This is a genomic window from Clostridium sp. AF12-41 (assembly GCF_003461685.1).
In the GTDB taxonomy this organism is placed as follows: Bacteria; Bacillota; Clostridia; order Lachnospirales; family Lachnospiraceae; genus Otoolea; species Otoolea fessa.
On sequence record NZ_QTXO01000002.1, the window covers coordinates 287,944 to 345,614 of the forward strand.

The 57,671-nt window shown below is 50.3% G+C and carries 47 protein-coding genes and 2 tRNA genes; 11 read left to right on the forward strand and 38 right to left on the reverse strand.

All coding sequences use genetic code 11. The features are described from left to right. Nucleotides 1–31: 31 nt before the first annotated feature. The 3 genes from DWV73_RS04870 to DWV73_RS04880 all read left to right on the forward strand — a co-directional run bounded on the left by DWV73_RS04870 (nt 32) and on the right by DWV73_RS04880 (nt 3,586). Nucleotides 32–964 carry a LysR family transcriptional regulator gene (locus DWV73_RS04870; RefSeq protein WP_107001280.1) on the forward strand — a complete coding sequence of 311 codons (933 nt, stop codon included), beginning with the start codon at nt 32–34 and terminating at the stop codon, nt 962–964. 233 nt (nt 965–1,197) lie between these two features. Then, complete coding sequence (glsA, locus tag DWV73_RS04875; protein ID WP_107001281.1) at nt 1,198–2,130, forward strand: glutaminase A; 933 nt, start codon at nt 1,198–1,200, stop codon at nt 2,128–2,130. 40 nt (nt 2,131–2,170) lie between these two features. After that, the gene (locus DWV73_RS04880; RefSeq protein WP_117796004.1) at nt 2,171–3,586 is read left to right on the forward strand and encodes an alanine/glycine:cation symporter family protein; all 1,416 of its coding nucleotides are present in this window, start codon (nt 2,171–2,173) and stop codon (nt 3,584–3,586) included. Nucleotides 3,587–3,894: 308 nt separating this feature from the next. Here DWV73_RS04880 and metA read toward each other — a convergent pair whose 3' ends face one another. The 5 genes from metA to DWV73_RS04910 form a co-directional block, all read right to left on the reverse strand. After that, entirely contained in the window at nt 3,895–4,818 is a 924-nt protein-coding gene (gene metA / locus DWV73_RS04890; RefSeq protein ID WP_107001283.1) for a homoserine O-succinyltransferase, read from the reverse strand. Nucleotides 4,819–4,990: 172 nt separating this feature from the next. Then, nucleotides 4,991–6,952, reverse strand: a complete 1,962-nt coding sequence (gene ligA / locus DWV73_RS04895) for an NAD-dependent DNA ligase LigA (protein ID WP_117796005.1) — start codon at nt 6,950–6,952, stop codon at nt 4,991–4,993. 112 nt (nt 6,953–7,064) lie between these two features. Beyond that, on the reverse strand, nt 7,065–7,853 hold the full coding sequence (locus DWV73_RS04900) for a pseudouridine synthase (protein WP_117796006.1): 789 nt from the start codon (nt 7,851–7,853) through the stop codon (nt 7,065–7,067). Nucleotides 7,854–8,045: 192 nt separating this feature from the next. Next, on the reverse strand, nt 8,046–9,071 hold the full coding sequence (gene queA / locus DWV73_RS04905) for a tRNA preQ1(34) S-adenosylmethionine ribosyltransferase-isomerase QueA (protein ID WP_117796007.1): 1,026 nt from the start codon (nt 9,069–9,071) through the stop codon (nt 8,046–8,048). Between the two features lie 170 nt (nt 9,072–9,241). After that, complete coding sequence (locus tag DWV73_RS04910) at nt 9,242–10,027, reverse strand: hypothetical protein (RefSeq protein WP_107001496.1); 786 nt, start codon at nt 10,025–10,027, stop codon at nt 9,242–9,244. A gap of 120 nt (nt 10,028–10,147) precedes the next feature. Between DWV73_RS04910 and DWV73_RS04915 the strand changes: the two genes are divergently transcribed. After that, nucleotides 10,148–10,219: transfer RNA gene (locus DWV73_RS04915), tRNA-Arg, on the forward strand. Nucleotides 10,220–10,294: 75 nt separating this feature from the next. Further along, nucleotides 10,295–11,194: an MBL fold metallo-hydrolase gene (locus DWV73_RS04920; protein ID WP_181986213.1), complete on the forward strand. Its 900-nt coding sequence runs from the start codon at nt 10,295–10,297 to the stop codon at nt 11,192–11,194. 76 nt (nt 11,195–11,270) lie between these two features. Here DWV73_RS04920 and DWV73_RS04925 read toward each other — a convergent pair whose 3' ends face one another. The 17 genes from DWV73_RS04925 to DWV73_RS05010 all read right to left on the reverse strand — a co-directional run bounded on the left by DWV73_RS04925 (nt 11,271) and on the right by DWV73_RS05010 (nt 30,916). After that, nucleotides 11,271–11,873: a DedA family protein gene (locus DWV73_RS04925; RefSeq protein ID WP_117796009.1), complete on the reverse strand. Its 603-nt coding sequence runs from the start codon at nt 11,871–11,873 to the stop codon at nt 11,271–11,273. Between the two features lie 107 nt (nt 11,874–11,980). Next, nucleotides 11,981–12,661 (reverse strand): phosphate signaling complex protein PhoU, encoded by a 681-nt coding sequence (gene phoU, locus DWV73_RS04930; RefSeq protein ID WP_242995745.1) that lies wholly within the window; start codon nt 12,659–12,661, stop codon nt 11,981–11,983. 86 nt (nt 12,662–12,747) lie between these two features. Next, the gene (pstB, locus tag DWV73_RS04935) at nt 12,748–13,503 is read right to left on the reverse strand and encodes a phosphate ABC transporter ATP-binding protein PstB (protein ID WP_117796011.1); all 756 of its coding nucleotides are present in this window, start codon (nt 13,501–13,503) and stop codon (nt 12,748–12,750) included. 21 nt (nt 13,504–13,524) lie between these two features. Further along, complete coding sequence (gene pstA / locus DWV73_RS04940) at nt 13,525–14,400, reverse strand: phosphate ABC transporter permease PstA (protein ID WP_117796012.1); 876 nt, start codon at nt 14,398–14,400, stop codon at nt 13,525–13,527. After that, complete coding sequence (gene pstC, locus DWV73_RS04945) at nt 14,390–15,328, reverse strand: phosphate ABC transporter permease subunit PstC (RefSeq protein WP_022359893.1); 939 nt, start codon at nt 15,326–15,328, stop codon at nt 14,390–14,392. Before pstC ends, pstA begins: the two co-directional genes overlap by 11 nt. Nucleotides 15,329–15,525: 197 nt before the next feature. Next, complete coding sequence (locus DWV73_RS04950) at nt 15,526–16,443, reverse strand: phosphate ABC transporter substrate-binding protein (protein WP_117796013.1); 918 nt, start codon at nt 16,441–16,443, stop codon at nt 15,526–15,528. Between the two features lie 323 nt (nt 16,444–16,766). Then, nucleotides 16,767–17,990, reverse strand: coding sequence for a tyrosine--tRNA ligase (tyrS, locus tag DWV73_RS04960; protein WP_117796015.1), 1,224 nt, complete (start codon nt 17,988–17,990; stop codon nt 16,767–16,769). A 548-nt stretch (nt 17,991–18,538) separates the two neighbouring features. Beyond that, the gene (gene mfd, locus DWV73_RS04965; protein ID WP_117796016.1) at nt 18,539–22,072 is read right to left on the reverse strand and encodes a transcription-repair coupling factor; all 3,534 of its coding nucleotides are present in this window, start codon (nt 22,070–22,072) and stop codon (nt 18,539–18,541) included. Beyond that, on the reverse strand, nt 22,069–22,698 hold the full coding sequence (gene pth / locus DWV73_RS04970; RefSeq protein ID WP_117796017.1) for an aminoacyl-tRNA hydrolase: 630 nt from the start codon (nt 22,696–22,698) through the stop codon (nt 22,069–22,071). The genes mfd and pth overlap by 4 nt, the downstream gene beginning before the upstream one ends. A 239-nt stretch (nt 22,699–22,937) precedes the next feature. After that, on the reverse strand, nt 22,938–24,206 hold the full coding sequence (locus tag DWV73_RS04975) for a S41 family peptidase (RefSeq protein WP_022359888.1): 1,269 nt from the start codon (nt 24,204–24,206) through the stop codon (nt 22,938–22,940). A gap of 250 nt (nt 24,207–24,456) precedes the next feature. Next, nucleotides 24,457–25,734, reverse strand: a complete 1,278-nt coding sequence (locus DWV73_RS04980) for a M23 family metallopeptidase (RefSeq protein WP_117796135.1) — start codon at nt 25,732–25,734, stop codon at nt 24,457–24,459. 57 nt (nt 25,735–25,791) lie between these two features. Further along, nucleotides 25,792–26,700, reverse strand: coding sequence for a permease-like cell division protein FtsX (gene ftsX, locus DWV73_RS04985; protein ID WP_117796018.1), 909 nt, complete (start codon nt 26,698–26,700; stop codon nt 25,792–25,794). Then, nucleotides 26,690–27,373 carry a cell division ATP-binding protein FtsE gene (gene ftsE, locus DWV73_RS04990; RefSeq protein ID WP_117796019.1) on the reverse strand — a complete coding sequence of 228 codons (684 nt, stop codon included), beginning with the start codon at nt 27,371–27,373 and terminating at the stop codon, nt 26,690–26,692. Before ftsE ends, ftsX begins: the two co-directional genes overlap by 11 nt. A gap of 79 nt (nt 27,374–27,452) precedes the next feature. Beyond that, entirely contained in the window at nt 27,453–28,541 is a 1,089-nt protein-coding gene (locus tag DWV73_RS04995; RefSeq protein ID WP_107001479.1) for a helix-turn-helix domain-containing protein, read from the reverse strand. Nucleotides 28,542–28,834: 293 nt separating this feature from the next. Continuing rightward, entirely contained in the window at nt 28,835–29,209 is a 375-nt protein-coding gene (locus tag DWV73_RS05000; RefSeq protein ID WP_117796020.1) for a RidA family protein, read from the reverse strand. Between the two features lie 21 nt (nt 29,210–29,230). After that, the gene (locus tag DWV73_RS05005; protein WP_117796021.1) at nt 29,231–30,064 is read right to left on the reverse strand and encodes a S1-like domain-containing RNA-binding protein; all 834 of its coding nucleotides are present in this window, start codon (nt 30,062–30,064) and stop codon (nt 29,231–29,233) included. Nucleotides 30,065–30,199: 135 nt separating this feature from the next. Beyond that, nucleotides 30,200–30,916 (reverse strand): acyl-ACP thioesterase domain-containing protein, encoded by a 717-nt coding sequence (locus DWV73_RS05010; RefSeq protein ID WP_117796136.1) that lies wholly within the window; start codon nt 30,914–30,916, stop codon nt 30,200–30,202. A 283-nt stretch (nt 30,917–31,199) separates the two neighbouring features. Between DWV73_RS05010 and DWV73_RS05015 the strand changes: the two genes are divergently transcribed. Then, nucleotides 31,200–31,272 (forward strand) — tRNA-Gln (locus DWV73_RS05015). Nucleotides 31,273–31,455: 183 nt separating this feature from the next. On the opposite strand, the gene DWV73_RS05020 is transcribed toward DWV73_RS05015, so the two are convergent. Both DWV73_RS05020 and DWV73_RS05025 read right to left on the reverse strand, forming a co-directional pair. Further along, nucleotides 31,456–31,956, reverse strand: coding sequence for a DUF1700 domain-containing protein (locus tag DWV73_RS05020; protein WP_117796022.1), 501 nt, complete (start codon nt 31,954–31,956; stop codon nt 31,456–31,458). A gap of 90 nt (nt 31,957–32,046) precedes the next feature. Then, on the reverse strand, nt 32,047–33,984 hold the full coding sequence (locus tag DWV73_RS05025) for a fructose-1,6-bisphosphatase (RefSeq protein ID WP_117796023.1): 1,938 nt from the start codon (nt 33,982–33,984) through the stop codon (nt 32,047–32,049). Nucleotides 33,985–34,350: 366 nt separating this feature from the next. Here DWV73_RS05025 and DWV73_RS05030 point away from each other — a divergent pair, with 366 nt between their 5' ends. Further along, nucleotides 34,351–35,163 carry an MBL fold metallo-hydrolase gene (locus DWV73_RS05030; protein ID WP_117796024.1) on the forward strand — a complete coding sequence of 271 codons (813 nt, stop codon included), beginning with the start codon at nt 34,351–34,353 and terminating at the stop codon, nt 35,161–35,163. Between the two features lie 15 nt (nt 35,164–35,178). Here DWV73_RS05030 and DWV73_RS05035 read toward each other — a convergent pair whose 3' ends face one another. Continuing rightward, on the reverse strand, nt 35,179–35,628 hold the full coding sequence (locus DWV73_RS05035; protein WP_181357243.1) for a PaaI family thioesterase: 450 nt from the start codon (nt 35,626–35,628) through the stop codon (nt 35,179–35,181). 320 nt (nt 35,629–35,948) lie between these two features. On the opposite strand from DWV73_RS05035, the gene DWV73_RS12970 reads away from it, so the two are divergent. Beyond that, nucleotides 35,949–37,214 (forward strand): M23 family metallopeptidase, encoded by a 1,266-nt coding sequence (locus DWV73_RS12970; RefSeq protein ID WP_333549839.1) that lies wholly within the window; start codon nt 35,949–35,951, stop codon nt 37,212–37,214. 199 nt (nt 37,215–37,413) lie between these two features. Here the strand turns inward: DWV73_RS12970 and DWV73_RS05050 are convergent, their stop codons facing one another. From DWV73_RS05050 to scfA, 10 genes are all read right to left on the reverse strand, one after another. Beyond that, nucleotides 37,414–38,577, reverse strand: a complete 1,164-nt coding sequence (locus DWV73_RS05050) for a phosphoglycerate dehydrogenase (RefSeq protein WP_117796025.1) — start codon at nt 38,575–38,577, stop codon at nt 37,414–37,416. A gap of 140 nt (nt 38,578–38,717) precedes the next feature. After that, on the reverse strand, nt 38,718–39,803 hold the full coding sequence (gene serC / locus DWV73_RS05055; protein WP_107001472.1) for a 3-phosphoserine/phosphohydroxythreonine transaminase: 1,086 nt from the start codon (nt 39,801–39,803) through the stop codon (nt 38,718–38,720). Between the two features lie 54 nt (nt 39,804–39,857). Beyond that, nucleotides 39,858–41,540, reverse strand: a complete 1,683-nt coding sequence (gene ilvB, locus DWV73_RS05060) for a biosynthetic-type acetolactate synthase large subunit (RefSeq protein ID WP_107001471.1) — start codon at nt 41,538–41,540, stop codon at nt 39,858–39,860. Between the two features lie 241 nt (nt 41,541–41,781). After that, complete coding sequence (ilvD, locus tag DWV73_RS05065) at nt 41,782–43,458, reverse strand: dihydroxy-acid dehydratase (protein ID WP_107001470.1); 1,677 nt, start codon at nt 43,456–43,458, stop codon at nt 41,782–41,784. Between the two features lie 107 nt (nt 43,459–43,565). Beyond that, entirely contained in the window at nt 43,566–44,651 is a 1,086-nt protein-coding gene (leuB, locus tag DWV73_RS05070) for a 3-isopropylmalate dehydrogenase (protein WP_117796026.1), read from the reverse strand. Nucleotides 44,652–44,992: 341 nt separating this feature from the next. Continuing rightward, nucleotides 44,993–45,268 carry a preprotein translocase subunit YajC gene (gene yajC / locus DWV73_RS05075; protein ID WP_022359870.1) on the reverse strand — a complete coding sequence of 92 codons (276 nt, stop codon included), beginning with the start codon at nt 45,266–45,268 and terminating at the stop codon, nt 44,993–44,995. A 17-nt stretch (nt 45,269–45,285) separates the two neighbouring features. Further along, a complete protein-coding gene (gene tgt / locus DWV73_RS05080; protein WP_022359869.1) occupies nt 45,286–46,422 on the reverse strand; it encodes a tRNA guanosine(34) transglycosylase Tgt in 1,137 nt (378 codons plus the stop codon). A 17-nt stretch (nt 46,423–46,439) separates the two neighbouring features. Then, nucleotides 46,440–48,602 carry a protein translocase subunit SecD gene (secD, locus tag DWV73_RS05085; RefSeq protein WP_117796027.1) on the reverse strand — a complete coding sequence of 721 codons (2,163 nt, stop codon included), beginning with the start codon at nt 48,600–48,602 and terminating at the stop codon, nt 46,440–46,442. Nucleotides 48,603–48,621: 19 nt separating this feature from the next. Next, entirely contained in the window at nt 48,622–50,025 is a 1,404-nt protein-coding gene (scfB, locus tag DWV73_RS05090) for a thioether cross-link-forming SCIFF peptide maturase (protein WP_107001519.1), read from the reverse strand. Between the two features lie 185 nt (nt 50,026–50,210). Continuing rightward, on the reverse strand, nt 50,211–50,357 hold the full coding sequence (gene scfA / locus DWV73_RS05095) for a six-cysteine ranthipeptide SCIFF (RefSeq protein ID WP_022359867.1): 147 nt from the start codon (nt 50,355–50,357) through the stop codon (nt 50,211–50,213). A 336-nt stretch (nt 50,358–50,693) separates the two neighbouring features. On the opposite strand from scfA, the gene DWV73_RS05100 reads away from it, so the two are divergent. Next, entirely contained in the window at nt 50,694–51,053 is a 360-nt protein-coding gene (locus DWV73_RS05100; protein WP_117796028.1) for a TIGR04086 family membrane protein, read from the forward strand. Here the strand turns inward: DWV73_RS05100 and DWV73_RS05105 are convergent. After that, nucleotides 50,988–52,316: a hemolysin family protein gene (locus DWV73_RS05105; RefSeq protein WP_117796029.1), complete on the reverse strand. Its 1,329-nt coding sequence runs from the start codon at nt 52,314–52,316 to the stop codon at nt 50,988–50,990. The genes DWV73_RS05100 and DWV73_RS05105 overlap by 66 nt on opposite strands. A 604-nt stretch (nt 52,317–52,920) precedes the next feature. Between DWV73_RS05105 and DWV73_RS05115 the strand changes: the two genes are divergently transcribed. Then, entirely contained in the window at nt 52,921–53,763 is an 843-nt protein-coding gene (locus DWV73_RS05115; protein WP_107001464.1) for a BadF/BadG/BcrA/BcrD ATPase family protein, read from the forward strand. On the opposite strand, the gene DWV73_RS05120 is transcribed toward DWV73_RS05115, so the two are convergent. Further along, nucleotides 53,693–54,232, reverse strand: a complete 540-nt coding sequence (locus DWV73_RS05120; protein ID WP_107001463.1) for a signal peptidase II — start codon at nt 54,230–54,232, stop codon at nt 53,693–53,695. The two genes, DWV73_RS05115 and DWV73_RS05120, sit on opposite strands and share 71 nt — an antisense overlap. A 137-nt stretch (nt 54,233–54,369) precedes the next feature. Here DWV73_RS05120 and DWV73_RS05125 point away from each other — a divergent pair, with 137 nt between their 5' ends. Then, a complete protein-coding gene (locus DWV73_RS05125) occupies nt 54,370–56,061 on the forward strand; it encodes a S8 family peptidase (RefSeq protein WP_117796031.1) in 1,692 nt (563 codons plus the stop codon). A 110-nt stretch (nt 56,062–56,171) separates the two neighbouring features. Here the strand turns inward: DWV73_RS05125 and clpX are convergent, their stop codons facing one another. After that, on the reverse strand, nt 56,172–57,659 hold the full coding sequence (clpX, locus tag DWV73_RS05130) for an ATP-dependent Clp protease ATP-binding subunit ClpX (RefSeq protein ID WP_117796032.1): 1,488 nt from the start codon (nt 57,657–57,659) through the stop codon (nt 56,172–56,174). Nucleotides 57,660–57,671: the final 12 nt, after the last annotated feature.

Here is a 57,671-nt window from a genome sequence, read left to right on the forward strand (position 1 = left end):
ATTCAGGGGGATTTACAAAGGGGGAACTTTTTTGAAATACGATATCAATTTTCGGCATTTAGAATATTTTATCAAGGTAGCGCGCCTCGGATCCATCAATAAAGCCGCCCAGGCGCTCTATATTTCCCAGCCGTATCTTGGGAAAATCATGCACGATCTGGAAGAAAATCTCGGCGCCAGGCTCTTTAACCGCAGCCGCTCAGGCGTAACATTAACGCCTGAAGGAATGGAATTTCTGACACATTCCGAAAAAATCATTGACGAAATGGAACAGCTCTGGTTTCAGAAAAAGAAGGAACAAATCAAAATTTCTGATCCGCTGGCTGTCTCCATGACACGTTTTTCTCATATCATGGAAAGTTTCAGTGAAATAGTCCTGCGTCACCGCGATCAGCCATCCTTCTCCCATCGACTGTATGAAGGCAATTCAGACGAAGTCATCGAGGATGTGGTATCCGGGCGTGTCGATGTAGGCGTGTTTCATTTTGACAGCCGCAAACGGCGTGAAATGGAGGCCTTGCTCGAATCAAAAGGGCTGGAATACCATTTTCTTGCCAACATCGAACCACACATTATCATTTCCCGCAAACATCCGCTTCTGCTGCAACAGAAACCGGTCAACCTGCACACACTGGCAGAGTACGGCTTTCTTTGGTATCTTGGACAATGCGATGATTATATTTACCAGCTTCTCTCCGAAGGGGATCAGGATGCAGAAAAAATGCGCTCGAAAATCACCTATCTTTCCAGCCGCGCCACCCTGATGTACATGATCTCGATCAGTGACTGCTACAGCATCGGCATCCACGATTTCGCCAAACAAGAAGCCTCCTACCACTCCACTTCTATTCCGATTCCAAACTGTGGTTTTATGCTGGAATTTGGATATGCAATGCGGAAAGACACGCCAATGACGGCGATCGTACAAGAATTTATTTATGACTTAAAGAAAAAACTTCTCTAAAAAAACACCATCAAAGCTGCCGGACATTCACAGCCGTCCCGGCAGTTTTTTTTTGATCCTTTTCAGCACCTCTTCCCCGTTCATCATAAATATTTATTCATATCTGACATATATATCCCGTTATACCTTTTTGTCATATCCCTTAAAGCTGACACGCATTATACAAACTGTCTTCCCCATGCTACCATACTATCAGAAAGCAACACCGAATAAAAAACAGGAGGCGTTTAAGTATGAGAGATGTACTTGAACAGGCCGTTGCACTGGGAAAAACACATACCCATGAGGGTGCAGTTGCCACCTACATACCAGAACTTGGAAAGGTAGATGGCAGTCAGCTCGGAGTCAGTGTTTTTTGCCGGAACGGCAAACGGATTTCCGTCGGGGATACGAAAGTCCGATTCAGTATTCAGAGTATCTCCAAAATCATCACCCTTGCAGTCGCGCTGGAAATCTGCGGCTTCGACCAGGTATTTAAAAAAGTAGGCATGGAGCCGACCGGCGATCCATTTAACTCGCTGATGAAACTGGAAAATACGGACAGTTCCCCCTACAACCCGATGATCAATGCAGGCGCTATCGTAGTGGCAAGCTGCCTTGCTTCCGAAATCAGTTTCGATACCATGCTTGATACCATCCGGGCTCTCTGCATGGATCCGGACATCAACCTCGACAAAAAGGTTTATCACTCGGAAATGTCTCATATTTCCCGCAACCGGGCAATCGCCTATCTGCTGGAGAGCAAGGGGTACATCGAAAAGAATAAAGATGTGGAAAACAGCCTGCATTTTTATGTCAAAATGTGCTCTCTCAGCGTGACGGCAGAAAGCCTCGCCGGACTGGGACTGATTCTCGCCAACGATGGCATTCATCCAGACACGGGGAAACGGCTTTTAAGCAGCCAGGCGGTTAAAATCGTCAAAACACTCATGTTTACCTGCGGTATGTACGATGGTTCCGGCGAATTTGCCGTCCGGGTCGGCATCCCATCCAAAAGCGGCGTCGGCGGCGGTATCTTATCAGTGGTAGACGGCGAGATGGGAATCGGCATCTTCGGACCGGCGTTAGATAAAAAGGGGAACAGCGTCGCTGGAGAATGCGTGCTTGAATATATGTCACATGAACTGCATCTCCATATGTTTGATCCGCAGCGGCACACTTTATAGCAAAAACAATATGTAAATTGTATGAGAGGGGTATTTTAAAATGGCAGATTTATACGCAAAGATAATCGGCACAGCAAGCAACTATCTTTACAGCTACGTGTTAATCATCCTGCTGGTAGGCGGCGGCATCTATTTTACCATCCGCACCAAAGGGGTACAGCTTCGTTACTTACTTGAATCTATCCGGGTTATCCTGGAGCCATCCGACAAGGAAGATGAGTCTATTTCCGCCTTTCAGGCATTGATGGTTTCCACTGCTTCGCGCGTCGGCACCGGAAATATCGCCGGCATTTCTACCGCCATCTGTTTCGGCGGTCCGGGCGCTATCTTCTGGATGTGGATGACCGCGATCCTCGGAAGTGCAACCGCATTTGTAGAAAGTACGCTGGCACAGATCTACAAACGCCGTGCCGAGGACGGAAGTTGCTACGGCGGTCCTTCCTACTATATTGAAGCCGTTCTGAAAAAAAGATGGCTGGGTGTTCTCTATGCTATTTTCATGATTTTGACTTACATGGTTGGATTTAACCTCGTTGCATCCTTCAATGTGGCAGATTCTTTTAAAGTATACAGTTTCTACAATCCAAGCCTGACTCCGATTCTCATCGGTATCATCCAGGCTGTTATCTTCGGCATCTGCATCAGCGGCGGCGGCAAACAGATCGCTAAAATCACAGGAATTCTTGTTCCGGTAATGGGCGGACTTTACATTGCAGCTGCCCTGCTGATGATTATTCTCCACGGAAACATGATTCCGGGTATGTTCGCAAGCATTTTTGAAGGGGCTTTTGATATTCAGGCTATCTTCGGCGGCTTCATGGGATCCGTTGTGATGCTCGGCATCAAGAGAGGCTTGTTCTCCAATGAGGCAGGTGTCGGTGCTTCCGCTACCGCAGCCGGTTCCGCGGGTGTCAGCCACCCGGTCAAACAGGGTCTTGTTCAGGTATTATCCGTATTTATCGATACTATTGTCATCTGCTCTGCAACCGCATTTTTACTGCTCTGCTCCGGCGTTGCACCGAGTGCAGACATGGCTGGCATGGCATATGTGCAGGCAGCTATGAATAACGTATTCGGCACCGCAGGTGTTGTATTTATCACAGTTGCCCTGATTTTATTTGCCTTTACCACGCTACTCGGAAACTACTATTTTGCTGAAACCGGCATGGCTTATCTCTGCGGCAAAACTCCAGTCAAGGGCATCCGGATTACCCAGAGAGTGATCGCTATCGTGATTGTCCTCATCGGTTCTGTGGCAAGTCTCGGCATCGTGTGGGATACCGCCGATGTTCTGATGGGACTGATGGCAGTCATCAACGTACCAATTATCTTCCTGATTGCCAAGCCGGCGCTCCGCTGCCTGGAAGACTACCGGGCACAGAAACAGGCTGGGAAGAATCCGGTCTTTAAAGCAGCTGATATTGAGTTGAAAGAAGAAACCGATTTCTGGAATTAATAAAAACAAAAATCCGCATAAACAGGGCTGTCAGAATCTTTCCCACACATGGTTTCAACCACACTGTGCAAAATTCCGACAGCCCTGCCTGTATTTTTTCATATCTGTATTATATCTATCTTTTTACCGTTTTATTAATCTGCAGCCTTATTTGCGGTTCTTCCAAATCAAAAACATTCCAGCTGCCAGCAGCACCACTCCGACGGCGGCTCCCACCATCCAGTTCGAAGAAGATATTTTCCCCGATCAATTTTATCGAAATCTCTATTTCTATATCTTATACTCTCATAAATAGCAGATTTCTGTTCCTACTCCTGCTCGTCCTCCTTCAGCACGTACGGCGTCATCTGGTATACATAGTAATTCAGCCAGTTCGTGTACAGCGTGTTGGACATATTTCTCCATTTCAGCACCGGCATGGAAAATGGATCGTTGTCCGGGTAATAGTTGCACGGTACCTGCGGATTTAAGCCTTTTTTCAGATCGCGGTGGTACTCGTTGTTTAACGTCATGCGATCATACTCTGGATGCCCCTGAACGAAAATCTGGCTTCCATCCTGGTTCATCACCAGAAATACGCCAGCCTCATCCGATTTCGCCAGAATCTGCAATTCCGGATGTTTCAGAATATCCTCTTCCCGGTCTTCCGTGTAACGGGAATGCGGGCAGTAAAAATAATCATCGAGACTACGGACCAGCGGGATCTTCCGGTTCAAAAGACGATGTCTGTAAATGCCGGAAAGCTTCGTCTTTCTCTGATGTTTCTGGATTCCATAATGATAATAGAGTCCCGCCTGCATCCCCCAGCAGATATGAAGTGTCGAAGTCACATGCGTCTTGCTCCACTCCATGATCTTCGTCAGCTCGTCCCAGTAGTTGATCTCCTCAAACTCCATATTCTCCACCGGCGCACCGGTAATAATCATACCATCAAAGCGCTTGCGGCGGATCTCGTCAAACGTCACATAAAACTTATTCAAATGCGTCTGCGATGTATTTTTCGAAACGTGCGTTTCCAGCATCAGGAATGAACAGTCCACCTGCAGCGGCGTATTCGAAAGTGCCCGCAGAAGCTGCGTCTCCGTATCCTCCTTGATCGGCATCAGATTCAGAATCAAAATCTCAAGCGGACGAATATCCTGGCTCATCGCCCGATCCTCATCCATCACAAATATATTCTCCGATTCCAAAATTGCCTTAGCAGGAAGATCCTTTTGTATTTTAATTGGCATGGTTATATATCCCCTTTTTATATAAAATTCGTTTGAATTTTAGGATTCTATTATATACCGATATGATTCATTTCTACTTACAATAAAAACTATATCAGCATTCCTAATCATAACACAAGCTGCAAAAAAAAGCCAGCTAAACACTGTCTGGCGTCCGGCTTTTTCACCTCTCTTATAGCTTCAAAAACTCCTCCTCCGAAAGAATCGGCACCCCCAATTCCCGCGCCTTCTTATTCTTCGAGGACGACGACGCCACATCATTATTGATCAGATAATTCGTCTTGGACGTCACGCTTCCGGTCACTTTGCCGCCGCGGCGCTCAATCAGCTCCTGCAGTTCTTTCCGGTTTTTGAATTGTTCCAGCGAACCGGTAATGACGAAATTCATCCCGGCGAATGCCTCATCTGCACCCTCACTGCTTTCTTCGTCTCCTGCCTCAAAGGTCAGCTCCGCCAGCAGATGATCGACGATCGCATTATTCTTTCCATCCGAAAAGAATGCCGTCCACGCCTGCGCCAGAACTTCCCCGATTCCATCAATCTCGACCAGCTCTTCCACGGTGGCGTGGCGCATCGCCTCAAAATCATTTTTAAAATGACGGCAAATCATCTTGGCATTTGCCAGACCGATGCCTGCAACGCCCAGACCGTACACCATTCTCGGCAGGGTCGTGTGGGACGCTTTCTCAGCCGCCGCAATCAGATTGTCATACGATTTCTGCCCGAATCCGTCCATCTCGACGATCTCTTCCTGATGGCGGTCCAGATGGAAAATGTCCGCATACTCATGAATCATGCCGACACCGATAAATTTCTCCAGCGTCGCCTCTGAAAGCCCCGCAATATTTAACGCATCGCGGCTTGTAAAAAGAGTAAAACTCTTGATTTTCTTCGCCTGGCAGTCCGGGTTCGTGCAGTAGAGTGACTTTACATCGTTGATCTGGCGTACCTCCGTCTGACCGCCGCACACCGGACATGCCTCCGGAATGTCCCGGACACCGCTGCGCGTCAGATTATCCGCGATCTGCGGAATGATCATATTTGCCTTATAAACCGTAATCCGGTCGCCTGCCCCCAGTTCCAGCGCCTCCATGATGCTGATGTTGTGGACACTGGCGCGGCTGACCGTCGTTCCCTCCAGCTCAACCGGTTCAAATACTGCCACCGGGTTAATCAGCCCCGTTCTCGACGCGCTCCATTCAATATAGAGAAGCTTCGTCTCCTGAATCTCATCCGCCCACTTGAATGCGATCGAATCGCGCGGAAATTTTGCCGTCCGCCCCAGCGACTGGCCGTAGGCAATATCATCATACAAAAGCACCAGTCCATCCGACGGCGTATCATTTTCCGCAATCGCCTCAGAATACATTTTGACCGTCTCCGGCAGCGTCTCTTTTGTCACCTCATGGTACTCTACGACCTCAAACCCCTGTGTTTTCAGCCACTCAAACTGCTCTTTCCGCGAATTTTTGAAATCAATGCCATCCGCCTTTACAAGGCTGAACGCATAAAAATGGACCTGTCTCTGCGCTGTGATTTCGCTGTTTAACTGACGCACCGAACCGCTGCATAAGTTTCGCGGATTCTTATATTTCGCATCGACATCCTCGATCTGCTCATTGATCTTCTCAAAATCCGAATACCGGATGATCGCCTCACCGCGCAGGATAAGCTCACCCTGGTAGGAAATATTTAACGGCACATTGACGAACGCCTTTGCATTTGCCGTGATAACCTCGCCGATCTCACCATTTCCACGCGTAACCGCCTTGACAAGTGTTCCATTCTGATAGGTCAGGACGATCGTCAGACCGTCCATCTTCCAGGATAAAAGCCCGGTCTGCCCGCCGAGCCAGTCTGCCAGCTCTTCCACGCTCTTCGTCTTATTTAACGAAAGCATCGGTTTCTCATGGCGCTCCTTCGGAAGCGCACTGACTACCTCATATCCTACATTCTGCGTCGGGCTGTTCGCAAACACAATTCCCGTCTCTTTCTCCAATGAAACCAGTTCATCATAAAGCTTATCATACTCAAAGTTGCTCATGATCTCCCGGCTCTCCTGATAATAGGCGCGCCCTGCTGCCCGCAGCGTCCCAATCAGCTCCCGTATCCGTTTTGTCTTGTCCTCTGCCATCTATCTGACTCCACCTTTCCCATCGCTCTCTCCAACTGCCTCTGAATGCGTTTTCAAGCATTTCTATGCAACCTCATATGTGAACCTGCACTGACTGCCAGACAACATTGTCTCAGCCATTCTTCTTTCCGTTCAAAATATCTTCTAATTTCTGTCTCTCTGCCGCTGTCACTTCCCGGTACTCGCCTGTTTTCAGCCCATCCAGCGTAATGTTCAGCATCCGGACGCGTTTTAATGTCTGTACCTGGTAGCCCAGCGCCTCGCACATCCGGCGGATCTGGCGGTTGAGTCCCTGGGTCAGGATGATCCGGAAACTCGTCTTCCCGGTCTTTTCCACCTCACAAGGACGGGTAACCGTATCTAAAATCTTCACTCCTGCGCTCATCTTCCGGACAAACTCACTATCAATGGGTTTATCCACCGTTACCAGATATTCCTTTTCATGTCCGTAACGAGCCCTTAGAATCCGATTGACCAGCTCGCCCTCATTCGTCATGAGAAGCAGCCCTTCTGAATCCTTGTCCAGGCGCCCGATCGGGTAAATCCGGACCGGATAATCTAAAAATTCTACGATATTTTCTGCCCGATCTTTATCAGAAGTCGTACAGACAATCCCCCGCGGCTTATTGACCGCTAAAAGCACCGGTGCATCCTTGCCGGACACCGCTACGCCATCGCACGCCACGCGCTGTCCCGGCATCAGCTTCTGCCCGACCTCTGCCACGCGCCCATCGATCGTCACACGCCCGTCCGCGATCCGCCGATCCGCCTCCCGCCGGGAGCAGATGCCCGCCTCGCTCAAAAAGCGATTTAAACGAACGCCTTCCGCTGGAATCCGGGATTCCTGCTTTTCACTTGGCTGTACTCTCTTGTATGATTTATCATTTTGATTTTTTTGCATTTTATTCATCTCATTTCGATTTATTGTGCCGTAGGATTCCGGCAACCAAAGTATAAAAATTATAACATTTTCGTCCATGGGGTTCAAACAGTTTTCGAAAGAATAAAGAATGTTTCATAGGGTACACTTTCCTATGAAATAAAAAGACCCATAGCACGTTCACTATGAGTCTTTCTTAAACACATATCCTGCTTACTGAATAAACATCGCATCCCCAAAACTAAAGAACCGGTATCTCTGCCGGATCGCCTCTTCATACGCCGTGAGCACGTGTTCTCTGCCTGCCAGTGCGGATACCAGCATGACGAGTGTGGACTCCGGCAGGTGGAAGTTTGTGATCAGGCAGTCCAGAATCTTGAACTGGTAGCCCGGATAGATGAAAATGTCGGTCCAGCCGCTGCACGCGCGGATCGTGCCGTCCTCAGCCGCTGCGGATTCAATCGTCCGGCAGCTTGTCGTACCGACGCAGATGATGCGTCCGCCATTTTTCTTCGTCTCATTGATCATGTTGGCGGCATCTTCCTCGATACGATAGAACTCCGAGTGCATATGATGATCCAGTACATTCGAAACCTTGACCGGCCGGAAGGTTCCCAGACCCACATGAAGTGTGACATGCGCGATCTTGACGCCCATTTCCTGAATCTGTGCCAGCAGTTCCTTGGTAAAATGAAGTCCGGCAGTCGGAGCAGCCGCGGATCCCTCATGTTCTGCATAAACGGTCTGATAACGGTTTTTATCTTTCAGACGGTGTGTAATATACGGTGGAAGCGGCATCTGACCAAGCTGGTCAAGAATCTCCTCGAAGATCCCCTCATAGGAGAACTGAATCAGACGATTTCCCTCTTCTACCACATCAATGACGGTTCCTTTTAACAAACCATCGCCAAAATTAATTACGGTTCCCGGTTTTGCCTTTTTGCCCGGCTTTACCAGCGTCTCCCAGATATCGTTCTCACGGCGTTTCAGAAGAAGAATCTCGATGTGTGCATCCGTTCCCTCCTTGCTTCCGATCAGACGCGCCGGGATAACCTTTGTATCATTGATCACCAGGCAATCGCCCGGATGAAGATAATTGACAATATCCTTAAACACCTTATGCTGCATCTCACCCGTCTTTTTATCCAGCACTAAAAGCCGGGAAGAAGAACGATCTTCCAGCGGATCCTGTGCAATTAACTCCTGTGGTAAATCATAATAAAAATCTTTTACATCCATTCTTTGTGCCTCTTTGTCTTTCTATATCTGTACTTTCACTTTTTATAAATCAATCGATTTTATATCTTATATACTATCAGCCATTTCTCCATACTCCGGCATATCCGCTTTTCAGCTTTCCATACCTTAAAAACTTTATTTTTCCAGCCAGACGAATTCAATAAAGCATTTTAAGGATTTGACGCAGCCGGTTCTGACTCCTCCTGCATATAAGATGCGCCCTGTTTCATAAATTCCACGCGCTCTTTCAGCGCTTCATCCTGCTCCATCGCCGCATCCATTGCTTCATCCGTCTGCTTACTGAGAAGGCGCACATCCTCATTGACCGACAGCTCTTCAAAATACTGCGTCAGCTCTTCGGACATTTTCCCGTCATCGATCTGCCAGCTTCCGTCCTCCGCCCGGATCGCATAGATCCGCACCAGACTCGGTGCCGGTGTCTCCACGCCCGTATACAAAATCTCATAATACACATACGCTGCCATCTCACCGTCCCTAAGCCCCGGCGTCGTATAACATTTCACATTCTGGTACCCGGAAATGTACTGCTTCTGTTCTTCAAATTCCTGACGGTAGTGTTCTTCCTCACTCGTATCCTGTGAGGTAAACAACTTCACAAACGTATCCATATCACAGTCGGAAACCGCCTGAAAATAAGTATTCATCAGCTCTGTGATCCCCGGCTCGCCATTCTCTGTCAGAATACATCCGCCAAAGTCCTGAATATATTCTTTCGTGTCCGGCTCAATCACCATTCCAGATCCGCCTGTATCCACCATTTCTGCCGGTAAGCCATCCTTTTTCCCCAGAATGTTTGTTATTTTCCCGGAAAACATCGCCACCGCGCCAATCAGAATCAATACAATCACCGCCGCAAGCAGCATCACATAGCGGCGCAGTTCCCAATCCGTTCCGTTCTTCCGGCTGCGTCCCGGTTTCTTTTTCGGTTCTCCCACCCGACCGCCTCCTGACTTATTCGATTGTTAATATTATAGCGGTGATTTGGTTACTCGGCAAGCGGTATTTCCGAAAAAAAACTTGCAATTTTCTAAATATTATAGTATCATACAAGTAATGCGTCTGTAGCTCAGTGGATAGAGCGCCGGCCTCCGGAGCCTGAGGCGTAGGTTCGATTCCTATCAGACGCATTCTTAAAAAGCGACAGCGGAGATATCTCAGCCGTCGCTTTTTGTGTTATTCATGATAAAAGGAGGACTCTTTCCGTGGAACTCATACACGTTTCTGGAAATACAGACTGCCTGCTTGGCAAAACAGCCGTCGGCATCTACCGCATCGACGACACCCGCTGCATCCTGTTTGACAATGGTTACTCAAAGGAATATGACGAGCTGGTCGGCTCTCTGAAAGACGCCGGGCTGACCCCGGCGGGGCTGATCGTTTCCCACGCGCACATCGACCATCATGGAAACAGCAAACGCCTGCGCGAAGCCTTTCAGATTCCACTGGCTATGTCGCTTGGCGAAGCCGGGCTGATCGCCTCCCAGGCGGCGCTGGAACGGTATACCAATTATTTCGGGCGCTCCGAGGAGGAAAAGATTTCCATCGACACCGAGCAGCGCTGCCCGGTTGACTGTATCATCCAGCCGGAGGATACTTCCGTGACACTCTGCGGCGTAACCTTCCCGGTTCACCATCTGCCGGGGCATTCCCTCGACCACATCGTCATCGGCACACCGGACGGCGTCTGCTTTGCCGGAGACGCGCTTTTAACCGAAAATGTCCTGCGTCACGTCAAGCTTCCATACTGCGACCACGTCGGTCTGGATCTGAAAAGCAAGGAAGCAATCACAAAACTGCCTTACCAGCATTGGATTTTATCGCACAAAGGCCCATTTGATGGCAATATCCAGGAACTGGCGGACAAAAATATGGATCTTATCCGTCTGCGTCTCGCAGAGCTGGCAAAGCTTTTGCAGAGACCGATGACGCGTGATGAATTTTATCAGGCAAGCCGACGCCTGATCGGAATGCACATCGGTACCTACGACCAGCTCATCCGTCAGGAACGCCACCTGCGCCCATATCTGGAACAGCTGGTGATCGATGGGACGGCACGGCTGGAAGTAAAGAATGACACGATATATTTTTACTTGAATGAATAAACTCTTTCTGCATGAATTATCACTCTTTATAAACAACGATTTTGGGGAATTTTTGCACATTTTCCCCCTCTTGTTGTTATCGTTTCCGAAAATACACACTCGCCACCGCAAATCCCAAGATTCCCGCTCCCATCATGGCGAAGCGGGAATATGTTTTTAACAGCACCAGAATACGTTCCCACGATGCCCCCGCCACCGCGCCGGCTCCGATGAGCACCGTATTCCAGATAAGACTGCCCGCTGTTGTCAGCAGGAGAAACGGCAGCAGTTCCATCTTTGCCATCCCCGCCGGAATCGAGATCAGGCTTCGGATGATCGGAACGAACCGGCAAAAAAAGACGGCTGACCGTCCCGTTCTCTCCAGCCATCCGTCTGCATCTTTCACATCTTCCACTTCTACTCCCAGCCGTTTTCCCCATGCCCCGCCCAAAAATGCATAAAACTTCTGCACGGGAATGTGCCGCCCCAGCTCATACAGAATCAGCGCCCCCAGCACCGAGCCCGCCGTCGCTGCCAGAACTGCCCCGGCTATGTTCATCCGTGTATATGTTGTCATAAATCCACCAAAGGTTAAAATCACTTCCGACGGGATCGGCGGAAACAAATTCTCAATTAGAATCAGGGCAAACATTCCCGCATATCCGTATGAACTTAAAAGTTCCAGCACTATATCACGCATGATATATCGCACTCCACGTTATTTCCACATATTCTATTTATTTTATGCGGAACGGAAAAAATCCAGGCATCTAATTTTCATTTTTCATGCCCGGATTTTAATTAAACCTAGAGAATCATCACATCCCCCACGGCCCCCGTATCCGAGAACTCTGTCCACTCGCACACATTGACCGCGTGATCGGCGATTCGCTCCAGATACTTAGCAACCATCAAAAGATCGACTGCCACATCGGATTTATCCCCGTCTTTTTTCAGAAACTCAATCACTTCCCGTTTTACCCGTTCAAAGAAGGCATCGATCAGATCATCCCTCTGTTCGAATGTCTCCGCCATCTCGGTGTCACGCTCAATAAACGCGTGAATCGCATCCTTTACCATCGTTTTCACATTTGCCACCATGGCCGGAAGATGTTTGCTTACAAGACTAATATCTGCATCCTCCAAACGCAGGGACAGATCGGCAATGTCCGCCGCCTGATCGCCCATCCGCTCCAGATCGGTCACAACCTTCAGCGCCGTCGAGATATGGCGCAGATCACTGGCAACCGGCTGCTGCTTTAACATCAGCGTCAGGCAGTGTGTCTCGATCTTTCGCTCCATATTGTCCACATCGCGGTCGCCTTTGATAACCTTCTGTGCCAGCTCTTCATTATGCTCGGTAAGCGCTTGAAAACTACTGTCAATCGCATCCTGCACCATCTGGCTCATCGCGTTCAATTCCTGATTCAGCCCTTCTAACTCCTGTATAAATGCCTCTCTCGTCGCCATCCCGTATCTCCTCTCCATCTCCCCTGTTTTCTGCCCAGAAATTTTCCACTTCTGAACAGTAAACTGATTTTCTACTTATTTTTAAATCCTCAATCTTACGCCTATCATCCAAACCGTCCGGTAATATAGTCTTCCGTCTTCTTCTCCCGCGGATGCGAGAACAGATCCGTCGTCGGTGCATACTCGACTACCTCTCCCACCAGGAAAAATGCCGTATAGTCCGCAATACGGGTCGCCTGCTGCATATTGTGAGTAACGATGACAACGGTATAATTCTTCTTAAGCTCGCCCATCAGATCCTCGATTTTCAGCGTGGAAATCGGGTCCAGTGCCGAGGTCGGCTCATCCATCAGGAGAATCTCCGGCTCAACCGCCAGCGCACGCGCGATGCAGAGACGCTGCTGCTGTCCGCCGGAAAGTCCCAGTGCAGAACGTTTCAGGCGATCCTTGACCTCATCCCACAAGGCCGCGCCGCGCAGACTCTTCTCCACAATCGCGTCCAGCTCTGCTTTTCCCTTAATGCCGTGAATCCGCGGTCCATACGCGATATTGTCATAAATACTCATCGGAAATGGGTTCGGCTGCTGAAATACCATGCCGACCTTCTTGCGAAGAAGCGTCGTATCAACCTTCGGATCATAGATATCCTCGCCGTCGATCCACACCTTTCCATTGATTGTTACATTCGGCACCAGATCGTTCATGCGGTTCAATGTTTTTAAATAGGTAGACTTACCGCAGCCGGACGGTCCGATAAACGCTGTGATCTGATTTTCATATATATCCAGATTGATATTTTTTAATGCATGATTGTTTCCATAGTACAGATTCAAATCCAACGTAGAAATTTTTGTCTCCATATCATTTCCTCATTTTTTACTTTATTTTAATTTTGTCACATCAAACCGGTTGGTCAAAAATCTCGTCAGCAGGTTGATTCCCAGCACGATAATCAGAAGCACGACCGCGATTCCAAACGCCTGATCGTATTTTGCTTTCTGCATCGACAGGTAGAGCTGGATGGTCAGCGTGCCGCTCGACTCAAACAGTTTTCCAAACAGGTTTTTCGGAAGCTGGAAGCCGCTTCCGGCAGTAAACAGAAGCGCCGCCGACTCGCCCACGATACGGCCAATCGAAAGGATGACGCCGGTCAGAATACCCGGTGCCGCGCTCGGCAGCAGGATCGTCCGGATCATATACCATTTCGTTGCACCGATTCCCAATGCGCCGCTGCGGTAGCTGTCCGGAACGGTTTTGAGTGCTTCCTGTGTGTTCCGCGTAATCAGCGGAAGCACCATCAGGGTCAGCGTGAAGGATCCGGTCAGAACCGAATAGCCCAGCTTCAGCGTCATTCCGAAAAAGACCATACCGAACAAGCCAAAAATAATCGACGGAATACCGGACAGGATCTCAGTTGTAAATTCAATCGTCCGCACCAGTTTTCCCGGCTTTGCGTATTCGTTCAGATAAATGGCGGAGCCGATTCCGATCGGCGCTGCAATGATAAGGGTAATTACAATGATGTAAATCGTGTTGATGATATTTCCCAGAATACCAAAGGTGCCCTTGAGGGAGCTCTGCACCGTGGACAGAAGCTGCAAGGAAACCTGCGGCAGGCCGCGCACAAACACATATCCCATGATGCCAACTAACAGCGCGATCGCCACGCCAGCTGCCAGATAAATCAGCACTTTTAAGATATTGTCCCCGATGCGGGTGCGCTTCTGGTAAATACTTTTCATTCTATTATCGGTCATTTGCGCCGCCCTCCTTCACAAACATCCGGCTAAGCACCGTGTTGATAAACATGATAAATACGAACAGCACCAGACCGATGGTAAAGAGCACTTCCCGGTGAAGTCCCTCTGAATAAGACATTTCCGCCACGATCGCGGTTGTCAGGAAACGGACGGAGTTAAATGGAAGCGGCAGATTGACTGAACTTCCAGATACCAGGCTGATCGCCATTGCCTCCCCGATCGCACGTCCGCAGCCTAAAACCACCGCCGTGATGATGCCGGAGTGCGCCGCCGGAACGATTACTTTGAAAATCGTCTGGATATGTGTTGCACCGAGCGCCAGCGATGCGCTTTTTAAATGTTTCGGGACTGCCCTAAGCGACGCCTCGCTGATATTGATGACGGTCGGAAGAATCATGATTGCCAGAACCAGAACCGCCGATATCAGGTTCGCACCGCCGGTAAACTGATGCGTCGTGGAACCGGCAAAGATTTTCATTTCCAGCTTATACATCAGGGGATTTAAAATCAAAATTCCTAAGAGTCCGTAGATAACCGACGGAATACCTGCCAGAAGCTCAACTGCCGGGCGGACCACTGCCGCTACCTTCGGCGGCGCAACCTCTGCCAGAAAGATGGCGGTAAACAGCCCAATCGGAACACCGATCAGGATCGCCAGAAAGGTTCCGACGATGGAGGTTAAAATAACGTAGAGAATTCCGAAAGACGCCGGATTTCCAGTCGGCTTCCAGACGGTTCCAAATAAGATTTCCGGAACACCCACCTTAAAAAGTGCCGGGGTACCGCTGATAATCATGTATAAGGTAATTGAAAAAACTGCCACCACTGCCAGCAGGCCGCAGGCGGTAAAAATAATTTCCGCTGCCCTCTCTACCGCTGATTTCGTGGCATGGCTTCCAAAAATGGTAAATTTCTTTTCGTGCATACGTCTCTCCTGTCCCGGATTGAACAGCGAGCCGCTTTCGGTCAAAGCAGAGTTTCCTTTCTGCGGCTTGACTGCAAGCGACTCGATATTATTTGAATCTATTCAATATTATGTATATTCGTGAATTTCTGATTTTTCTATCCTTACCGGTTTTCACCGGTAATTTTATCCACATTCACAAATTCCGATGCAGTTTCTTACTTCGTAGTAATCAGGCCTACAGATTTAATCAGGTCATCGCCTTCTGCAGAGTATACATAGTCAAACAGCGCCTGTACCAGCTCGTTCTGCTCAGAAATTTCTCCCTTGGTTGCCATAACGAATGGACGGCTTAAGAAATAGCTGCCTGCCTTGATGTTCTCCTCCGTCGGCTCTACATCATCCAGTTTAACTGCCTTAACGGTATCATCGACTACATCCAGGGAAACGTATCCGATGGAACCCGGTGTAGATGCTACTTTTGCCATAACTGCACCGGTGGAATCCAGCTCGTTTGCATATTTGCAGGCATCTTCCAGACCCAGAAGCTCCTCAAATGCGCCTCTTGTACCGGAACCTGCTTCCCGTCCGACTACGACAATCGGCATATCGCTGCCGCCTACATCCTTCCAGTTTGTGATGCTTCCGTCGTAAATGCCGGTCAGCTCGTCCTTGCTCAGACCATCTACAGCGTTGGACGGGTCAACGACAACGGCGATACCATCGATGGCTACGATATTTTCAACAGCACCTTTTGCTTTCTCATCATCCTTTAATGCTCTGGAAGAATCACCGACATCACACTGACCTGCCAGCACGGACTCGATACCTGCGGAAGAGCCGGTAAATTCAGCCTGTACAGTCACGTTCGGATATTTCTCCATGAACGTTTCTGCCAGTGCATTTGCAAATTTTTCCATTGAAGTGGAACCTGCCAGGGTAATAGAACCACTCAAATTTTTTGCATCTGCGCTGTTCTCGGTTGTATCTGCTGCTGCACCACTTTCAGCTGCGCTGCTATCTGCGCTTGTGTCTGCTGCACTTGTATTTGTATTGCTGGAACCACATCCTACCATTCCAGTTGCCAGAACGGCTGCTCCTAATACTGCGATTGTTTTCTGAACATTTTTCTTCATAATAAAATTCCTCTTTCCTCTCTCTTTTTTCTCTCAGAGTTTTTTATCCTTGATTTCTTACAGTACGCAGTATAAAAGATTCCTGGATTTACAGAAATCATGTTTTGGTATCGTTTATGTAAAATTTGGGTAATTTTTGTGGGAGTGAATGTAAGATATGGTTTCTGATCTGCTCTGTTTCTCTCCATGATCCGAAACGCCGCCGGACATCTCTTCGGACTTTGCTTGAAAGCCCGGGCAGAGATCGCCGGCGGCGTGATTCTGATTTTTATACTGAGTTTCATTCTGCTCTCAAACAAGGCAGGTGAATTTCCCCAGACATCCTACTTCAGAACAACCTTCTTAAAGTTTTTCTTACCTCTCTTGACAACCATTCCTTCGCCGGAAAGCTGATCCTTCGTAAAGACTGCCTTAACATCCTTTACCTGGTTTCCGTCTACAGATACGCCGCCCTGCTCGACATTTCTTCTTGCCTCGGAACGGGATGGAGCCAGGCCGGATTTCTGCAGGATGGAGAGAATATCAATCTCATCACCGTTGAAATCATCCTCAGTCAGCTCATAAGTCGGCATATTCGCTGCATTTCCGCTGGAAAACAGTGCTTTCGCTGCTGCCTGTGCCTTCTCAGCCTCTTCCTCGCCGTGTACCAGCTTGGTCAGCTCGTAAGCCAGGATCTCTTTTGCAGTATTTAACTGGCTGCCTTCCCATTTATCCATCTCATCGATCTGCTCAAGCGGCAGGAAGGTCAGCATACGCAGGCATTTTAATACGTCCGCGTCAGCGACGTTTCTCCAGTACTGGTAGAACTCGAACGGGGAGGTCTTGTTCGGATCCAGCCATACAGCGCCGGACTGGGTCTTGCCCATCTTCTTGCCCTCGGAGTTTAACAGCAGGGTGATGGTCATCGCGTGTGCGTCCTTGCCAAGCTTTCTGCGGATCAGCTCGGTACCGCCTAACATATTGCTCCACTGATCGTCGCCGCCGAACTGCATGTTGCAGCCGTATTTCTGGTACAGCATGTAGAAATCGTAGCTCTGCATGATCATGTAGTTGAACTCTAAGAAGCTTAAACCTCTCTCCATTCTCTGCTTGTAGCACTCAGCAGTCAGCATGCGGTTGACACTGAAATGCGGACCAACCTCGCGCAGTAAGTTTACATAATTCAGATTCATCAGCCACTCTGCGTTGTTGACTAAGAGCGCCTTGTCATCGGAAAAATCGATGAAACGGCTCATCTGCTTTTTGAAGCAGTCGCAGTTGTGCTGGATCGTCTCCGGTGTCAGCATCTGGCGCATATCCGTACGTCCGGACGGATCGCCGATCATGCCGGTGCCGCCGCCAAGTAATGCGATCGGCTTGTTGCCTGCCATCTGCAGACGTTTCATCAGGCACAGTGCCATGAAATGACCTACATGAAGGCTGTCTGCGGTCGGGTCAAAACCGATATAGAAAATGGCTTTTCCTTCATTGACCAGTTTTTTGATCTCTTCTTCGTTTGTAACCTGGGCGATCAGGCCTCTGGCTACTAATTCTTCGTAAATCTGCATCTTCTCTCTACTCCTTTATTAAAATTGGGGGTACAAAAAGCCCCGTCCTCCAAAAAGGACGGGGCAAAATTCCCGTGTTACCACCTTTATTCACAGATAGCTCGCGCCTATCTGCCTCTGCCGGTACCTTCTGATACCGCGACCGGATAACGTGTGTCTCTCACGTCGCAGCCTACCAAATCAACCGCCGCACATTTTCATGCAGCTCCTCCATCGGATCGGATTTCAGATTCTTCGGTGCGAAGCTCCGGGATGTATTCGAATATCCAGTTTACGCGTGCCTCTCATCATCCGGCTGCTTTCTGTGCGCTCCCCTGCGGATCTCTACTTGTTCCCTTCATCGCCTTTATAAGGTTATTGAGTATATTCTGTATTATAAGCGAAATTTATTATTTGTCAAGAGACCTTTTATTTCTTCGCCAGCGCCGTGTTACTGTTCACGCATACGTGCCCGGTAACGGGATTTTGCCGATGCTTCGCATTCAAAATCGGCAAAATCTGCAACCAGAACTGTATCGCATGGAATTTTCAATTCAGAAAATTCCTGCTTATGAACAGTTCCCCAGCATCGCCAGCCCGGAAAGAATCTCCCGCGCCTTCACAAGCATCGTCTCGCAGTCCGTATGTTTCTGCCGCACGTCGCGGTAATAGAACGACGGCACATCACCCGTCCTGAAGGTCAGCGTGCCCTTATATTTCTCCATCAGCGCCGGAATGCCGGAGACGTCCAGATCGGCTTTCTGGTACATCTGAATCGTGATATCCTGCTTCTTTACATCGACCTCCACGACGCCCGCCTGATGAGCAAGCGCTTTTAGATCGGCGATCTTTAACAGGTTCTCCACCGAACGTGGAATCTCGCCAAAGCGGTCGATCAGCTCATCCTGCATATCCATGTACTCTTCCTGGTTCTCAATACCGGAAATCCGCTTGTAAACGTCGAGTTTCTGATATTCATTGCGGATGTAGGACGGCGGAATATACGCGTCGATGTCGCAGTCCACCACCGTCTCGAAGTCCTCGGCTTCGTTCTCACCGCGAAGTGCCAGCACCGCCTCGTTTAAGAGCTTGCAGTACAGGTCATAACCGACCGCCTGCATGTGGCCATGCTGTTCCGCACCCAAAAGATTTCCGGCGCCGCGCAGCTCCAGATCGCGCATCGCAATCTTGATACCGCTTCCCAGCTCCGTAAATTCACGGATCGCCTGCAGACGTTTTTCCGCCTCCTCACGCAGCAGCTTGTCGCGCCGGTACATGAGAAACGCATACGAAGTCCGCCCGGAACGTCCGACGCGACCGCGGATCTGGTAAAGCTGCGACAGCCCCAGCCGGTCGGCGTCGTGGATGATGATCGTGTTCGCATTCGGAATGTCCAGTCCCGTCTCAATGATGGTCGTGGACACCAGAACGTCGATATTGCCCTCGACGAAATCCAGCATAATTTTTTCCAGTTCATGTTCGTGCATCTGCCCGTGGGCGAACACGACGTTTGCCTCCGGCACCAGAGCCGCCACATGGTTTGCCACCTCGTCGATGTTGTTGACACGGTTGTAGACATAATATACCTGTCCGCCCCGCGCCAGCTCCCTGTGAATCGCCTCGCGCACCATCTCGTCGTTGTACTCCATGACGTAGGTCTGAATCGGCAGGCGATCCACCGGCGGTTCCTCCAGGACGCTCATATCCCGGATGCCAATGAGACTCATATGCAGGGTACGCGGAATCGGCGTCGCCGTCAGCGTCAGAACATCTACATTTTCCTTTAGTTTCTTGATCTTTTCCTTATGTGCCACGCCGAAGCGCTGTTCCTCATCGATGATCAGAAGCCCCAGATTTTTAAAGACAACATCCTTAGAAAGGACGCGGTGCGTTCCGATCACGACGTCCACCTGCCCTTTTTTCAGATCTTCCAGCGTTTTTTTCTGCTCGCCCGCCGTGCGGAAACGCGACAGCATATCGACCCGCACTGGGAAATCCTTCATCCTCTGCACAAAGGTATTGTAATGCTGCTGCGCCAAAATTGTGGTCGGCACCAGATACACAACCTGCTTACCCTCCTGAATCGCCTTAAATGCCGCCCGGAGCGCGATCTCCGTCTTGCCGTATCCAACGTCGCCGCAGATCAGGCGGTCCATGATGCGGCGGCTTTCCATGTCTTTTTTGGTCGCCTCGATCGCCTCCAGCTGATCCTCCGTCTCCTCAAACGGGAACATTTCCTCAAATTCCCTCTGCCAGACCGTATCCGGTCCATACTGGTAGCCCTCGCTCCGCTGACGCGCTGCATAAAGCTCGACGAGATCCTTTGCAATATCACGGACCGCACCGCGCACCTTGCTCTTCGTCTTATTCCATTCCATTCCGCCCAGTTTATTGAGCTTCGGCGTCCTGGCATCCGAACCGGCATATTTCTGGATTCCCTCCAGGCGTGTCGCCGGAAGGTAGAGATTACCGCCGTCGCGGTACTCAATCTTGATGTAATCCTTGACGACCTTGTCCTGCTCGATCTTCTCAATGCCCCGGTAAATGCCGAGTCCGTGGCTCTCATGCACCACATAATCGCCGATCGAAAGCTCGGAAAAGCTCTGGATTTTCTTACCCTGGTAGGAGGTCTTTTTCTTCTTTTTCCGCCCCCGTCCGCCGCCGAACATGTCTCCCTCGGTGATCACGACGAACTTAATCAGCGGATATTCAAATCCCCGATGCAGCTTTCCGTAAGTCACCAGGATTTCACCCGGTTTCACGGTGTTTTCGCCCTCATCCGGGCAGAAGGCACTTAAATCATACTCCCGCAGATCGCCCGCCAGACGGCTCGCGCGCGTCCGCGAACCAGCCAGCAATACCACCCGGTATTTTTCCTTCTTCCAGCGCGCCAGATCGCTGATTAAAAGCTCAAATCCATTCTGGTAGGAATTGACATTTTTAACGCTCAGACTGTATTTTTTCTTAACCGTCATGCCGGAGAGCTTCTGATCCAGCCCCAGCAGTAAAAGAGTGTGCGGACGCATTGCCATCGCCAGCGTCTCCTTCGCCGAATAGAGGAAGGAAGTCTGCCCCGGAAGCAGATAGCCACCCTCGAGACGGTGCGACATGCTCTCCCGGAACTCCGTCTCGGTCGTCTCTGCTTTTTCCTTCAAGCGCAGCGGCTCATCCAGGAAAATCGTCAGCTCATCGACTGGAAAATAGTTTAAAAACGATACCGTTTCCTTGCAGAAATACCGGATATAGCTTCCCAGCCCATGCACCCGGAAACCCTCGCGAAGCCCCTCTAAGACCTCCGAGACAGCCGAATCCATCCGGTACGCCTCTTCCGTCTTCATGACATCCCGGAGCTTTTTCACGTATTTCCTGCGGTCTTTCTCGATCGCCTCGGTTCCATCCTGAATCTGCTCCGGCGTCAGCGCCATCTCCGTCGCCGGATAGATCACCGCCTCGTCCACCTGCTCGATCGAGCGCTGGCTTTCCGGGTCGAAGGTACGGATCGAATCGACCTCTTCGCCCCACAGCTCGATCCGGTACGGCACCTCCTCCGTCAGCGGGAAAATGTCAATGATACCGCCGCGCACCGAAAACTGCCCTGATCCCTCAACCTGCGCGACCTTCTCATATCCCATTTCCGCCAGGGCGTGCGTCAGCTTCCCGACCTCGACCACATCTTCTGCCCCGATCGTGAGGCTCCGCTCTTTCATCCACGCAAGCGGCAGCAGATGTTCCATCAGCCCGTCGATCGTCGTGACCACCACGCCGCCGGAGCTCTCCAGGACCCGCCGCATGACCTGAATCCGCTGTTTCGTCAGCAGGTTTCCGTGGATATCCGACGTATAAAACAGAAGATCCCTCGCCGGGTACAGCGAAATATCCGTATCAAAGCACCGGTAATCCTCATAGATCTCCCGCGCCCTCGAATCATCGTAGGTGACAATCAGCTTCCAGGGCGTCAGATCCGAAAGCTCGGACAGCAGATGCACCTTCTGCGAATCCAGGCATCCCGTGACAAGAAGCGGTCCCTGTCCGCGCTGTAAATCCGTCTTGAGATCCTGGAACTCGATCATCTCCTCTAACGGATTTGCAAATAAATCGCTCATTGTGTCTTGACTTCCTCCTTCCTCTCCGCCTTCTGCTTCTCTAGCTTCTCCTTCTCCCCGCGCGCCGCGCCGTTAAAATGGTTCATCGCCGCCTCAACGCCCTCTGTCATCATATCCACGACTGCCGCCGCACCGTCCTTAAACGCCGTCGTCATCGTTTCGGCTTCCTCTTTCGGAAAATGTCCCAGCACATAGTCTGCCAGATCCATGCGCGCCGGCTTCTCGCCCACACCGATCCGCACGCGTGGAAATTCCTGCGTTCCCAGATGGGCGATGATATTTTTGATTCCATTGTGGCCGCCCGCGCTGCCTTTTTTGCGGATCCGGATGCCGCCCGGAACCAGGCTGATATCGTCATAAATCACGATAAACTCCGATGGATCTACCTTATAATAATCCATCACCTGACGGATACACTCGCCGCTCAGGTTCATATACGTCTGCGGCTTTACCAGAATGACCTTATTTCCCTCGATCATGCCTTTTCCGATCAGTCCCTTAAATGCTTTCTCCCGGACATCAATGTTATACTTGTCCGCCAGCGCATCCAGCGTCATAAATCCCACATTGTGGCGGGTTCCCTCATATTCTCTTCCCGGATTTCCAAGTCCTGCAATTACATACATAATTCTATTTCTCCCTCTTTTTCTATAGTATCAAAAATACCAGATTCTTCACTCATCGTCTTTCTCAAAAAGCCAAAACAGACACGACTTTAAGCGTTAAATCCTGAAACTGCCACTTTTTCAAGCTGTTTCAGGATCTAACGCACTTATTTTTCTGGATACTTTTAAAGTTACTGTTCACGGATAGGCACTTTTGGAATCGAAAGTGCCGTAAGTTTTGGGGTCGTGTAAATAAGAAGTTACTTTCCCTTCACAACCTCAACCGCCTTCTGCAGCTGATTATCCTTCTCCTCTGGAATCACGACTTCCTGCGCCGCCTCTTCATCCAGCTCCACCTCGAGATCCGGCTCGATGCCTTTTCCATGGATATCATTTCCATTCGGCGTATAATAATGGTCGGTCGTCAGCTTGATCGCGCTTCCATCCGAAAGCGGCATCAGCGTCTGCACGATACCTTTACCGAAAGTCTTCGTTCCGACGATCGTCGCCACGCCGTAATCCTTCATCGCACCTGTAAATACCTCCGACGCGCTGGCGGAATTGCCATTTACCAGCACAACCATCGGGATCTCCAGGCTGTGTCCATCCTCAGCGTCGTATGTCTCCTCCGTGCCCTTCTTATTTGCCACGGTCAGGATCCGTCCGCCATCCTTCAGGATATAATCCGCCATCGAGACAACCGTCGTCACCTCGCCGCCCGGGTTGTTCCGCAGATCGATGATCAGGCGCTTCATGCCCTCGCCCTGCAGTTCCTCGATCTTGGATTTAAACTGATCAGCAGTCACACGGTCAAACTCTGCAACGGAAATATATCCGATCTCTTCATCCAGCATCTTGCCTGACACCGTCTGCACATCGATCGGTCGGCGGGTCAGGGTGATATCCTTGTACTCGTCGCTATTTTCACGATAAACCGTGATCGTCAGCTGGCTGCCTTCCTCGCCCTTGACGTAATTATTGACCAGAAGCGACAGATCCATGCCAATCACCTCGGTGCCGTCTACCTTATAAAGCGCATCACCCGGAAGGATGCCTGCCTCCTCGGCCGGGCTGCCCTCAAAGACGCGCACGATCGTGCTGACGCCGGTCTGGACATTCTGGGATACCAGAGCACCGATGCCGCAGTAAGAACCATTTGTCTCATCCAGGAAGCTTGTCAGCTCGTCCGGCGTATAGTAAACCGCATACGGATCATTTAAACCACTCAAAAAGCCCTGATAAATGCCGGCTTCCTCCTCGGATGTATCAATTTTTTCCTCAAACAGGTACTTTTTATCGATAATATCCTGTATCTGCTCCAGCTTTTTCGTGACATTCTCAAAATTGACCGGCTCCTGTGCCTGCGACGGTGTTCCCTCGGTCTGTACCTGTACCTGTGTCTGGTTATCGATCACACGGCGTCCAAACATGTAAATACCCGCCGAAGCACCGACCGTGATCAGACACACCAGTGCTGTCACCAGCACACCGACCATCACACCGCGCCAGAATTTATTTTTACTGTCCATCTCTTATGCCTCCTGATTCCTGTCTATTCCTTCCGGATTTGTAACTGTTCAGTACCTTCACAGTCACGCGCAAAAATCCATCAAAAATTGCCTTCGGCAATGGGATTTTTGCCTGCTGGTCCATGTTTTCGTACGGTCAGCGCAGTAAATGCGCAGACCTACTGAACAGTTACCCGGATTTTATCTTTTGCAGCCACCACGTTTTCTTACGGCACTTTCGGTTCCAAAAGTGCCTGCCCGTGAACAGTAACTACGGACTTACATAGCTCGAAGGGTTTACATAACTTCCGTTCTTGCGGACTGCAAAATGCAGATGAGAACCTGTCGAATATCCGGTCGAACCTACCTTCGCGATCGTCTGTCCGGCTTTTACCGTATCCCCTGCCGATACCAGAAGCTGGGAACAGTGCATATACACGGTTGAAAGTCCATTTCCATGGTTGACCACAACATAATTTCCAGCCGAATAACTGTAGGTTGCAATCGAAACCGTTCCTCCGGCGGCTGCCACGATGCTGCTGCCGGTCGAAGCGCTGATATCAATGCCCTTATGGTTCGAGGACGCGCCCGCCGTCGGTGATTTACGGTTTCCGTATCCAGATGTAATGCGTCCGCTTGCAGGGCACGGCCAGCGCAGCGAAGAACTTCCCGTCGAAGTGGTAGTCGTACTGCCAGTATTCCCTTTCGCGGTCGAATTATTCGTCTTTCCCGCTGCGGCGGCTTTTCTGTCAGCTTCCTCCGCCGCTTTTTTCGCCGCCTCTTCCGCTTCCTTCTTCTTAATCTCCGCCTCCATCTGCGCGATCTTGGCTTCCTGCGCCTTGATATCGTCCTCATACGCTTTCGCCTGCGCTGATTTCTCGCCGATCTGCGCGTTGACGTTCTGAAGCTCTTTATTTTTCTCATTCAGGAGAAGCTGGACCGAATCCTGCTTTGCCTCCGTCTGCGTCTTCATGTCCTGCAGCTCCGCTTTCTCCGTCTCCAGCTTTTTTTTGCTGTCCGCGATGGACTCCTTCGTTGCCACATACTGGTCGAGCATCTTCCGGTCATATTCCGAAATCTTTGAAACATACTCTGCCCGGTTTAAAAGCTCCGAGAGCGAACGGGCTTCCAGAAGCAGATTTAAGTAGCTGCTGTCGCCCTTCTCATACATATATTTGATACGCATTTTCATCGAAGCATACTGCTTTTCTTCGGTTTTCTGCGCTTCCTCCAGCTTTACCGCCGTCTCATCGATGCTTTTCTGCTTGCTGGAAATATTATTTTCCAGCTTCGTGACCTGCGACTGCAGATCATTCATCTTTGTGTCCAGCTCCTTGACATAGCTCTCGGTGTTACTTTTCAGCCCCTGAAGGCTTTTGATCGCCTCCTCGGTTTTCTTTTTCTCCTGTTCCAGGGTGCTTTTCTTATCCTTGGCACTGCTTACATCCTTTTTCGTCGCTGCCGCCACCGAGGTCAGCACTGGGGAAGACGCCAGCGCCGCCATCACAAGAAACAGAGCCGCACGCACTTTCAATCCCTGTTTTTTCATATTCTCATCCTTTTTACCGCAAATTCCCGCTGCCCCCACAGCAGCCGCCAATGTTTCTTACACCTTTAAATGTCTGCGGATCGTAAAGAAGCTTCCGACAAAACCGATTCCCACGCCCAGCGCCATCGCCACGGCTACCATGCTCGGGAAAATGGTCTGAATCGGGATAAATTCAATCAGGTTCGACAAGATATCAAACCGTTCCATCATATATACAACCGCCTGGCGGTACAGAAAATACGTGATCGCCAGCGGAATCAGCGCGCCGACCAGACCGATCATCACACCCTGTACAACGAACGGCGCACGGATCATGAAATTCGTCGCACCGATCAGGCGCATGATCCGGTTTTCCTCCCGTCTAAATGCAGCTGCCGTCGTGATCGTATTGCTGATAAGGAAGATAGCAACTGCCAGCAGAATAGCGATGATCACCCCCGACAAAAGTCCCAGCATCTTGTTGAAGCTTGAAAGCCCGGACGCCGTATCGCTCGAATAATTGATCTTCCGGATCCCCTGCACCGTGCCAAGCCATGCAACCATGTCATCCTGCATGTCAATGTCTTTCAAATAGATCTCATAGGACGCCGAACCGGCTAACGGGTTGTCATCCGCAAATCCCTCTGCCAGATCCTCGACTCCCTTAAAATATTCTTTCTTAAAGCTCTCCCATGCCTCCTCGGCAGAAACATACTTTGCTTCCTTGACCTCATCGCGGGCGCGTATCTCATCCCCGATTTTCTGTATCTCATCCTCACTTATATCTTCATTGAAGAAAATCGTGATTCCTACTGTAGATTCTGCATTCCGCACCATATACTGTACATTGGCAATCAAGCCAAAAAACATACAGAACAGGAAAATACATGCCGAAATAATCGCCACCGACGCCAGTGAAAACCAGATATTCCGGATGATATTACGCATGCCCTCCTTGGTGCAGTAAATCAATGTACTAATTCTCATGCCAGATACCGCCTTTTTGATCTCCCGTCAGCACGCCGCGCGTCAGCGTGATCACACGTTTTCCCATCTCCGCTACGATCTCCCGGCTGTGCGTTACCACAAGCACCGTCGTCCCGCGCCGGTTTATCTCCTCCAAAAGCTCCATGATCTCCATGGAATTATGTACGTCCAGGTTTCCCGTCGGCTCGTCCGCCAGAAGTATCTCCGGCGAGTTGATCAGCGCACGGGCAATCGCAACACGCTGCTGCTCACCGCCCGAGAGCTGGTTCGGGTATGCTTTATATTTTGAAGAAAGCCCCACCAGCCGGAGCATTTCCGGCACATTTTTCTTGATCTCACGGGACGATACGCCGATGACCCGCTGTGCAAACGCGACATTTTCATATACCGTCTTATCCTTCAACAGACGGAAATCCTGAAACACCATTCCCAGCCGTCTGCGGTACTTCGGGATGTAGCGTCCCGGCATCTTTTCCAGATCCATATCGTTGACGATAATCTGACCGGAAGTCGGCTCCAGCTCTTTCAAAAGAAGCTTTAAAAGCGTCGATTTGCCGGAACCGCTTCGTCCCATGATGAAAACAAACTCGCCGTCCTGAATCTGAATATTGATTCCCTTTAAAGCTTTATTCCCCGTCTTGTACGTCTTGGTGAGATTTTTAACCTCTATCATGCGTAAATCCTCTTTTTCAATTCTCCAAATGAAATTGCTGCGGCAAAGGCAATCTTCCTCCCCGCCACAGCAATTTGGCTTAATAATCCAGGTTTTCCATGTATTTCATATATTTTACAACCATTAGGGCAATCTTAAATGTGATCGCATCCTCAAACACCCGCAGATCCAATCCCGTGCTCTTCTGGAGCTTATCCAGACGGTATACCAGTGTATTGCGATGGATGTAAAGCTGTCGGGAAGTCTCAGATACGTTCAGGCTGTTCTCGAAGAACTTGTTGATTGTCGTAAGCGTCTCCTCATCAAACTCATCCGGCGATTTGCCATCAAAAATTTCCTTGATAAACATCCGGCACAACGGCAGCGGCAGCTGATAGATCAGACGTCCGATTCCCAGCTTGCTGTATGCGACCACATTTTTGCTGCTGTAGAAAATCTTTCCTACATCCAACGCCATCTTCGCCTCTTTATAAGAACGCGATACGTCTTTGATCTCGTTGACAATCGTACCGAATGCCACGCTGACACGCGTCAAGGACTCGGTATTGAGCATATCTACGATCGATGTGGCTGTCTTTTCCAGATCGTCGTAAGTCTCGCCCGGCTTCACTTCCTTGACCAGAATAATGTTCTTCTCATCCACTGCCGTGATGAAATCCTTCGTCTTGGTCGAGAACAGGCTGCGGACGGTCTCAAGCGCATTCACATCCTTCTCATGCTGCGTCTCGATGATAAATACGATCCGCTTGACGTTCGTCTCGATGTGCAGCTTCTTCGCACGGTTATAAATGTCAACCAGAAGCAGGTTGTCAAGCAGCAGGTTCTTGATAAAATTGTCCTTGTCAAAGCGCTCCTTGTAAGCTACCAGGAGGTTCTGAACCTGAAATGCCGCCATCTTGCCGACCATGTATACGTCGTCGCTTCCGCCCTTGGCAAGAAGTATATATTCTAACTGGTGATCGTCAAACACCTTGAAAAACTGATATCCCTGTATCACCTGACTGTCCGCCGGAGAGTCTACGAAAGCCAGAATTGCACTCTCATATTCTTCAGCGCCAGTAAATGTGGATGCCAGCACCTTGCCTTCCGTATCACAGATACAGAGATCGACACGCGTAATTCCCTTTAACCCCTCGATGTTTGTCTGGAGTATCTGGTTCGAAATCATATTCCTCTCTCCTTTTCTTTTATCCTCCGTCCAGCTGTGTTTCCGGGTCTTCCAACCTGTCATCCCCCAAACCCGTTTGTTACCCCTCCGGCAATCTGTGCCTGTGGACCATAACCGTTTTCTCTCTGAATCTTGGACGGATCTTTCTCTCTATTTTAAAGCAAAGTGACGAAAAAAAAAAGAGGGCGGACGAAAAAAAGTGAATTTTTTCGTCATTTTGCCCTCACACGCCGGGATTTTCACAAACTGGAACTTGTTTTTCCGGCGAAATTTTCCAAATATGCGATTCATTCTTATTTTGCTGCGATCGCTTCCATCTCCATCAGTACACCCTTCGGAAGCTTAGATACCTCGACGCAGGAACGTGCCGGGCATGCGCCCTCGAAATATTTCGCATAGATTTCATTTACCTTTCCGAAATCATCCATGTTCTGGATAAATACGGTGGTCTTTACAACCTGCTCCATGGAAGCGCCTGCTGCCGCCAAAAGATTCTTTACATTGGTTAAAACCTGCTCTGCCTGAGCCTCGATTCCCTCCGGGATCTCGCCGTTTGCCGGATTGACCGGAATCTGACCGGATGCAAATACCATTCCATTTACCTCGATTGCCTGGGAATACGGACCGATCGCTGCCGGTGCATTGGTTGTGCTGATTACTTTCTTCATGCCAAATCTCTCCTTTGTCTTTTATTTTAAACGGATAGAATCTTCGTTTACTTCTACTTTTCCTTCTTTTAAAAGGTGTCCAACCGCACGCTTGAACGCGTTTTTGCTTAAATTAAATTCGCGGCGGATAATCTCCGGCTCCACGCGGTCATTGAACGGAAGAACGCCGTTTTTTTCTTTCAGACGTGCCAGCACCGCCTCGGCATCCGCATTCATCTGACGATACGCCACCTCGCGCAGGCTCAAATCCAGTTTTCCATCCTCGCGCACCTTCGTCACGCGTACCTTTAAAACCTCGCCCAGGCGGCATTTTCCATACAGCTCACGGTTCGGAATCAGACCGAAATAGTGGTCTGCCACTGCCACGAACACGCCCAGATTTTCATTGATCTCATAGACTCGCCCCTCGGTCCACTCGTCCTTCCTGTACGGTGCATCGCTGCAAAGATACGAATATACCTTCATCGTCGCCGCCAGACGACCACTCTTATCGATATACAGCGCTACCAGGCACTCTTCCCCGGCGCGAACCGGATATACCTGCTCTTTAAACGGGAGCAGCAGATCTTTTTCCAGCCCCATATCGAGAAAGGCGCCGATCTTCGATACATCCTTGACCTTCAAAACCGCCGTCCCGCCCAGTTCCAGTTTCGGCATCGAGGTCGTCGCAATCAGGCGGTCCTCGGAATCTTTATAAATAAACACCTTGAGCTTATCGCCCACCTTTGTGCCCTCCGGCACATGTTTCTTCGGAAGCAGGACCGCCGCCGCGTCATCTTTCTTCTGTCCCAGATACACGCCGAAGTTTTTCTCCCGCACTACCATCAGTTCCTGTACTCTTCCCAGTTCAATCATGTCATTCGTCCTCTCTTTTCTGCCGATCTCTTTTTTTATTTAACGGTTGCATTTTTCATTCACTGGCAGACAATCCACGCCGAATCTTTCTTCGGCTGCAATGATTCAGTTTCTTCACTGCTACATACAAACTCTTTACAAACCAGTCTTTGCCAGCCACAAATTCGCATACACCTGACCTTCCGCATCCTGCAGCGATACCACGTATCCTTCCGGCACCTGCGCCAGCTTCGGGTACATCACATCCCCAAGCACTGCCGCCTTCCGGTACTCCACCCGCAGTTCTCCGAGTGCAAAGTCCACAGGCAGCAATTCACGCGCAATCGCCACATACTGTGCATTGTTCACGTGCCGGTTCGTATCGAGATGATGGCGTTCCACCGTGACCGGCGCCTCCGTCTCATACGTCTCAGGCAGGCGGATTTTCTTCGGCGCTGGCGGCATTGCAAGCGGTTTATCTTCAATCTGGTAGCCCTCCAACTGGCTTTCCGGCACCCGCACCGGGCATCCTTTTTCCAGATCGTAGTAAAACCAGGTCGAATCCGCCCGCACCAGCGGGTTTCCCATCTCATCCTCGATCGTGAAATTCCGGTAGCCATAGATTCCCTTAAACCCATACGGCCAGGTCGAAATACGGATCCGCTCGCCAAAATGCGGCTGTCTGAGAATCTCTATCTGCCATCCGCTCAGCCACCACGCCCGTTTTTCCTCATTCAGATAGGAAATCCCGAGTTTCAGATCCTCCGACTGGAACGTCGAACAATCCTGAAGATAATTCATGATTCCCACCACAGAAAGATTTCCCTCTTCATCCGTCTCACTGTACCGGACCCGGCTGTCAAATGTATACATATCGCTCTCTTTTCCTTTCCGGCTTCCGGCTCTCCGCACCATCTCCGCGCATCCGCCATCTGCCGTTTCGTCCTATACTGCCTTAACATTCTGTCATGAAACTCATTATATCCGATTCGAACCACGTTGTCTACTTACAGACCCAGAATATTGCAGAATTTGCCGGACGCATGGCGCGGTTTCTGCCACAGCAGCCGCCCAAACAAAAAAAATTATCAAAAAAGCGAAAAAAGTAGTTGACGAATCTGTTTCCTTACAGTATAATACAAATCGTTCAATTCATTGGGCTATCGCCAAATGGTAAGGCAACGGACTCTGACTCCGTCATTTTCAAGGTTCGAATCCTTGTAGCCCAGCTAAAAAGCATTTGTTTGCCAAAGACGGCATGACAAGTGCTTTTTTTGTATTATGGAAACTCCCTCTGAAATGTTCCATAATACAACATTTTTCAACTCAATAAACCTCCATATGTTTGCGAGAAAACAAGAAAAGAACCCCCGCTCCGGTCATCCCTCACAGCCGGCGGCAGGGGTTCTTTTCTATTTCCAAATATTCTTAATAAATGTATAGATCAGCCAAATCAGAAGAATCGGTCCCGCCAGATGAATCAGGATGGTGAAAATACCTCCGACCAGTGCAAACAGCACAAATAAGATCGCGATAACCACCACGCTGACAATTACCTTCCAGTACCATTTGTTCAAATCGATGTAATGGAAGTTCGGCGGCAGACCGCTGTCGTCCCGCTCCGAAAAACCGCCGTTGTAGGAGGACGCTGTGCGCCCGCTCCCGGCAGCGTTTCCCGAAGTGTACGAACCGCCCTGGCCGGTCTCCCCGGCGCCCTCGCTGCTGTCGATAATGGTTTTCGCAATCAGGCGTGGACTGCCGATCTCCTCGATCACTTCTTCCTCCCTGCGCCCTTTCGCCGCCTCCTGGCTGATATACTGATCGTAATAGCTTATGTTGCTCTGGATGACTGAAGCCGAAACCTCGCCGTCCAGCGCCTCCCGAAGCTCCTGTAAAAACTCTGTCTTTCTCATCTTGTCTCCTTATTCCTCAAACCGTCCCGTTTCTCCCGTTTCACCCAGCCGAAAGAAATAAGCTTCCAGTTCTCGTCCCTTTCAACTGCCTCAGCGTACACGCTCTTTCAAAAGTCCGCTCCGGTACGCTTTCAAGAGCTCTTTCAGATCCTCGATGCGGCCCGCCAGCTCCTTGCCCTCGTCGGTATCCGCCACTGTGATGCGCTTCTGCATTTTCTCCACAATATATACCTTCGGCGTCCGCTCGCGCTCCGGGTCAAATGGCTTGTGTTCCGCAAGCGCGAGATGGTGCGAATTGAAAATCAACGTATATCCGGCGATTCCCGTCCGCTCCTGGTAGGCTTTCGACAGCCCGCCGTCAATGATGAAGAGCTTGCCGCCAGCCCGGATCGGTGTCTCTCCACTCTTAATCTTCACCGGCATATGCCCGTTGATGATATGCGAGCCCTTCGTCGGAAGTCCAAATTCCTTCAAAATCATATCGCAGGTCTCTTCTTCCTCACTGAGCTGGTAATACGGGTTCATCGTCTCTCTCATCACTTCCGGATCCTCGATGAAATAATGCTCAAAGCTGCGGTTTTTGTCCTTTCCAAATACCGGCGATTTCGCACCATTCCACAGATACCACATAAAATCGCGGCACGCCTCCTTCTCCGGCGCGTCCTCTGGAAGAAAATAGGCATTTTTAACCTGTGTGTCAATAAAATCCATCAATTCCTTGCCGCGGTACATCTTGCCGCCCACCATCAGACCGTCAAATTCCCGATTCTCCGTCATCGGGATACAGCCGTGATAGAGCAGGTTGGAATTGCAGCATTTATACATGCTTCCGTTGGAATATAGGAAACGGACATGCTCATGCAGCCGCACATTGTGGCGGAACGACAGCTCCAGCGTGTGAAGCAGCTCTTCCTCTTCGTCCGTCAGCCGCAGCGGATCCGCCGGATCCACCGTCGGGAAATTCATGTCGCGCATCGGATACTCTTTTCCATCGATCGTGACCGTGCCGCGGTCATAACGAATCGCTGACAGAAGTATCCGCTCTTCCATCCCGTACTCCGGATGGCGCTTGATGATCTGCCCCTCTTCCTTATACTGTAACACCGCGATCGCCTTGTGCATCTTCGCCGCCAGCTTCGGATCCACTGCATCGTAAATATTTTTGTCAAGAATCTGCGGCAGAAAACAGGTACACGGATCGTCCCGGTACACGCGCTCCGCAAACATCGACAGCGGGCGCAGGTTAATTCCGTAGCCGTCCTCCAATACATCAAATCCATTGTAACCGAGCGCCATACGCAAAACATTGCAGATACACGCCCGGTTGCCCGTCGCCGCGCCCATCCACGAAATATCATGATTTCCCCACTGGATATCCACATCATGGAAATGCATCAGTTCCTCCAGAATGATATCCGGTCTCGGACCACGGTCAAATATATCGCCCAGGATATGAAGATTATCGATGGTCAGACTCCGGATCAGGCTGCAGATCACGACAATAAAGCTGTCCGCCACTCGGACGTCAATCAGGGTATTGATGAGTTCGCTGTAATACTCCGTCTTATTGTCATCGGTATTATCGACATATAAAAGCTCATCGATCACACCCGAAAATTCCTTCGGCATCTTTTTTCTCACCTTGGAACGGGTGTATTTCGACGAAACCTCCCGGCAGATCTGCACCAGACGGTACACCGCCGTCTTCTGCCAGTCCTCCGTGTATTCGTTCGCCTGTTTGATCTGATTGATCATTTTTTCCGGATAATAGATAAGGTTCGCCAGCCGCACCTCGTCCTCCTCCGAAATAATATGTCCAAATGTCTCGCGGATCTTCTCCCGGATGATACCCGACGAACTGCGGAGCAGATAAATAAACGCCTCATGCTCACCGTGCAGGTCACTGAAAAAATATTCCGTGCCCTTCGGAAGTCCACAGATTGCCTGTAAATTAATAATATCACTCGCCGCCGCCCGGATATTCGGATACTCCCGCGAAAGCAGCTTCAAATATGCTAAATCCCTCATGTTATCAGCTCCCAAACTGCGCTGTCTGCCCGGATATTATCGTGACTCGTTATCGTCGCGCTCGCTTTGGGTAAACAGCACATTATCTACATTACATTTGCCTTTTTGATAGATTTATAGTAGCATAGATTCAGATCAGGGTCAAAATATATTTTCGGCACTTTCGGTTCCAAAAGTGCCTACTCGTGAACAGAAACATATTTTTGTTACTGCACACGCATACGTGCCCAGTAACGGAATTTGCCGTGGCTTCGCATTTCAATACGGCAAATTCCTGCTGCCATTACGTTTTCTTACGGCACTTTCGGTTCCAAAAGTGCCTACCCGTGAACAGAAACATATTTCATAAATACAGGAGGAACATTCATGACGCAACCACACACTCTCTACGTGTTTGGCACCGGCAACGCCACGATGACACGTTATTATAATACCTGCTTCGCCATCCGCTCCGGCGAGGAATATTTCATGACAGACGCCGGCGGCGGCAATGGCATCCTGCGGATTCTGGAAGAAATGCAGGTTCCATTAAACCGCATCCACCATCTCTTCGTGACACACGAACACACCGACCACATTCTCGGCGTGATCTGGATGATCCGGATGATTGGCACTGCCATCAAAAAGGGAAATTATGAGGGAATTTTTCATATTTACTGCCACGACGGGCTGATCGACACGATTCAGACCTTCTGCCGCCTGACACTCCAGAAGAAATTCTGCGACCTGATCGGCGATCCGATCCAGCTCATCCCGGTTTCTGACCGCGAAACCCGGCAGATTCTCGATATGGAGGTCACCTTCTTTGACATTCATTCGACCAAGGCGCGCCAGTTCGGCTTCCGCGCTGTGCTGCCGGACGGCAAGATCGTCTGCTGCCCGGGCGACGAACCGCTGAACCCGCTCTGCGAAGAATTTGCCAAAGGCGCCGACTGGCTTTTCCACGAAGCCTTCTGCCTCTACCGCGACCGGGAAATCTTCTCCCCTTATGAAAAACACCACAGCACCGTCAAAGATGCCTGCGAACTCGCCGAACGCCTCGGTGCGCGGCATTTGATTCTGTGGCACACTGAAGATAAGACTTATCCGGAACGCGCTGCTTTGTACCGCGCTGAAGGGGAAGCCTATTATCATGGGGATTTGCTGGTACCGGAGGATGGGAATGTGATAGAGCTGTGATTGTATCTTGCAGCTCTACCTCTTCCTCAAATGATAATACGTCATCGTCGCCGACGCCAGCAGCGTCTCCTTATCATCATAAATCTTGCATTCGCACACCGAAAATGCATAACCATTCTGTATTTCCTGCGCCCGGGCGATGATTTTGGATGTGTTTTTTCCAGCTTTCAGATAATGGATCGTGCCATCCACGGTCGGGACTGCGTAGTCGCGCCCGGTCATCGCTGCGGTGCCGCCCACGGTATCCGCCAATGAATACAGGACGCCGCCGTGCACGATACCTAAGATATTCATATGCCACGGTTTCAATACAATCTCTCCAACTGCATAGCCCGGGCGTGCCTCGGTAATCTCCATCTCGATTTTCTTCCGGAAATCATTGGCTGCATCCGTCTCCTGTCCGCGCTTCTCCCAGACTTCTGAGAATGAGCCGGACGGCTTTTTCTTTTCTTCCTTCTTTTCCATTTCATGTACCTCCTTGTATATATGATTTACTCTCTTTTTTATTTCTCTGCAGGTCATCTATTATTTTCTTCTATTTTTTCTATCACTTTTCTCTCTGATATAATCTGTTTGTATAATCTGTTTGCCTGAATCAGCCCATCCTTTTTCCTCGCCTCAAACGCTTTTTCTCATAATTTTTCCAAAGATGGACTCATACTTTCTCCCATCCTCTCATACAATCTTATCAGATTGCAAAAATGTTATTGTTCACGCATACGTGCCCAGTAACGGAATTTGCCGTGGCTTCGCATTTAAATACTATCGCACAGGAGGGATCTGTCTTGAAACGAAGTTCTGTTATCATTGCACTGGAAATCTGCGCCATTGCGGCGCTCTTTGTCAGCTGGTCCTTCCAGCGTCCGAACAGCCGTCAGGTCACGGTCGGGAATGCGTCGGAACATTTTATCCGCTGGGTGGATTTCGATGTGACCGCCGACGCCATGACACAGGCGTTCCGCTATGATGTTGATACCTGCCAGCAGGATCTCCACCTGAACTGGGTCGATCTGCTCGCCTACCTGGGGGCGCGCTACGGGGGCGATTTTTCGCATTATCAGGCGTCCGATATGACGGAAGCTGCCGAACAGCTCCAAAATGGCGTTACAGTGGAAGAATTGACGAAAAATATGACCTCTTTTGCCTATTATCGTGAGGCTTACGGCGCGGTTCTGGATGGAATGGTCGGACTGTATGAAATTGAGATTCCGAAATCGGAAGCACCGGCTTTTGCACTGGCGGACGCGCAGATACAGGAAGGGGATCCGGCTGCCAATACTTCCTACGCAACGACACCACCACCAACAACAGCAACCACAACTGGTACAGACACAATCGACTCAGCCAGTCAAGCTTCACCAGAAACTTCAGCCTCATCCAACACACAAACTTCTCTCGAAACCCCAGCCCCCACTCTCTCCGATCCCGACGCTGTCCCCCTGACTCCCTCCGGTGAGGAAAAAGTCTGGGTTACCAAATATGGTCTGAAAGCGTTTCTCCCACTAGCGAAAAACTTTCCCTACAGCCACTATGACGATTTCGGTGTCTCCCGCAGCTACGGTTACCGGAGACGGCATCTCGGGCATGATATGATGGGGCAGACGGGAACGCCTGTGATTGCTGTGGAATCCGGGCGCGTCGAGGCGCTCGGCTGGAACCAGTACGGCGGCTGGCGCATCGGCATCCGCAGCTTTGACGGGAAACGATACTACTATTATGCACATTTACGCAAAGACTACCCCTACCAGTCAAACCTAAAAGAGGGCAGCCTTGTCACCGCCGGGGACGTGATTGGTTATCTCGGGCACACCGGCTACAGCAGCACTGAAAACACCAACAACATTGCTGAACCGCACCTGCATTTCGGATTGCAGCTCATTTTTGACGAATCCCAGAAAGAAGGAAACAACGAAATCTGGATTGACTGCTATGAACTGATCCGTTTTCTGGCGATAAACCGCTCCGAGACCGTCAAGAAAGAAGGCACCAAAGAATGGACGCGTGTTTATGAAATGAAAGATCCTAGTATCGATCAATTTTCCACCCCATGACAAAGTTTTCTTACCAAGTCAATCCTGTCGCTTAATATAACCCGCCACTGACAGTTTCTCACCAATATATACATATAATTATCACGTTAAAAAGCCATGCAGAGATTCTTCAATAAAAACATTCTGCAATCCATAAAAATACAGCCGGAAAAGGTGCACCCAAAACCGCACTTTCTCCGGCTGTTTTCAATAAAACTTATTATTTGATCACGCGCACGCGCATCATACCCTGAATAGCTTTCAGCTTCTCAATCGTCGCCGCGTCTGCCTTGGTCTCCAGATCAACCAGCGTATAAGCGTATTTATCACGGCTCTTGTTCGTCATGTTCGCGATGTTCATGTCAGTCGATGCCAGGATCGAGGAAATCTGTCCGATCATGTTCGGCACGTTCTTATGAAGAAGTGCAAGACGACCTACGGTTGTGCACACGCCCATATCGCAATTCGGGAAGTTGACGGAATTCTTGATATTACCATTGTCCAGGTAATCCATCAGCTCTTTGACTGCCATCACGGCACAATTATCCTCGGATTCTTCTGTGGATGCGCCCAGATGTGGGGTTGCGATGACGTTCGGCATCTGCATTACTTTTGCATTCGGGAAATCGGTGATATAGTGTTTTACACGACCGGAAGCCAGCGCCTCTGCCATATCGTCGTCATTTACCAGAAGGTCACGCGCAAAGTTTAAGATAACCACGCCGTCCTTCATCTGTCCCAGGCTGTCTTTGTTGATCATCTGGCGGGTGCTGTCAAGCAGCGGTACATGAACGGTGATGTAATCGCATTCCTGATAGATCGTATCAACAGATGTGATGTGCTTTACGTCTCTGGAAAGCATCCACGCTGCCTTGACAGAAATAAACGGATCATAGCCGTATACTTCCATGCCAAGCGCTGCAGCTGCGTTTGCAACCTCTGCGCCGATGGCGCCCAGTCCGATAACACCAAGCTTTTTGCCGCGGATCTCATGACCGGCAAATTTCTTTTTCGCCTTCTCCATATCTTTGGAGATATTTTCATTGTCCTTCTGCTCCTTGCACCAGTCGATGCCGCCGACTACGTCTCTGGCTCCCAGCAGCATGCCAGCCAGCACCAGCTCTTTGACACCGTTTGCATTGGCGCCCGGTGTATTGAATACGACAACACCAGCCTCCGCACACTTGTCAAGCGGAATGTTGTTGACGCCCGCTCCGGCACGTGCAACAGCACGCAGTCCCTTCGGAAGTTCCAGATCATGCATGGCAGCACTGCGGACCAGAATGCCCTCTGCCTCCGCCAGGTTGTCAGTCATCTCATAATTTTCGGTCAGTAAACCGGTTCCCAGCTTGGAAATCGGGTTCAGGCAATGGATTTTTCTCATTTTTTAACTCTCTTTTCTTTCAAAATTTCAAATCTTCCCATACGCGGGCTGTTTTTGTTTTAAAAAGTCCACTGCTGCAGCAGAAAGGAACGGATTCCCCCTCCCTTTCGCCGCAGCAATGGCATAAATTTTAAAATTGATTAATTTGTATGTTTTTTCTCAAATTCGCGCATGAAAGCAACTAATTTCTCAACGCCCTCGATCGGCATTGCATTGTAGATGCTGGCACGCATACCGCCGACGGTACGGTGACCTTTTAAGTTCACAAAACCTGCCTCTTTGGCTTCCTTGACAAACAGGGCATCCAGATCTGCATCGCCGGTGACGAACGGTACGTTCATCAGGGAACGGTCTTTTTTCTCAACGGTTCCCTTGAAGAGCTTGCTCTCATCGAGGAAATCGTAAAGGATCTTCGCCTTCTTCTCGTTGCGCTCCTTCATGGCACTTAAACCGCCCATTTTCTTGAGCCATTTAAATACCTTGCCGCACATATAGATGGTGTATGTAGGCGGTGTGTTGTACAGAGAGTCATTGTCTGCGTATGTTTTGTAGCGCAGCATGGTTGGTGTTCCCGGAAGAACATCCTCGGTGATCAGATCCTCGCGGATGATGACGATCGCCATACCAGCCGGACCTACGTTCTTCTGGACACCACCCCAGAGAATACCAAACTTACTCACATCCAGCGGCTCTGACAGGAAACAGGAGGAGATGTCTGCTACCAGTGTCTTGCCCTTGGTGTTCGGAAGCTCATGGTATACGGTTCCGTAAATAGTGTTATTTAAGCAGATATACACGTAATCTGCATCCTCATCCACTGGAAGGTCCGAACAATCCGGGATGTAGGAAAAGGTCTTGTCAGCGCTGGATGCAATCGCGTTGGCAGTACCAAACATCTTTGCCTCCTGATATGCTTTCTTTGCCCACTGTCCGGTGATGATGTAATCCCCCACCTTATTTTTGAACAGGTTCATCGGAACCATGGCGAACTGCATATTGCCGCCGCCCTGTACGAATAATACTTTGTAATTGTCCGGAATCTGCATCAGTTCGCGCAGATCCTTCTCTGCATCATCAATGATGGCCTGGAAATCCTTGGAGCGGTGGCTCATCTCCATGACGGACATACCGCTGCCCTGGTAATCCAGCATCTCTGCCGCTGCCTCTCTCAGTACCTCCTCCGGAAGCACTGCCGGACCTGCCGAAAAGTTATAGACTCTGCTCATAATAAATCTCCTCCTGTCTTACACAAAAATGTGATAATAGCCCCCATTTTACAACTATTCGATGCGTAAGTCAATCTCATCAAACGCTTCCTCGATCGGTTTTCCAGCCGGAACCATCGGGAATACCTTGTCATCGCTGCCGATCTGGCACTCGATCATAACCGGGATATTTAAGCTGATCGCCTCGCGCAGCACCGGCTCCACATCCTCTTTCTTCGTGATACGGTATGCTTTCGCGCCCATGCCCTCTGCCACCTTGACGAAATCCATCTGATCGTAAAGCTCCGTCTGGGAATAGCGTTTTCCATAGAACAGGGTCTGCCACTGGCGCACCATACCCAGAACATGGTTGTTAAATACAACCTCGATAACCGGAATATTGTAGCGAGTTGCCGTCGCAATCTCGTTCATGTTCATACGGAAACAGCCGTCTCCGGCAATATTGATAACCGTCTTATCCTTGCAGCCCATCTTCGCACCAATCGCTGCACCCAGACCGTAACCCATCGTGCCCAGACCGCCGGAGGTCAGAAGCTGTCTCGGACGTTTGTATTTATAATACTGTGCCGCCCACATCTGATGCTGTCCGACATCGGTACAGATGATCGCGTCACCGCCGGTTACCTTGTAGATCTCTTCCATGATATACGGACCGGTCAGAACTTCCTTGTTGTAGCGGAGCGGGTACATATCTTTCAGGCGCTCAATGTGGCTCAGCCACTCGTCATGGTTCATCGGATCCAGACGTGCGTTTAACTTACGCAGGATAATCTTGACATCGCCAATAATGCTCGCATCGGTCTGGATATTTTTGTTGATCTCCGCCGGATCGATATCTATGTGTAAAATCTTTGCATTGGTTGCAAAATGGTTCGGATCGCCCACAACACGGTCACTGAAACGCGCGCCTACAACGATCAGCAGATCGCACTCTGCCACACCGAGGTTGGATGTCTTGGTTCCGTGCATACCGATCATACCGGTATAAAGGACATCGGTTCCGTCAAATGCACCTTTACCCATCAGGCTGTCCCCCACCGGCGCCTGAATTTTATGTGCAAATGCGCTTAATTCATTGGCAGCATCTGACGCCACTGCACCGCCGCCGACGAAAATAAACGGTTTTCTCGCCGCCTTGATCATCTCGATCGCCTTTTCCATGTCTTCCTCACGGATCAGCTCTGTCTCGCGCTCGATCGGCTGCGGTTCCTTCGGCTCGTACTCGCAGGCCGCTGCCGTCACATCCTTGGTGATATCCACCAAAACCGGACCCGGACGGCCACTCTTAGCAATCACGAACGCACGACGGATCACATCTGCCAGCTTCGTGACATCCTTTACGATAAAATTATATTTCGTGATCGGCATGGTAACACCCAGAATGTCGATCTCCTGGAAGCTGTCTTTTCCAAGAAGCCCTGTCGTTACATTACAGGTGATGGCTACCATCGGAATGGAATCCAGGTTAGCCGTTGCAATACCCGTAACCAGGTTTGTAGCTCCCGGACCAGATGTCGCCATACACACACCGACCTTACCGGTTGCTCTCGCGTAGCCGTCTGCCGCGTGGGACGCTCCCTGTTCATGAGAGGTCAAAATATGGGTGATTTCATCCTTGTGTTTATAAAGTGCATCATAAATGTTGAGGATCGCGCCGCCCGGATAACCGAACACCGTGTCTACCCCCTGCTCTTTCAAGCATTCAATGACAATCTCTGCTCCTGTCAATGTCTTCATCTGTCTAACCTGCTTTCCTTCCTTAAAAACCATTTTAAATGCATATACTCCCGGGCTTTCATCAACCGCAAAAGCGGGGCTGAAAAACTCCGAGAGTACATATCCCCGCAAAGCTTCCGAAAGCGTCTGTTGCGCTGTCAAGCTCTCTGTAGGGGCAGCCTGATAAATCGTCCCATCCACTGCCTTTTTGCATCAAGCAGTACTTTCCGTCTCAAAAGCACCTGTCTGAAGCCCGCAATGATTACTTCTGTGTCTTCGGAACCTCCAGGATTGCGCCCCGGTTTCCGCTCGTTACAAGCGCTGCGTAACGTGCCAGGTATCCGGTCGTAACCTTCGGTTCTCTCGGCTGCCATTTCTTTCTTCTCTCTGCCAGCTCCTCGTCGGATACGAGTACGTTCAGGGAGTTATTATTGATATCGATGGAAATAATATCGCCTTCCTCAACCAGCGCGATCGGTCCGCCGACTGCCGCCTCCGGAGAAACGTGTCCGATGGATGCACCTCTGGATGCGCCGGAGAAACGTCCATCTGTAATCAGAGCTACGCTGGAACCAAGTCCCATACCTGCGATGGCAGAAGTCGGGTTCAGCATCTCACGCATGCCCGGACCGCCCTTCGGTCCCTCGTAACGGATGACAACAACATCGCCAGCCACGATCTTGCCGCCCTTGATCGCTGCAATCGCGTCTTCCTCACAGTCAAACACACGCGCCGGTCCCTGATGTACCAGCATCTCCGGTGCAACGGCAGAACGTTTTACAACGCCTGTATCCGGTGCCAAGTTTCCTTTCAGGATCGCGATACCGCCAGTCTGGCTGTACGGATTGTCGATCGGTCGGATAACCTCCGGATTCTTGTTGACACAGCCCTTTATATTCTCGCCAACGGTCTTGCCGGTTACGGTCATGCAGTCCAGATTCAGAAGGTTCTTCTTGGACAGCTCATTCATAACCGCATACACGCCGCCTGCCTCGTTCAGATCCTCCATATAGGTCGGACCTGCCGGCGCCAGATGGCACAGGTTCGGGGTGCGCTTGCTCATCTCATTGACCAGCTCCATGTTCAGGTCTACGCCTGCCTCATGTGCAATCGCCGGAAGATGCAGCATACTGTTGGTAGAACATCCGAGTGCCATATCCACGGTCAGTGCATTTAAAAATGCCTTTTCTGTCATAATATCTCTCGGACGGATGTTTTTCTCATACATCTCCATAACCTTCATACCAGCGTGTTTTGCCAGTTTGATTCGCTCGGAGTAAACTGCCGGGATCGTACCGTTGCCCTGAAGGCCCATGCCGAGTACCTCTGTTAAGCAGTTCATGCTGTTGGCGGTGTACATACCGGAACAGGAACCGCAGGTCGGGCAGACCTTACATTCGAATTCTTTCACATCTTCTTCCGTCATGGTGCCTGCTGCGTAGGAACCAACTGCCTCGAACATGCTGGAAAGACTTCTCTTCTGTCCCTTTACATGACCGGCTAACATCGGACCGCCGCTGACAAATACAGTCGGTACATTGACGCGGGCTGCTGCCATCAGAAGTCCCGGTACGTTTTTATCACAGTTTGGAACCATAACCAGCGCATCGAACTGATGTGCCAGCGCCATACATTCGGTGGAATCTGCGATCAGATCACGAGTAACCAGGGAATATTTCATGCCGACATGTCCCATAGCGATACCATCACAGACTGCGATCGCCGGAAATACAACCGGTGTGCCGCCAGCCATCGCTACGCCCAGCTTCACGGCATTTACAATCTTGTCCAGGTTCATGTGTCCCGGAACAATCTCATTATAAGAACTTACGATACCGACGAGAGGTTTGTTCATCTCCTCTTCCGTCATACCGAGTGCATTAAACAAAGAACGGTGAGGTGCCTGCTGCATCCCTTTTCTTACTGCATCACTTTTCATCTTTTCGTCTCCTTCTATCTCTTTCGACGACCTCCGCCCCTGGTGACAGGGGCGGTTTTTACGTTTATCTTTGATTTTATCGCATTTATGGAATTTTTGCAATCTTTCTATTTAATTCTCTCACAGATCAGCCTGCCCATCTCAACGGTTCCAACCTGCTTGCAGCCATCCGCCATGATATCCACGGTACGGTAGCCCTCGGTCAGTACCTGCTGTACGGCATCCTCGATGGCTTTTGCTTCCTTATCCAGATCGAAGGAATAGCGGAGCATCATCGCTGCGGAAAGAATAGTTGCAATCGGGTTTGCGATGTCCTTGCCCGCGATGTCCGGTGCGGAACCGTGGCTCGGCTCGTAGAGACCAAATTTGCCCTCGTTTAAGCTGGCCGAAGACAGCATACCGATGGAGCCGGTAATCATGCTTGCCTCGTCAGAAAGGATATCGCCAAACATGTTCTCAGTCAGGATCACGTCGAACTGTCCCGGATTCATGACAAGCTGCATCGCGCAGTTATCAACCAGCATATGGGTCAGGGTAACTTCCGGATAATCTTTAGCAACTTCCTCGACTACCTTTCTCCACAGGCGGGAGGAATCCAGTACGTTTGCCTTATCGACGCTAATAACGCTCTTGCGGCGCTTCATCGCGATATCGAATGCCTTGATTGCGATCCGGCGGATCTCATTTTCATTGTAGGTCAGGGTATCTACCGCGGTCGTCACGCCATCAATCTCCTTCGTGTAACGGTCGCCGAAGTACAGACCGCCGGTCAGCTCACGCATGATAACCATATCGAAGCCGTCGCCGATGATCTCTTTCTTTAACGGGCAGGCATCTGCCAGCTCTTTGTAGAGGTATGCCGGGCGGATATTCGCGAACAGTCCCAGACCTTTACGGATGGCAAGAAGACCGGCCTCCGGACGCAGGTTCGGGGCTACATCGTACCAGCGGGAATTTCCCACGTTGCCGCCGACTGCACCGAGCAGGACGGAATCACTCTTTTTCGCGGTCTCCAGTGCCTCATCGGTCAGCGGTACGCCGTACTCGTCGATGGAACAGCCGCCCATCAGGATTTTTGTATAATTAAATGTATGACCGTAGACAGCGCCCACCTTGTCCAGCACGCCGCATGCCTCTCTCACAATCTCCGGTCCGATTCCGTCACCCGGAATCACAGTAATATTGCAATTCATAATAAAATACCTCCCTTGTTTCAAACGGTTACTTTTTATCATATCGGATTCCGTCCTATTTTGCAATCTTCTGACGAAGGAAAACCGGTATTCCCCATATAGTAATTTGGAATTTATTCTATAACCTGGGGTTATCTGTAAAATAAAAAAGAATGTGCCTTGGCACATTCTCGCGCCGAGCGCGGTCGCTTGCGACATGTTTCTGCTTCGCGCGAGTGCGCATCATTGGCACGTTAGTGCCTTTTTGTGTCATAGGGAATTCCAAGGAATTTCCTGTTACACAAAAAAAGGACCGCCGCCCCATCGGGAGCTGCGATCCTCTCACTTTCTTACCGTTCTTCTTAGACTTCCGGTTTCTCAACCTGAACGATTGCATCCTTACGCATCGGGATGCGGCAGTTCTTGTTGCTTCCGAACTCTACGATTACAGTATCATCGGTCATATCGATAATCACGCCGTAGAAGCCGCTGGATGTCAGAACGCTGTCGCCTACTGCTACGGTTGCCATCAGTTCTGCCTGTTTTTTCTTTTCCTTGGACTGTGGACGGATTGCCATAAAATAGAAGATGGCAATGATAAATACAAGGTAAACGATCATTCCGCTTGTGCTGCTCATGTGGTATATTTCCTCCTTTAGTTCGATTCACCCATCATGCCTGCAAGTTTCTTTGCTTTATACTCAGCATAACAGTGATGTTCGATCGCGTCGCGAATCTCTTCCATCATTTTATTATAAAAATACAAATTATGCAAGACGCATAATCTCATCCCCAGCATTTCCTTCGCCTTAAACAGGTGGCGGATATATGCGCGGGAGTAAGAACGGCATGCCGGACAGCCGCAGCCTTCCTCGATCGGGCGCGGATCCAGCTCATATTTGCTGTTCAGGAGATTTAATTTGCCATGGTTCGTGTATACATGGCTGTGGCGTCCATTCCGGGACGGGTACACACAGTCAAAGAAATCAACGCCCCGGTCTACCGCTTCCAGGATGTTTGCCGGTGTGCCGACGCCCATAAGATAAGTCGGCTTGTCCTCCGGCAGGTGCGGAACGACTGCATCCAGAATCCGGTACATTTCCTCATGGCTCTCGCCAACTGCCAGACCGCCGACCGCATAGCCGTCGAGGTTCATTTTGCTGATTTCCTTCGCGTGTTCGATACGGATATCCTCGTAAATCGCCCCCTGATTGATACCAAACAGGAGCTGTTCCCGGTTGACCGTATCCGGCAGTGCATTGAGGCGTGCCATCTCATCCTTGCAGCGTGCCAGCCAGCGCGTCGTGCGCTCTACTGATTTCTGTACATAGTCCCGATCGGCAAGACTCGGCGGGCACTCGTCAAATGCCATCGCGATCGTCGAACCTAAGTTGGACTGAATCTGCATACTCTCCTCCGGTCCCATGAAAATCTTGTGACCATCGATGTGGGAGTTAAAATAAACGCCCTCTTCTTTAATTTTCCGCAGTCCCGCCAGGGAAAACACCTGAAATCCGCCGGAATCCGTGAGGATCGGGCGATCCCAGTTCATAAATTTGTGCAGACCGCCAAACTGTCGGATCAGCTTGTCGCCGGTACGGACATGGAGGTGGTAGGTATTGGAAAGTTCCACCTGCGTGCCGATCGTGCGGAGATCATCGGTCGAAACCGCGCCCTTGATCGCCGCCACCGTGCCGACATTCATGAAAACAGGCGTCTGGATGGTTCCGTGAACCGTTTTCATTTCCGCGCGTTTTGCGCGGCCATCTTTGTATAAAATCTTGTATTCCATCTTTTTTCCTATACTTTTTACTTCTCTGCCTTTGCCTTCTTGCCAGCCGGTTTGGCATTCTTCTCCATGCGCTTTTTATTCAGCACATACCAGACAGAGCCGGACAGGCATACGGACGAATACGTACCGCAGATCAGACCTACCATCAGCGGAAGAGCAAACTCACGGATGGAAGATACACCCAGGATGTAAAGAATCAGGACCATGACGAAGGTCGTCAGCGTCGTGTTGATGCTTCGCGTCAGGGTCTGGCTGATACTGGTGTTGACGATCGTCTCAGCGGACTCTTTATTGCCCAGAAGCTTCATATTCTCACGGATACGGTCGAAGATAACGATCGTCGCGTTGATTGAGTAACCGACAATCGTCAGCATGCAGGCGATGAACGTCGAACCAACCGACCAGCGCAGCATCGCATAGCAGGTCAGGACAACCAGTACATCGTGCATCAGTGCAAGAACCGCGCCCGCCGCGAACGTGATATTGCTGAAACGGAACCAGATGTAGATCAACATGCAGATCGTCGCAATCGTAACCGCCACAATCGCATCGCGCTTCATCTCCTGGCTGACTGCACCGGAGATACTATCGGCTGTGATCTTCTCTTTATCCACACCAAACTGATCCGCCAGCGCCTGGTTTAACTCTTCGCGCTCGTCCATGTTCAGGGTACGTGTCTTGATGATAACCTCGTTGCTTCCGGCTACCTTCTGGGTCTGTGTGCCAGCTTCGCCGGTAATCTTTTCTACCACCGGAACCACCTGGGAGGAAATATCTTCCAGAGACATATCCTCGTTAAAGGTAACGTTTGTAGAAGTACCGCCTCTGAACTCCATGCTGTAGTTGAGCGGCACACCCATCGAAGACTGATTGTGAACCATGCTGCCGACGCCTGCCAGAATGATCACGAGCGACAGAGCAAAGTAAAGCTTGCGGAATTTCAGGAACGGACGCGTCTTCATATCTTTGCGGCATCCGTAGAACTTCGCATCCTCAAAGCCCATCTCATAGAAGCAGTTCAGGGCAAATTTGGTTACAAACAGCGCCGTGAACATAGAAAGCACGATACCGATTGCCAGCGTTGCCGCAAAGCCCTTGACGGTACCGGAACCTCTCCAGAACAGAACCGCTGCCGCAATCAGGGTGGTTACGTTTCCGTCGATGATCGCGGAAAGTGCCTTGGCGAAACCTGCCTTGATCGCATTTTTAACAGAAGTTCCCAGACCAATCTCCTCTTTGATACGGGTGAAAATGATGACGTTCGCATCCACCGCCATACCAATCGACAGGATGATACCAGCCACGCCCGGAAGCGTCAGAGTCACCTCAAATGCAACTAACAGGATCAGGATCAGACCGACATACAGGCACAGAGCCAGAGATGCAGCCAGACCCGGAAGCAGATATACGGCAATCATAAATACAATGACAATGGCAAATCCGATCAGACCTGCCTTTAAGCTGGTGGAGATCGCCTCCTGGCCCAGCTTCGCGCCAACTACGTTGGAACGCAGCTCTTCCAGCTCCAGGGACAGGGAACCGATACGGATCGTGGACGCAAGATTATTTGCCTCTTCATAATCCGCCATGCCGTCGATCTGGCACTGTCCGCCTGTGATCGCCTCACGGACGGTCGGAGCAGAAATAATCTGGTTATCATAAATGATATAAATTGGTTTTCCGACGCCATTCGTGGTCGCCTCAGCAAATGCCTGTTTACCTTCCTCGGTAAAGGTCAGAGAAACGACATACGCCTTGGAACCGGTCGCCTTATCCTCGGTCATGCCGGCTTTCGCGCTGGCAACCTGTTTACCATCAAGGATCTGATTTCCTTCAGAGTCCACGAAAATCAGGGAACCCGGTTTTCCTAACTCTTCCAGAATCGCGTTGGCATCCGATACACCCGGAATATCTACGTTGATACGGTTATTACCCTCCTGGTAAACCTCCGCCTCGGTACTGTAATTCTGTACACGCTGCTGGAGCTTGTAGATCGTATCCGCCATATCCTCGGAAGACGGATTTTCTTCTTTCGCCTGATAGGTAATGCTGACACCGCCAGCCAGGTCAAGACCCAGCTTGATCTGATTCATCGTCGAATAGCCGAAATAGCCGAATACGCCGATGGCAATCAGAAGGAGCAGCATCCCCAGGAAGCTTTTTCCTTTTTTGTTCTTCATTCCTCTCTCTCCTTGTTCTCTACTCGTCAGAGCCGTCTGCAAGAGCAGCTTTTATCATGATCGCGCACTCGATACGTTTTTTCTGCATCTCGCACCCGATATCATACGCATCCGTGATGGAACCGTGGAAGTTGTAGGAATTGGCCGCACAGCCGCCACTGCAGTAAAATCTGGCAAAGCAATCCCGACATTTGTCTTTCGCATAGACATTGCAGAGCTTGAACTCGTCGCGGACTGCCGTGTTGGTCACGCCCGTATCCACGTTGCCGAGCAGGAAATCTTCGTTTCCTACAAACTGATGGCACGGATAGAGGTCGCCCCACGGGGTAACTGCCAGATACTCAGTTCCTGAACCGCATCCTGACAGACGTTTTGCCACGCACGGTCCCTGTGTCAGATCGAGCATAAAGTGGAAGAACGTGAAGCCGCGTCCCTCTTTGTGTCTCTTGACATACTCTGCTGCCAGACGGTCATATTCCTCGAGAATCTGTGGAAGATCCGCCTCTTTGATCGCGTAGGGCTCTTCATCCGGTGCTACGACCGGCTCAACCGACATTTTCTTGAATCCAAGATCGGCAAAATGCAGAACATCTTTGCCAAAATCCAGGTTGTTGTGTGTGAAGGTACCACGCACGAAATAATCGCGGTCTCCGCGCTTCTCTGCAAATTTCTGGAACTTCGGCACGATCAGGTCGTAGCTTCCGGTTCCGTTGCGGAATGGGCGCATCTTGTCGTTGACCTCTTTTCGTCCATCCAGACTGAGCACGACGTTTGACATCTCGCGGTTGCAGAATTCCATAATTTCATCGTTTAACAGAACGCCGTTGGTGGTCAGTGTGAAACGGAATTTCTTGTTGTGCGCCTCTTCCTGGGAACGTCCGTACTCGACTAACTGTTTAACCACCTGCCAGTTCATCAGCGGCTCGCCGCCGAAGAAATCGACTTCCAGGTTCCGGCGGTTTCCAGAATTGGCAATCAGGAAATCCAGCGCTTTCTTGCCGACCTCAAAGGTCATCAGCGCTCTGCGTCCATGATACTCGCCCTCTTCTGCAAAGCAGTACTGACAGGCAAGGTTGCAGTCATGCGCGATATGCAGGCAGAGTGCCTTGACAACCGTCTGGCGCTTCTTGAAATCCATAACGAAGTTTTTGTAAATGTCAGCGGTAAAGAGTTCTTCCTGATCGATGAGCTCCTGAATGTCCTCAAACGCCTCTCTGATCTCTTCCTGGCTGTATTTCTCTTTTAATGCTGCCGCCGTCTCGTCTTTCAGGGACTGGGCAATCTGAAACGGCTTCTCGCTATCCGGAATCCGCTCCGATAAAAAGGAAATCACATCGTACAGAAGCGGATCAACCGAATGGACAGAGCCACTGTTGACATCCAGTACGATATAATATCCATTATTTATATACTGATGAATCACTGTCTTTCTCCTTCTATAAGACATAGGCAGGCAGACAACCCGGAACATATGCAGTCCTCTCCTCGGACCGCGCTCCGTCTTGTCTGCCTCCCTGTGTCAACTCTGCGTTTTCTCAGACTCCAGCTCTCCCACTCATGAAAAGCTCTGATTTATCAGAAAACGCCTCATTTGTTTTGTACTGCCAATTAGCGGTTCTGGTTCTCGCAGCTCTGGTTACCTACAGTACAGGATGTCTTACATGCAGACTGGCAGGATGTCTGGCACTCGCCGCAGCCGCCTTTCTTCATGCTGTTCTTCAGTGTGCTTGCGCTCAGTGTCTTTACGTGTTTCATCTCTATGTCCTCCTTCATTTTTTTAGTATATAAAGTCCTACAGATTATATCATATGTTGCCCACTTGTGCAAGCATTTCAATTTACCGTGTTTCTCACAGATTCCGGCTTTTTTGGAACTGTTCACGGGTAGGCACTTTTGGAACCGAAAGTGCCGTAAGAAAACGTGGTGGCAGCAGGAATTTGCCGTATTGAGATGCGAAGCCACGGCAAATTCCGTTACTGGGCACGTATGCGTGAACAGTAACGCTTGTTTGTAACAGTGTTTCATTCTGCAGGCATATTTGTCCTTCTTTGTTCATACGAATAGAAAAAGAATGCACACAGGTATTTTATCATGGAAAAATCAGCTATCCAGATTCTGCTCCGTTCTTCCCTCTTCTCCTACGCGGCAACCGCTGTCTTTCTGCTTCTGCTCGCGTTTGGGATGTACCGGTTTCAGTGGGGTGAAAAGGAAATCACGCTAGGAGTGCGCGGCACCTACATTCTCGCCTGCTTTCTGGCAGGACTCGTCGCCGGAAAGAAAGCAAAAAGGCGCCGGTTCCTCTGGGGATTCTGTGCCGGCGCCCTTTATTTTCTTATTTTTCTAGCCCTGTCTTTTGCGATCCGACAGTCCCTCAAGGAGACTGCCTCATCCCTGCTGCTTTCCTTCGCCCTCTGCGCCGGAAGCGGCACCATCGGCGGTATGTTTAGCTAACGCCACCTCCGACGGGCTTAACAGGTACAGATGAATCTTATCGATCCGGTTCTTATCCACACATTCGACGACGAGGCGGACGTTTTCCACCACAACCTCTTCTTTTTCCTGTGGAAGATGGTTCAAAAGTCCGATCACCAGTCCGCCAATGGAATCATATTCGTCTGACTGGAGTTCCAGATTCAGGCGTTCATCCAGATCGTCAAGTTTGACCGAACCGTCTACCATGTATTCCCGCGGGGCGATGCGCTGTATGGACTTTTCCTCGTCTCCATCGTACTCGTCCCGGATATCTCCGACAATCTCCTCCAGCATATCTTCCAGCGTGATAAGACCGACCGTCGAACCGTACTCGTCGAGCACGATCACGATGCTGATCGCTGCTTTCCGCATCTCGCGCATCAGCTCAGCAACCTTCTTAAACTCATATGTATAGAGAGGTTTCCGCAGATATTTCCGGACAGAAAAGCCCTCTTCCCCGCCTTTTAAGAAAATATCCTTGATGTTCAGAACACCGATGACATTGTCCGTCGTCTCCTCATAGACCGGATAACGCGTGTATTTCTCACTGCGGAATACCTCCATCAGCTCGTCATACGTCGCATCCACGTCCACAAACGTCATGTTGACCTTCGGAAGCATGACATCACGCGCCACGGCGTCCCCGAAATCAAACACATTGTTGATCATCTTCTTCTCTTCGGACTCGATGACGCCCTCTTCGTGGCTGACCTCCACGATCGTTCGCAGCTCATCCTCCGTGATGGACTCGCCCTTTGCCTTCACATCCACGCGAAGCAGCTTCAACACTAAAAATGATAGCTGGTTGACCACAAAAATGACCGGTGTCAGCACCGTCATGATATAATAAATGATTTTAGCGAACCGAAATGCAATCCGCTCAGCCTGTATCGTCGCAACCGTCTTCGGCGTGATCTCGCCGAAAATCAGGATTAAAAGCGTCAGAATGCCCGTCGCAATCCCTACGATCTTGTTGCCCCAGATGTGGGTGGCAAGAACCGTCGCAAGAGAAGACGCATACAGGTTTACCACATTGTTGCCGATCAGAATCGCACTCAGCATTTTGCTCGGATCCTCTATGATCTTCAATACATACTCTGCCTGCTTATCGCCATTCTCCGCCAGCGTCCGCACCCGGATCTTGTTGACCGTCGTCAGCGCCGTCTCCGTAGAAGAAAAGAAAGCCGACATCAAAAGCAGAAGTATCAAAATCAATAGCTGTATCCCATCACCAGAACTCAAAAAACTCAACTCCTATCTCCCCATGTAGGGGATTACTCTTTTTTAAGGTTGATTCTACCGTATTTCATAGGTTCTGTCAATAAAGACAGGCTTGCATTTCCATACTTCTGCCGTCTCCGGGAGTTTGACCGTTGAATAATAGAAAAATACCTTGCAGGCCGCATAGAACCTGCTTTTTTTGTGTCAAAAAAATTCGGAGTCTTTTTATATTGCAAAAAGCTATATTAATAACGAGGGAAAAAGTACATCTGTTAATGTGCGTAAACTGGGAACACTTAAAGAACTCCTTATTAAACATGGACCTCATACTCTCTGCTCCACCATGCCTGATATCCCGTATTTTCGGTCACTATTTCCTTATCATTAAAGCATATTTCAGTCTCTGCCGGAATCTCAACAAAGCTTGGGCGTGACATATAAATCTTTATGTTATCCATTTGAAATATCATTTTAAGAACATTCGGACCACATTCTTCCATTGCACTTTATTTTACTTTACCCTATAATGTTTATAAAAACAATCCAATTCTTACAGTCATAAAAGATACGGAACGACTGCCCTGGCAGCCATATCCTATTTTTATATCATAAAGGAGATAAGCAAATGAATTTATCCCTCGGAATCGACATCGGCAGTTCCAGCACCAAGGCGGCGGCGCTGGATGAGCATGGCACTCTGCTTGGTACGCTTCAGGTTCACGCGGATGACCCGCGCACCTCGGCTTACGGTGTTCTCGGGCGTTTCCTGGATCAGCAGGGCGCTTCGTTTGACGATGTTGAAAAAATCGTCCTGACCGGGCTCGGTTCGACGTATTTCCATGAAAATATCTTCGGCATCCCGACCATCCATGCCCTGGAGCTGGATGCCATCGGACACGGCGGCCTATACCTGTCCGGGCTTGACGAAGCGCTGGTGGTCAGCCTTGGAACCGGCTCTGCCTTTATCCGCGCTTCCAGGACAAACGGCTTCCGTCATCTGGGCGGAAGCGGCGTCGGCGGTGGGACACTTGCCGGCATGGCGGAGCGTTTTCTCGGCGTCACCGACATTTTTGCCCTCTCAGAGATGGCGCTGCGCGGCAATAAGGCCATGGCAGATCTCCGCATCGCCGACGTGCAGGAGGAAGATGTCCCGGGACTTGCCGCCGACTTAACCGCTGCCAATTTTGGGCGAATCAAAAGCGGCGCCTCGGATGCTGACCTGGCTGCCGCTCTTTTCAATATGATTTATGAAAATGTGGGTGTGATGGCGTCCCTGGCTCTCAGCCAGGACACCACCCGGAATGTCGTCCTGACCGGTTCTCTCGCCAGCCTTGCACCTGCTGCAAAGACCTTTGACATTTTCAATCAGATGCACGATGTCTTTGGAATCGACTATATCATTCCGCCTCATCCGTCTTTCGCCACGGCAGTCGGAGCGCTTTTATGTGAGCCTCTGCCGGAGAACTAAGATCACGGACGGCTCCCAGCAGATCGGAGGCTGCGATCAGGGCGCTTCCTGCGAAGATAAAAAAGTCTCCCAGATTAAAGACGACCTTTTCCAGGTATTTACACCGGATGCTGAAATAATCTACCACATAACCGCGTTTGAGGCGGTCATACAGGTTACTTAAACCACCCGCCGTGATGAGGGCAAAACCGATCCGATCGGCTTTTCTGCCTTCGTCCCGGCACAATAACCATGTCAGAATGCCCGCTGCCGCCGAGGTAAAGACAACCGGCACCATGCGGACCAGTTCTTTCTTTTCTTTTTTTACTCCAAAACAGAAACCGTCGTTGTGATTGCGGTACAGGCGGATCTTTCCATGGCTTTTTTCCATGTCGCGCGGAAAATCTTCCGGTTTCTGGGCTTCTATGTTTTCCTTGCAGAAATAATCGATGCCGAACAGGGCAGCTATCATATACAGGTATTTTTTCATAAGGGCACCTCCTCATATAAATGTCATTATCTAACTTATATTTATTATAACAAGTTTTTCCGACAGAGTATAGGGAAGCTTTCGTATTTTACCGCATATCTTATCTTAAATTCTAAAAAATCTCTATGGAAAACGCTATGAATTGCTCTTCTCTTCCAGACAACCAAACCGCCGATTTTATCGAACGTTTTTTTCCTTTTACCTATAACCAGATTTTGGAAAATGATTCCGGCTGCTATGATTTTGTCAATCATGAGTATGTGATCTGGCACCGGTCTCTGGCGGAGGCGCTGCCGCTCTCAGTCCAGCAGTATGGCTATGACTCGATCCCGAATCTTTATACCATATTAGATACATCCAGCCTGGACAGCGCAGGAATTTCCCGGACGGCAGAACAGCCCTTCCTGGGAAACAAGGGGCGCGGGACGCTGATTGGGATTGTGGATACGGGGATCGATTATACAAATCCCTTGTTACGCGATCCGGATGGAAGCACGCGCATCGCCGCCATCTGGGATCAGACGGTTCCGGGCACGGGGCTTAGCACGCCGGATCCGATCGATGCGCTGCACTACGGAAGTGTCTACCAGCGTTCCCACATCAACGAGGCGCTACGCTCGGAAGATCCGCATTCCATCGTCCCCACCTCGGATCCTCTCCGCCACGGCACGCAGATGGCGCTGGTCGCCGCCGGTTCCGAAGATGCCGATGCTTTTTTCTCCGGGGCGGCGCCGGAATCGGAACTGGTCGTTGTACGCTTGAAACCAGCCAGAACCTATCTTCGCGATTTTTTTCTGATCCGCGAGGATGCCATCGCCTTTCAGGAGGACGACATCATGCTCGGAATCAAGTTTCTTCTTTATATTGCCAGGCAGGAGAAAAAGCCCCTTGTGATCCTGCTGGGTCTTGGCACCAATACCGGAAGCCACAGCGGCACTTCGCCGCTTGGTCTATATCTGAACAGCCTGTCGCGCGCCAGCGGGCAGATTCTGGTCGCCGCCGGAGGCAATGAAACCGGGCGCGGGCACCATTTTCGCAGTGTATTTCCTGCTTCCACCTCCTATGAGGATGTGGAACTGCGGGTCGGTCCCGGCGAACGGGGATTTACGCTGGAACTGTGGGCGCGTGAATCGGAGCTTTACAGTGTCGGATTTTTATCCCCCTCCGGCGACGAAACGGGACGCATCCGGCTCTCCGGCGACGAAGAACGCCGGATTCCCTTTCTTCTGGAAGGAACGACCATTCACCTCAACTATACCAGCTCCGAGCTGGCGACCGGAAGCGAACTGATCCTGATGCGCTTTGATGCCCCCGCCGCCGGAATCTGGAAAATCCGCGTCTACCACACGCTCTCGATTCAGGGTGAATATCATATGTGGCTGCCGGTGCACGGCTTTATCTCGGATGAAACCTTCTTTCTGCGCCCGGATCCGGACACAACCATCACCGATCCGGGCAATACAGCAGCCATCATCACCACCGCCGCCTACAGCCACCAGACGGGCGGGATCTATCTGCATTCCAGCCGCGGATTTACCCGCACCGGAGCTATCAAGCCCGACCTTGCCGCCCCCGGCGTCCGGCTCCCGCTTCCCGATTATCAGGAGGTAACCGGAACCTCATTTGCCGCCGCCATGACCGCCGGAGCCGCCGCGATCCTGCTCTCCTGGTCTGCCTATACGCCATCAGCCCCGCGGATCAACACCTCGATTGCCAAGGCGTTTCTGATCCGCGGGGCTGACCGCCGAAATTCCATCGAATATCCCAGCCGGGAGTGGGGGTATGGGACGTTAAACCTATATAACTCTTTTTTATCCATGAGAAGTTAATTAACTTCTGCTGTTTTCTCTTCACACACAAATTGCTTTTCCAGATCCTTACATCGATAACTTTCACCACATCCATGACACCGTTCACCGATCATGCTCCTGAAAAGCTATTACCCCCGCATCTCTATCCGCGGACCGCCCTTCTTCTCCAGATACGGGCGCGTGATCACAACGGATCCGATATTCGGATCTTTCGGGATCTCATACATGATATCCATCATAAAATCCTCTAAAATTGCACGCAGCGCACGGGCACCCGTATCTTTTTCCAGCGCCCGCTCGGCGATCCACTCCAGTGCATCGTCCTCAAACACCAGTTTGACCTCATCCAGCGCCAGCAGGCGCTCATACTGCTTGAGGATCGCATTTTTCGGTTCTTTCAGAATCCGCATCAGCAATTCCTTTGTCAGCCCCTGCAGGCTCACAAGCACCGGCAGACGTCCGAGAAACTCCGGAATCATGCCAAAATTCCGCAGATCTTCCGTTGTCACCTGGCTCAAAATATCCGGATCATTGTCAAATTCATCCTTCAAATGGGAGTTGAAGCCCATCGTGGAACGCTTTTTCAGGCGCTCCTTGATGATATCATCCAATCCCGGAAACGCGCCGCCACAGATAAACAGGATGTTGTTCGTATCCACAGTCGCCATCGGCGTGAGCGCATTCTTCTGGTTTGAGCCGACCGGCACCTCTACCTGGCTGCCTTCCAGAAGTTTTAAAAGCTCCTGCTGTACCGACTCACCGCTGACATCGCGGCTCATCGTATTTTTCTTTTTCGCAATTTTATCGATCTCATCGATGAAAATGATGCCTTGCTCAGCTTTCTCCACATCATTTCCAGCCGCTGCCAGAAGCTTGGAGACTACGCTTTCTATATCATCTCCGATATATCCAGCTTCCGTGAGCGCCGTCGCATCCGCGATCGCCAGCGGCACATCCAAAAGCTTCGCCAGCGTCTTGACCAGGTACGTTTTTCCGCTTCCGGTCGGTCCCAGCATCAGGATGTTGGATTTCTCAATCTCCGGCTCGCCGCCCTGCATCTGCATTCCCTGTGCCGCCGCGTTTTCCGCTTTTTCTTCCGTATTTTCATTTGCCCGAAGCTCGTCCTGCTGCCGGAGAATCACGCGCTTATAATGGTTGTAGACTGCCACTGAAACTGCCCGTTTCGCCCGCTCCTGCCCGATCACATACGTATCCAGCTGCGCCTTGATCTGGTGCGGTGCCGGAACATCCTTCATCGTCAGAAATTTCTCCGCGTCTTTTGCCTTGCTCTTTTTCTTGATCTTATTTTTCTCTGGAATCTCTGTATTCGGCATCTGCATGCCCGCAAAATCATTGAGATTCATGTTCATAAACGGCATATTTTGAAGCTTGGAAAAGTCCATGCCCGACTTGGAAATCGAGTCAAATGCTTTCTGCATACACTCATGGCAGAAATTCATCCCGCCCGGCATCGTGATCATCTCTCCCGCCTTGCTCTCCGGGCGGCGGCAGACGTAGCAGATTTTCTCGTAATCATCCGAATGATCTGTACTGGTTTTATTTGTATCTGTTTCGTTTATATTGGTTGTCGTATCTATATTCTGGTTATCACTCATATTTTTATATTT

Bases quoted from the DNA above. Each gene is read 5' to 3' on its own strand.
- yajC (WP_022359870.1), bottom strand. From the start codon at position 45,268: ATGAGCAGCACAAGCGGAATGATCGTTTACCTTGTATTTATCATTGCC.
- DWV73_RS04995 (WP_107001479.1), bottom strand. From the start codon at position 28,541: ATGATTTCGAACCAGATACTCCAGACAAACATCGAGGGGTTAAAGGGA.
- metA (WP_107001283.1), bottom strand. From the start codon at position 4,818: ATGCCAATTAAAATACAAAAGGATCTTCCTGCTAAGGCAATTTTGGAA.
- DWV73_RS05100 (WP_117796028.1), top strand. From the start codon at position 50,694: ATGGAAAAATCAGCTATCCAGATTCTGCTCCGTTCTTCCCTCTTCTCC.
- DWV73_RS05035 (WP_181357243.1), bottom strand. From the start codon at position 35,628: ATGGAAAAGAAGGAAGAAAAGAAAAAGCCGTCCGGCTCATTCTCAGAA.
- pstA (WP_117796012.1), bottom strand. From the start codon at position 14,400: ATGACCGATAATAGAATGAAAAGTATTTACCAGAAGCGCACCCGCATC.
- DWV73_RS05010 (WP_117796136.1), bottom strand. From the start codon at position 30,916: ATGTATACATTTGACAGCCGGGTCCGGTACAGTGAGACGGATGAAGAG.
- DWV73_RS05050 (WP_117796025.1), bottom strand. From the start codon at position 38,577: ATGAGAAAAATCCATTGCCTGAACCCGATTTCCAAGCTGGGAACCGGT.
- DWV73_RS04950 (WP_117796013.1), bottom strand. From the start codon at position 16,443: ATGAAGAAAAATGTTCAGAAAACAATCGCAGTATTAGGAGCAGCCGTT.
- ilvD (WP_107001470.1), bottom strand. From the start codon at position 43,458: ATGAAAAGTGATGCAGTAAGAAAAGGGATGCAGCAGGCACCTCACCGT.
- DWV73_RS04980 (WP_117796135.1), bottom strand. From the start codon at position 25,734: ATGAAAAAACAGGGATTGAAAGTGCGTGCGGCTCTGTTTCTTGTGATG.
- ligA (WP_117796005.1), bottom strand. From the start codon at position 6,952: ATGGCAGAGGACAAGACAAAACGGATACGGGAGCTGATTGGGACGCTG.
- DWV73_RS05125 (WP_117796031.1), top strand. From the start codon at position 54,370: ATGAATTGCTCTTCTCTTCCAGACAACCAAACCGCCGATTTTATCGAA.
- DWV73_RS05000 (WP_117796020.1), bottom strand. From the start codon at position 29,209: ATGAAGAAAGTAATCAGCACAACCAATGCACCGGCAGCGATCGGTCCG.
- serC (WP_107001472.1), bottom strand. From the start codon at position 39,803: ATGAGCAGAGTCTATAACTTTTCGGCAGGTCCGGCAGTGCTTCCGGAG.
- DWV73_RS04900 (WP_117796006.1), bottom strand. From the start codon at position 7,853: ATGCAAAAAAATCAAAATGATAAATCATACAAGAGAGTACAGCCAAGT.
- DWV73_RS05025 (WP_117796023.1), bottom strand. From the start codon at position 33,984: ATGAGGGATTTAGCATATTTGAAGCTGCTTTCGCGGGAGTATCCGAAT.
- DWV73_RS05115 (WP_107001464.1), top strand. From the start codon at position 52,921: ATGAATTTATCCCTCGGAATCGACATCGGCAGTTCCAGCACCAAGGCG.
- pstB (WP_117796011.1), bottom strand. From the start codon at position 13,503: ATGGAGACAAAAATTTCTACGTTGGATTTGAATCTGTACTATGGAAAC.
- DWV73_RS05030 (WP_117796024.1), top strand. From the start codon at position 34,351: ATGACGCAACCACACACTCTCTACGTGTTTGGCACCGGCAACGCCACG.
- DWV73_RS04925 (WP_117796009.1), bottom strand. From the start codon at position 11,873: ATGCGTGATATAGTGCTGGAACTTTTAAGTTCATACGGATATGCGGGA.
- DWV73_RS05120 (WP_107001463.1), bottom strand. From the start codon at position 54,232: ATGAAAAAATACCTGTATATGATAGCTGCCCTGTTCGGCATCGATTAT.
- DWV73_RS05005 (WP_117796021.1), bottom strand. From the start codon at position 30,064: ATGATTGAACTGGGAAGAGTACAGGAACTGATGGTAGTGCGGGAGAAA.
- glsA (WP_107001281.1), top strand. From the start codon at position 1,198: ATGAGAGATGTACTTGAACAGGCCGTTGCACTGGGAAAAACACATACC.
- mfd (WP_117796016.1), bottom strand. From the start codon at position 22,072: ATGAGCGATTTATTTGCAAATCCGTTAGAGGAGATGATCGAGTTCCAG.
- ftsE (WP_117796019.1), bottom strand. From the start codon at position 27,373: ATGATAGAGGTTAAAAATCTCACCAAGACGTACAAGACGGGGAATAAA.
- secD (WP_117796027.1), bottom strand. From the start codon at position 48,602: ATGAAGAACAAAAAAGGAAAAAGCTTCCTGGGGATGCTGCTCCTTCTG.
- leuB (WP_117796026.1), bottom strand. From the start codon at position 44,651: ATGAATTGCAATATTACTGTGATTCCGGGTGACGGAATCGGACCGGAG.
- pth (WP_117796017.1), bottom strand. From the start codon at position 22,698: ATGTATGTAATTGCAGGACTTGGAAATCCGGGAAGAGAATATGAGGGA.
- tyrS (WP_117796015.1), bottom strand. From the start codon at position 17,990: ATGCAGATTTACGAAGAATTAGTAGCCAGAGGCCTGATCGCCCAGGTT.
- pstC (WP_022359893.1), bottom strand. From the start codon at position 15,328: ATGCACGAAAAGAAATTTACCATTTTTGGAAGCCATGCCACGAAATCA.
- DWV73_RS04975 (WP_022359888.1), bottom strand. From the start codon at position 24,206: ATGGACAGTAAAAATAAATTCTGGCGCGGTGTGATGGTCGGTGTGCTG.
- scfA (WP_022359867.1), bottom strand. From the start codon at position 50,357: ATGAAACACGTAAAGACACTGAGCGCAAGCACACTGAAGAACAGCATG.
- ftsX (WP_117796018.1), bottom strand. From the start codon at position 26,700: ATGAGAATTAGTACATTGATTTACTGCACCAAGGAGGGCATGCGTAAT.
- ilvB (WP_107001471.1), bottom strand. From the start codon at position 41,540: ATGAAGACATTGACAGGAGCAGAGATTGTCATTGAATGCTTGAAAGAG.
- DWV73_RS04880 (WP_117796004.1), top strand. From the start codon at position 2,171: ATGGCAGATTTATACGCAAAGATAATCGGCACAGCAAGCAACTATCTT.
- clpX (WP_117796032.1), bottom strand. From the start codon at position 57,659: ATGAGTGATAACCAGAATATAGATACGACAACCAATATAAACGAAACA.
- tgt (WP_022359869.1), bottom strand. From the start codon at position 46,422: ATGGAATACAAGATTTTATACAAAGATGGCCGCGCAAAACGCGCGGAA.
- phoU (WP_242995745.1), bottom strand. From the start codon at position 12,661: ATGGAGAGGAGATACGGGATGGCGACGAGAGAGGCATTTATACAGGAG.
- DWV73_RS05020 (WP_117796022.1), bottom strand. From the start codon at position 31,956: ATGAGAAAGACAGAGTTTTTACAGGAGCTTCGGGAGGCGCTGGACGGC.
- queA (WP_117796007.1), bottom strand. From the start codon at position 9,071: ATGGATGTAAAAGATTTTTATTATGATTTACCACAGGAGTTAATTGCA.